This is a genomic window from Alloyangia pacifica, from assembly GCF_900116195.1.
In the GTDB taxonomy this organism is placed as follows: Bacteria; Pseudomonadota; Alphaproteobacteria; order Rhodobacterales; family Rhodobacteraceae; genus Salipiger; species Salipiger pacificus.
This window is the reverse complement of sequence record NZ_FOZW01000003.1, coordinates 227,317-282,951: the sequence shown is the minus strand read 5'-3', so window position 1 is coordinate 282,951 and position 55,635 is coordinate 227,317. Positions and strand designations below refer to the sequence as shown.

55 protein-coding genes and 1 pseudogene (2 of these 56 cut by a window edge) are annotated in these 55,635 nt (G+C 66.0%); 39 read left to right on the top strand and 17 right to left on the bottom strand.

From position 1 onward, the window contains the following. The 6 genes from BM397_RS08590 to BM397_RS08565 form a co-directional block, all read left to right on the top strand. A protein-coding gene (locus tag BM397_RS08590) for an RES family NAD+ phosphorylase (protein ID WP_092422935.1) crosses the window boundary here: on the top strand, positions 1 to 380 show its 3' portion. It extends 103 nt beyond the left edge of the window; the window shows 380 of its 483 coding nt (coding positions 104-483); the start codon falls outside the window, past its left edge; it ends in the stop codon at positions 378 to 380. Between the two features lie 168 nt (positions 381 to 548). Further along, entirely contained in the window at positions 549 to 1,502 is a 954-nt protein-coding gene (gene ytfQ, locus BM397_RS08585; RefSeq protein WP_092422933.1) for a galactofuranose ABC transporter, galactofuranose-binding protein YtfQ, read from the top strand. A 91-nt stretch (positions 1,503 to 1,593) separates the two neighbouring features. Continuing rightward, a complete protein-coding gene (locus tag BM397_RS08580) occupies positions 1,594 to 3,096 on the top strand; it encodes a sugar ABC transporter ATP-binding protein (protein ID WP_245696023.1) in 1,503 nt (500 codons plus the stop codon). Then, on the top strand, positions 3,093 to 4,139 hold the full coding sequence (locus BM397_RS08575; protein WP_176806559.1) for an ABC transporter permease: 1,047 nt from the start codon (positions 3,093 to 3,095) through the stop codon (positions 4,137 to 4,139). Before BM397_RS08580 ends, BM397_RS08575 begins: the two co-directional genes overlap by 4 nt. Then, on the top strand, positions 4,136 to 5,128 hold the full coding sequence (gene yjfF / locus BM397_RS08570) for a galactofuranose ABC transporter, permease protein YjfF (protein WP_092422931.1): 993 nt from the start codon (positions 4,136 to 4,138) through the stop codon (positions 5,126 to 5,128). The genes BM397_RS08575 and yjfF overlap by 4 nt, the downstream gene beginning before the upstream one ends. Further along, positions 5,125 to 5,853, top strand: coding sequence for a FadR/GntR family transcriptional regulator (locus tag BM397_RS08565; RefSeq protein ID WP_092422929.1), 729 nt, complete (start codon positions 5,125 to 5,127; stop codon positions 5,851 to 5,853). The genes yjfF and BM397_RS08565 overlap by 4 nt, the downstream gene beginning before the upstream one ends. A gap of 39 nt (positions 5,854 to 5,892) precedes the next feature. On the opposite strand, the gene BM397_RS08560 is transcribed toward BM397_RS08565, so the two are convergent. Then, positions 5,893 to 6,822 (bottom strand): LysR family transcriptional regulator, encoded by a 930-nt coding sequence (locus BM397_RS08560; RefSeq protein ID WP_092422927.1) that lies wholly within the window; start codon positions 6,820 to 6,822, stop codon positions 5,893 to 5,895. Between the two features lie 153 nt (positions 6,823 to 6,975). On the opposite strand from BM397_RS08560, the gene chvE reads away from it, so the two are divergent. The 11 genes from chvE to BM397_RS08505 all read left to right on the top strand — a co-directional run bounded on the left by chvE (position 6,976) and on the right by BM397_RS08505 (position 18,343). After that, a complete protein-coding gene (gene chvE, locus BM397_RS08555; protein ID WP_092422925.1) occupies positions 6,976 to 8,040 on the top strand; it encodes a multiple monosaccharide ABC transporter substrate-binding protein in 1,065 nt (354 codons plus the stop codon). Positions 8,041 to 8,139: 99 nt separating this feature from the next. After that, positions 8,140 to 9,657, top strand: coding sequence for a multiple monosaccharide ABC transporter ATP-binding protein (mmsA, locus tag BM397_RS08550; protein ID WP_092422923.1), 1,518 nt, complete (start codon positions 8,140 to 8,142; stop codon positions 9,655 to 9,657). Between the two features lie 13 nt (positions 9,658 to 9,670). Next, positions 9,671 to 10,909: a multiple monosaccharide ABC transporter permease gene (gene mmsB, locus BM397_RS08545; protein ID WP_092422921.1), complete on the top strand. Its 1,239-nt coding sequence runs from the start codon at positions 9,671 to 9,673 to the stop codon at positions 10,907 to 10,909. A 44-nt stretch (positions 10,910 to 10,953) separates the two neighbouring features. Then, on the top strand, positions 10,954 to 12,705 hold the full coding sequence (gene araD / locus BM397_RS08540) for an L-arabinonate dehydratase (RefSeq protein ID WP_092422919.1): 1,752 nt from the start codon (positions 10,954 to 10,956) through the stop codon (positions 12,703 to 12,705). Further along, entirely contained in the window at positions 12,705 to 13,580 is an 876-nt protein-coding gene (locus tag BM397_RS08535) for an SMP-30/gluconolactonase/LRE family protein (RefSeq protein ID WP_092422917.1), read from the top strand. The genes araD and BM397_RS08535 overlap by 1 nt, the downstream gene beginning before the upstream one ends. Beyond that, positions 13,580 to 14,515, top strand: coding sequence for a Gfo/Idh/MocA family protein (locus BM397_RS08530; protein WP_092422915.1), 936 nt, complete (start codon positions 13,580 to 13,582; stop codon positions 14,513 to 14,515). Before BM397_RS08535 ends, BM397_RS08530 begins: the two co-directional genes overlap by 1 nt. Further along, on the top strand, positions 14,502 to 15,548 hold the full coding sequence (locus BM397_RS08525; RefSeq protein WP_092422914.1) for an aldose epimerase family protein: 1,047 nt from the start codon (positions 14,502 to 14,504) through the stop codon (positions 15,546 to 15,548). Before BM397_RS08530 ends, BM397_RS08525 begins: the two co-directional genes overlap by 14 nt. Before the next feature lie 99 nt (positions 15,549 to 15,647). Further along, positions 15,648 to 15,932, top strand: coding sequence for a hypothetical protein (locus tag BM397_RS08520; RefSeq protein WP_143015357.1), 285 nt, complete (start codon positions 15,648 to 15,650; stop codon positions 15,930 to 15,932). 51 nt (positions 15,933 to 15,983) lie between these two features. Then, positions 15,984 to 16,415, top strand: a complete 432-nt coding sequence (locus BM397_RS08515) for a c-type cytochrome (protein WP_092422911.1) — start codon at positions 15,984 to 15,986, stop codon at positions 16,413 to 16,415. Between the two features lie 206 nt (positions 16,416 to 16,621). Beyond that, positions 16,622 to 17,371 (top strand): helix-turn-helix transcriptional regulator, encoded by a 750-nt coding sequence (locus BM397_RS08510; protein WP_092422909.1) that lies wholly within the window; start codon positions 16,622 to 16,624, stop codon positions 17,369 to 17,371. 219 nt (positions 17,372 to 17,590) lie between these two features. Next, positions 17,591 to 18,343 carry a helix-turn-helix transcriptional regulator gene (locus tag BM397_RS08505; protein WP_092422907.1) on the top strand — a complete coding sequence of 251 codons (753 nt, stop codon included), beginning with the start codon at positions 17,591 to 17,593 and terminating at the stop codon, positions 18,341 to 18,343. Between the two features lie 36 nt (positions 18,344 to 18,379). Here the strand turns inward: BM397_RS08505 and BM397_RS08500 are convergent, their stop codons facing one another. From BM397_RS08500 to BM397_RS08480, 5 genes are read right to left on the bottom strand one after another with little or no spacing between them, the layout of a single operon-like run. Further along, complete coding sequence (locus tag BM397_RS08500; protein ID WP_092422905.1) at positions 18,380 to 19,444, bottom strand: energy transducer TonB family protein; 1,065 nt, start codon at positions 19,442 to 19,444, stop codon at positions 18,380 to 18,382. Next, positions 19,441 to 19,827, bottom strand: coding sequence for an ExbD/TolR family protein (locus BM397_RS08495; protein ID WP_092422903.1), 387 nt, complete (start codon positions 19,825 to 19,827; stop codon positions 19,441 to 19,443). The genes BM397_RS08500 and BM397_RS08495 overlap by 4 nt, the downstream gene beginning before the upstream one ends. Beyond that, positions 19,827 to 20,219 (bottom strand): biopolymer transporter ExbD, encoded by a 393-nt coding sequence (locus tag BM397_RS08490; RefSeq protein ID WP_092423265.1) that lies wholly within the window; start codon positions 20,217 to 20,219, stop codon positions 19,827 to 19,829. Before BM397_RS08490 ends, BM397_RS08495 begins: the two co-directional genes overlap by 1 nt. Beyond that, on the bottom strand, positions 20,212 to 20,865 hold the full coding sequence (locus BM397_RS08485) for a MotA/TolQ/ExbB proton channel family protein (protein WP_092422901.1): 654 nt from the start codon (positions 20,863 to 20,865) through the stop codon (positions 20,212 to 20,214). Before BM397_RS08485 ends, BM397_RS08490 begins: the two co-directional genes overlap by 8 nt. Further along, positions 20,862 to 21,242 carry a hypothetical protein gene (locus BM397_RS08480; protein WP_369678441.1) on the bottom strand — a complete coding sequence of 127 codons (381 nt, stop codon included), beginning with the start codon at positions 21,240 to 21,242 and terminating at the stop codon, positions 20,862 to 20,864. Before BM397_RS08480 ends, BM397_RS08485 begins: the two co-directional genes overlap by 4 nt. Between BM397_RS08480 and BM397_RS29945 the strand changes: the two genes are divergently transcribed. From BM397_RS29945 to BM397_RS08470, 3 genes and pseudogenes are all read left to right on the top strand, one after another. After that, positions 21,187 to 21,303, top strand: coding sequence for a hypothetical protein (locus BM397_RS29945; protein ID WP_369678440.1), 117 nt, complete (start codon positions 21,187 to 21,189; stop codon positions 21,301 to 21,303). The genes BM397_RS08480 and BM397_RS29945 overlap by 56 nt on opposite strands. 288 nt (positions 21,304 to 21,591) lie before the next feature. Then, positions 21,592 to 22,650: pseudogene (locus tag BM397_RS08475) on the top strand (IS5 family transposase). Positions 22,651 to 22,897: 247 nt separating this feature from the next. Beyond that, complete coding sequence (locus tag BM397_RS08470; protein WP_092422897.1) at positions 22,898 to 25,342, top strand: membrane-bound PQQ-dependent dehydrogenase, glucose/quinate/shikimate family; 2,445 nt, start codon at positions 22,898 to 22,900, stop codon at positions 25,340 to 25,342. 112 nt (positions 25,343 to 25,454) lie between these two features. On the opposite strand, the gene BM397_RS08465 is transcribed toward BM397_RS08470, so the two are convergent. The 4 genes from BM397_RS08465 to BM397_RS08450 form a co-directional block, all read right to left on the bottom strand. Continuing rightward, positions 25,455 to 26,204, bottom strand: a complete 750-nt coding sequence (locus BM397_RS08465; protein ID WP_092422895.1) for an ABC transporter ATP-binding protein — start codon at positions 26,202 to 26,204, stop codon at positions 25,455 to 25,457. Then, positions 26,201 to 27,226: an ABC transporter substrate-binding protein gene (locus tag BM397_RS08460; RefSeq protein ID WP_092422893.1), complete on the bottom strand. Its 1,026-nt coding sequence runs from the start codon at positions 27,224 to 27,226 to the stop codon at positions 26,201 to 26,203. Before BM397_RS08460 ends, BM397_RS08465 begins: the two co-directional genes overlap by 4 nt. Before the next feature lie 23 nt (positions 27,227 to 27,249). Further along, positions 27,250 to 28,062, bottom strand: coding sequence for an ABC transporter permease (locus tag BM397_RS08455; protein ID WP_092422891.1), 813 nt, complete (start codon positions 28,060 to 28,062; stop codon positions 27,250 to 27,252). 756 nt (positions 28,063 to 28,818) lie between these two features. Beyond that, a complete protein-coding gene (locus BM397_RS08450) occupies positions 28,819 to 29,592 on the bottom strand; it encodes an IclR family transcriptional regulator (RefSeq protein ID WP_092422889.1) in 774 nt (257 codons plus the stop codon). Between the two features lie 143 nt (positions 29,593 to 29,735). Here BM397_RS08450 and BM397_RS08445 point away from each other — a divergent pair, with 143 nt between their 5' ends. The 11 genes from BM397_RS08445 to BM397_RS08395 all read left to right on the top strand — a co-directional run bounded on the left by BM397_RS08445 (position 29,736) and on the right by BM397_RS08395 (position 42,830). Continuing rightward, positions 29,736 to 30,551, top strand: a complete 816-nt coding sequence (locus tag BM397_RS08445) for a transporter substrate-binding domain-containing protein (protein WP_092422887.1) — start codon at positions 29,736 to 29,738, stop codon at positions 30,549 to 30,551. Between the two features lie 30 nt (positions 30,552 to 30,581). After that, positions 30,582 to 31,301 carry an amino acid ABC transporter permease gene (locus BM397_RS08440; RefSeq protein WP_092422885.1) on the top strand — a complete coding sequence of 240 codons (720 nt, stop codon included), beginning with the start codon at positions 30,582 to 30,584 and terminating at the stop codon, positions 31,299 to 31,301. Next, positions 31,298 to 32,113 carry an amino acid ABC transporter permease gene (locus tag BM397_RS08435; protein ID WP_218124857.1) on the top strand — a complete coding sequence of 272 codons (816 nt, stop codon included), beginning with the start codon at positions 31,298 to 31,300 and terminating at the stop codon, positions 32,111 to 32,113. Before BM397_RS08440 ends, BM397_RS08435 begins: the two co-directional genes overlap by 4 nt. Continuing rightward, positions 32,110 to 32,856 (top strand): amino acid ABC transporter ATP-binding protein, encoded by a 747-nt coding sequence (locus BM397_RS08430; RefSeq protein WP_092422883.1) that lies wholly within the window; start codon positions 32,110 to 32,112, stop codon positions 32,854 to 32,856. Before BM397_RS08435 ends, BM397_RS08430 begins: the two co-directional genes overlap by 4 nt. A 130-nt stretch (positions 32,857 to 32,986) precedes the next feature. Beyond that, a complete protein-coding gene (locus tag BM397_RS08425; RefSeq protein ID WP_092422881.1) occupies positions 32,987 to 34,306 on the top strand; it encodes an NAD(P)/FAD-dependent oxidoreductase in 1,320 nt (439 codons plus the stop codon). Beyond that, positions 34,197 to 35,663, top strand: a complete 1,467-nt coding sequence (locus tag BM397_RS08420; protein WP_245696035.1) for an NAD(P)/FAD-dependent oxidoreductase — start codon at positions 34,197 to 34,199, stop codon at positions 35,661 to 35,663. The genes BM397_RS08425 and BM397_RS08420 overlap by 110 nt, the downstream gene beginning before the upstream one ends. A 380-nt stretch (positions 35,664 to 36,043) precedes the next feature. Continuing rightward, a complete protein-coding gene (locus BM397_RS08415; protein WP_092422879.1) occupies positions 36,044 to 36,547 on the top strand; it encodes a DMT family transporter in 504 nt (167 codons plus the stop codon). Continuing rightward, positions 36,544 to 36,963, top strand: coding sequence for a DMT family transporter (locus BM397_RS08410; RefSeq protein WP_092422877.1), 420 nt, complete (start codon positions 36,544 to 36,546; stop codon positions 36,961 to 36,963). Before BM397_RS08415 ends, BM397_RS08410 begins: the two co-directional genes overlap by 4 nt. Before the next feature lie 128 nt (positions 36,964 to 37,091). Then, entirely contained in the window at positions 37,092 to 38,720 is a 1,629-nt protein-coding gene (locus BM397_RS08405; protein ID WP_092422875.1) for a (2,3-dihydroxybenzoyl)adenylate synthase, read from the top strand. Next, the gene (locus BM397_RS08400) at positions 38,717 to 38,953 is read left to right on the top strand and encodes a phosphopantetheine-binding protein (protein WP_092422873.1); all 237 of its coding nucleotides are present in this window, start codon (positions 38,717 to 38,719) and stop codon (positions 38,951 to 38,953) included. The genes BM397_RS08405 and BM397_RS08400 overlap by 4 nt, the downstream gene beginning before the upstream one ends. Positions 38,954 to 38,957: 4 nt before the next feature. Further along, positions 38,958 to 42,830: a non-ribosomal peptide synthetase gene (locus BM397_RS08395; RefSeq protein ID WP_092422871.1), complete on the top strand. Its 3,873-nt coding sequence runs from the start codon at positions 38,958 to 38,960 to the stop codon at positions 42,828 to 42,830. 39 nt (positions 42,831 to 42,869) lie between these two features. On the opposite strand, the gene BM397_RS08390 is transcribed toward BM397_RS08395, so the two are convergent. Continuing rightward, a complete protein-coding gene (locus BM397_RS08390) occupies positions 42,870 to 43,676 on the bottom strand; it encodes an alpha/beta hydrolase (protein ID WP_245696021.1) in 807 nt (268 codons plus the stop codon). A gap of 168 nt (positions 43,677 to 43,844) precedes the next feature. On the opposite strand from BM397_RS08390, the gene BM397_RS08385 reads away from it, so the two are divergent. Genes BM397_RS08385 through BM397_RS08370 form a run of 4 tightly spaced genes read left to right on the top strand, consistent with a single transcriptional unit; the run spans position 43,845 to position 47,366 of the window. Continuing rightward, on the top strand, positions 43,845 to 44,981 hold the full coding sequence (locus BM397_RS08385; RefSeq protein ID WP_092422867.1) for an ABC transporter substrate-binding protein: 1,137 nt from the start codon (positions 43,845 to 43,847) through the stop codon (positions 44,979 to 44,981). Next, on the top strand, positions 44,978 to 46,021 hold the full coding sequence (locus BM397_RS08380) for a FecCD family ABC transporter permease (protein WP_092422865.1): 1,044 nt from the start codon (positions 44,978 to 44,980) through the stop codon (positions 46,019 to 46,021). The genes BM397_RS08385 and BM397_RS08380 overlap by 4 nt, the downstream gene beginning before the upstream one ends. After that, positions 46,018 to 46,803, top strand: coding sequence for an ABC transporter ATP-binding protein (locus BM397_RS08375; RefSeq protein WP_092422863.1), 786 nt, complete (start codon positions 46,018 to 46,020; stop codon positions 46,801 to 46,803). Before BM397_RS08380 ends, BM397_RS08375 begins: the two co-directional genes overlap by 4 nt. A gap of 20 nt (positions 46,804 to 46,823) precedes the next feature. Continuing rightward, positions 46,824 to 47,366: a cytochrome b gene (locus BM397_RS08370; RefSeq protein ID WP_092422861.1), complete on the top strand. Its 543-nt coding sequence runs from the start codon at positions 46,824 to 46,826 to the stop codon at positions 47,364 to 47,366. 176 nt (positions 47,367 to 47,542) lie between these two features. Here BM397_RS08370 and BM397_RS08365 read toward each other — a convergent pair whose 3' ends face one another. From BM397_RS08365 to BM397_RS08350, 4 genes are all read right to left on the bottom strand, one after another. Continuing rightward, complete coding sequence (locus BM397_RS08365) at positions 47,543 to 48,655, bottom strand: site-specific DNA-methyltransferase (RefSeq protein WP_092422859.1); 1,113 nt, start codon at positions 48,653 to 48,655, stop codon at positions 47,543 to 47,545. Between the two features lie 89 nt (positions 48,656 to 48,744). After that, complete coding sequence (gene rnhB, locus BM397_RS08360) at positions 48,745 to 49,374, bottom strand: ribonuclease HII (RefSeq protein ID WP_092422857.1); 630 nt, start codon at positions 49,372 to 49,374, stop codon at positions 48,745 to 48,747. Between the two features lie 37 nt (positions 49,375 to 49,411). Next, on the bottom strand, positions 49,412 to 50,338 hold the full coding sequence (locus BM397_RS08355) for a tyrosine recombinase XerC (protein WP_092422855.1): 927 nt from the start codon (positions 50,336 to 50,338) through the stop codon (positions 49,412 to 49,414). Next, on the bottom strand, positions 50,335 to 51,039 hold the full coding sequence (locus BM397_RS08350) for a DUF484 family protein (protein ID WP_092422853.1): 705 nt from the start codon (positions 51,037 to 51,039) through the stop codon (positions 50,335 to 50,337). Before BM397_RS08350 ends, BM397_RS08355 begins: the two co-directional genes overlap by 4 nt. A gap of 203 nt (positions 51,040 to 51,242) precedes the next feature. Between BM397_RS08350 and BM397_RS08345 the strand changes: the two genes are divergently transcribed. Further along, entirely contained in the window at positions 51,243 to 51,560 is a 318-nt protein-coding gene (locus BM397_RS08345) for an antibiotic biosynthesis monooxygenase family protein (protein WP_092422851.1), read from the top strand. A gap of 28 nt (positions 51,561 to 51,588) precedes the next feature. Here BM397_RS08345 and BM397_RS08340 read toward each other — a convergent pair whose 3' ends face one another. Then, a complete protein-coding gene (locus tag BM397_RS08340) occupies positions 51,589 to 52,284 on the bottom strand; it encodes a winged helix-turn-helix transcriptional regulator (protein ID WP_092422849.1) in 696 nt (231 codons plus the stop codon). Between the two features lie 280 nt (positions 52,285 to 52,564). Here BM397_RS08340 and BM397_RS08335 point away from each other — a divergent pair, with 280 nt between their 5' ends. Beyond that, positions 52,565 to 52,972, top strand: a complete 408-nt coding sequence (locus BM397_RS08335) for a universal stress protein (RefSeq protein WP_092422847.1) — start codon at positions 52,565 to 52,567, stop codon at positions 52,970 to 52,972. A 120-nt stretch (positions 52,973 to 53,092) separates the two neighbouring features. Here BM397_RS08335 and BM397_RS08330 read toward each other — a convergent pair whose 3' ends face one another. Next, positions 53,093 to 54,154 carry an SDR family NAD(P)-dependent oxidoreductase gene (locus BM397_RS08330; RefSeq protein ID WP_092422845.1) on the bottom strand — a complete coding sequence of 354 codons (1,062 nt, stop codon included), beginning with the start codon at positions 54,152 to 54,154 and terminating at the stop codon, positions 53,093 to 53,095. Between the two features lie 582 nt (positions 54,155 to 54,736). Between BM397_RS08330 and BM397_RS08325 the strand changes: the two genes are divergently transcribed. Together BM397_RS08325 and BM397_RS08320 are read left to right on the top strand one after the other, a co-directional pair. After that, positions 54,737 to 54,958, top strand: a complete 222-nt coding sequence (locus BM397_RS08325; RefSeq protein ID WP_092422843.1) for a hypothetical protein — start codon at positions 54,737 to 54,739, stop codon at positions 54,956 to 54,958. Positions 54,959 to 55,093: 135 nt separating this feature from the next. Next, on the top strand, positions 55,094 to 55,635 hold the 5' portion of the coding sequence (locus BM397_RS08320) for a hypothetical protein (protein WP_143187058.1). The gene runs 460 nt beyond the window's last position; the window shows 542 of its 1,002 coding nt (coding positions 1-542); the start codon lies at positions 55,094 to 55,096; its stop codon lies off the right edge, out of view.

Genomic DNA, 55,635 nt, shown 5'->3' with positions numbered 1-55,635 from the left:
GGCGTTGGCACCTTGCAGGCGATCCGGTGATCTACGCCTCCGAGCATTACGCCACCGCGATGCTGGAAAAGCTGGTGCATTTCGCCGGGATCCTGCCCGAAGGGCAGCACGCGCTCGAGATCACCATTCCGGCGGGCGTCAGCTACGAGGTCTTTGCCGATCATCTCGCGCCGGACTGGAAGACGCCGGGCGACCCCGGTGCCGCCGCCTTCGGCCATGGCTGGGTGCAAGAGGCGCGCTCTGCGGTGCTGGTGGTGCCGAGCGCCGTCGCCCCGGTGGAACGCAACCTGATCTTCAATGTGGCGCACCCGGATTTCGTCCGCATCGCGACCGGGCTCGAGACGCCCATCGCCTGGGATGCCCGACTGTTTTCCCGCTAGGCCGAGTCGTGTGGCGCAATGTGATCACGCGCGAGAACCAGTATCAGGCAGCTGATTATCCTGCATTTTTCTGCGGAAGCCACGGCGGCGTCACAGGACGCTTTACAATAGTAATAAAGTAATACTTAATTGACCGAGGACCTGAGGAGAGGTCCATGGGAGGACATCATGAACATTCTTAAAAGCTTGCTCGCAAGCGCCGCTATCCTTGTGCCCGCCGTCGCCATGGCCGAGGGCGAAACCATCGGTTTTTCGCAGATCGGATCCGAGTCCGGCTGGCGCGCCGCCGAGACCACGGTCACCAAGCAGCAGGCCGAAGAGCGTGGCTACGACCTGAAATTCGCCGACGCCCAGCAGAAACAAGAGAACCAGATCAAGGCGATCCGCAGCTTCGTGGCGCAGGGGGTCGATGCGATCCTGCTCGCCCCGGTGGTCGCCACCGGCTGGGAGGAGGTGCTGGAAGAGGCCAAGGATGCCGACATCCCGGTGATCCTTCTGGACCGCAACATCGACGCCCCTGAGGACCTTTACATGACCGCCGTGACTTCGGACCAGGTGCACGAAGGCATGGTTGCCGGCAATTGGCTGGTGGAGGCTGTGGGCGATGCCGAGTGCCCCGTGGTCGAGCTTCAGGGCACCACCGGCTCCTCGCCCGCCATCTCGCGCAAGAAGGGCTTCGAAGAGGCCATCGCCGCCGCGGACAACATCTCCATCACCCGCAGCCAGACCGGCGATTTCACCCGTGCGCAGGGCAAGGTGGTGATGGAGAGCTTCCTCAAGTCCGAGGGCGGCGAGAACATCTGCGCGCTCTACGCGCACAATGATGACATGGCCGTGGGCGCGATCCAGGCGATCAAGGAAGCCGGTCTGAAGCCGGGCGAAGACATCAAGATCGTGTCGATCGACTCGGTGCCCGACATCCATCTGGCGATGAAGGCCGGCGAGGCCAATGCCACGGTGGAACTGACGCCGAACATGGCCGGGCCCGCCTTCGACGTGCTGGAAGCCTACTGGAAGGACGGCACCATGCCGCCGAAGTGGATCCAGACGGAATCCAAGCTCTACACCAGCGATGACGACAACGCGGCCATTTACGAGAGCAAGAAGGATCTCGGATACTGACGCTGCGCGGCGGGGGCAGGGCCCCTGCCGGACGCGCCTTCCGGTGGGGGCCGGGGGGCGCACAACCCTGTTCGAGGGGAGGGAACTCGGGATGGCCATGCCGGAACCGGTGCTGCACGCACGCGGCATCAGCAAATTCTTTCCGGGCGCGATCGCGCTCGATGACGTGGAGCTGGCGCTCTATCCCGGCGAGGTGCACGCGCTGCTGGGAGAGAATGGCGCGGGAAAATCCACGCTGATCAAGTGCGTGACCGGCGCGTACAGCCGCGACGGCGGCACCATCGCGCTCTCGGGCGCCGAGATCGACCCGCGCGATCCGCTGGACAGCCAGAGTCTCGGGATCGGCACCGTCTACCAGGAGGTGAACCTGCTGGAGAACCTCACGGTGGCTGAGAACCTCTTTCTGGGCCGCCAGCCGATGCGCTGGGGCATGGTCGATCATCGCCGGATGAAGCGCGAGGCGCGGGACATCCTGCGCGACTACGGGCTCGACATCGACCCCGGCCGCCTCCTTTCGAGCTATTCCATCGCAATCCAGCAGATCGTCGCCATTGCCCGCGCCGTCGAGCTTTCGGGCAAGGTGCTGATCCTCGACGAGCCCACCGCCAGCCTCGACCATGACGAGGTGCAGCTGCTGTTTTCGGTGATCGAGCGGCTGAAGGGCAGGGGGCTCGCCATCGTCTTCATCACCCATTTCCTCGATCAGGTCTTTGCCATCTCGGACCGCGCCACCATCCTGCGCAATGGCCGGGTGGTGGGCACCCGGCGGCTCGCCGACGTGAGCCAGACCGAGATCGTCACCCTGATGCTCGGTCGTCAGCTCGAGGCGGCGACCCATCATCGCGCCCATTCCGAGCCCGGCGAACTGCTGCTCTCGCTTAAGGGCTTCGGCAAGCGCGGCAGCATCGAGCCGTTTGACATGGAGATCCGCGAGGGCGAGGTGGTCGGCCTCGCCGGGTTGCTCGGATCCGGCCGCAGCGAGACCGCCAATGTGGTCTTCGGCGTGGTCGCCGCGGATCAGGGCACGGCCGAGCTGCGGGGAAGGGGGCTGCGCATCACCAACCCGCGCGAGGCGATCCGTAACCGCTTTGCGCTCTGCCCTGAGGACCGCAAGACCGACGGCATCGTCGGCGACCTGTCGGTGCGCGAGAACATCATCCTGTCGCTGCAGGCGCGGCAGGGCTGGCACCGTCCCATTCCCCGCGCCAAGGCCGAGGAGATTGCCCAGCACTACGTGAAGGCGCTCGATATTCGCCTCGCCTCGCTCGACATGCCGATCCGGCTGCTTTCGGGCGGCAATCAGCAAAAGGCGCTGCTGGCGCGCTGGCTGGCGACCGAGCCCGAGCTGTTGATCCTCGACGAGCCGACGCGCGGCATAGACGTCGGCGCGCACGCCGAGATCATCGCGCTGATCGAGGATCTGCGCGAGAAGGGCATGGCACTGATCGTCGCCTCCTCGGAAATGGAGGAGTTGGTGGCCTATTCCTCGCGCATCGTCGTGCTGCGCGATCGGCGGCAGGTGGGCGAACTGACCGGACACGAGATCTCGACCAAATCCATCGTCGAGGCCATCGCGGCGGAGGACGCGGCATGATGAAATCCACGCTGAAACGGGTGATGCCACAGATCATCATCCTGGCGCTGGTGCTGGCGGCCAACTTTCTGGTCTTCCGGGGCTTCTTCCACGTCGAGTTCCAGCATGGTCGGCTCTTCGGCAACCTGATCGACGTACTCAACCGGGGCGCACCCACTGCGCTTCTGGCCACCGGCATGACGCTGGTCATCGCCACGCGCGGCATCGACCTGTCGGTCGGGGCGGTGATGGCCATCGCCGGGGCGGTCGCCGCCTCGGCGGTGGTGGGCGGCGCGCATTGGACGCTTGCGGTGCTGCTGGCGCTGGCGGCGGGCGCCGCCTGCGGCCTGTGGAACGGCGTGCTGGTGGCGATCTTCCGCATCCAGCCCATCGTCGCGACGCTGGTGCTTATGGTCGCCGGGCGCGGCATCGGGCAATTGCTGACCGAGGGAGCCATCCTCACCTTCAACGATCCCGGGCTGATCCGGCTGGGGGCCGGCACTATCGCCGCCGTACCGACGCCTATCTGGATCTGGATCGCCGTGGCCTGCGTCGTGGGCCTGGTGATCCGCCGGAGCGCCCTTGGCCTGCTGATCGAGGCGGTGGGCATCAACCAGACGTCCTCGCGGCTTGCCGGGATCAACGCCCGTGTGCTGCTGATCGCGGTCTACCTTGTTTCCGGTCTCTGCGCCGCCCTCGCCGGTGTCATCGTCGCCGCCGACATCAAGGGTGCGGATGCCAACAACGCCGGGCTGTGGATGGAACTGGACGCGATCCTCGCCGTGGTCATCGGTGGCAACTCGCTGCTTGGCGGGCGGTTCTCGATCACCGCCTCGCTGCTGGGGGCGCTGATCATTCAGGGGGTAAACTCGCTGATCCTGCTCTCGGGCATGCCGGTGGAGTTCAACCTCGTCATCAAGGCGCTGATCATCATCGCCATCCTCGTCATCCAGAGCCCGCGCGTGCGCCACAGCCTCTACCTGCTGCGGGCCTCGACCGGGCCGGTGCTGCGGGAAAGGCCGAAGCCTGCCCCGCGGACTCCGCAAGAGGAGGGCCAGTCATGAGCCAATCCACCAAGCTTCCGCTCTACATCACGCTTGCGACCTTCGTGCTGGCCTTCGTGCTCTGCGCCGCGCAGTACCCGGCGATGGCCTCGACACGGGTGGTGGCCAACCTGCTGACCGACAACGCCTTCCTTGGCATCACCGCGGTCGGCATGACCTTCGTGATCCTGTCGGGAGGCATCGACCTCTCGGTCGGCTCGGTGATCGCCTTCACCGGCGTCTTCCTCGCGGTGATCCTGCGCGACACATCCATTCACCCGCTGGTGGCCTTCGCGCTGGTGCTGCTGATCACCACCGGCTTCGGCGCCGCCATGGGCGGGATCATCCACTATCTCGAGATGCCGCCCTTCATCGTCACGCTGGCGGGCATGTTCCTGATGCGCGGGCTGGCCTATGTGCTGTCGACCGAGTCCGTGCCGATCACCCACGAATTTTACGACTGGCTGCAGTCGCTCTACTGGAAGGCCCCGGGGGGTGGGCGCTTCCGGCTGACCGGCGCGCTGATGCTGCTGACCTACGTGGCGGCAATGATCGTGCTGCACCGCACGCGCTTTGGCCAGAACGTCTATGCCATCGGCGGCTCGGCGCAGACCGCGCAGCTGATGGGGGTGCCGCGGGCGCGGACGACCATCGGAATCTACGCTGTCTCGGGCGGTCTGGCCGGGCTCGCGGGGATCGTCTACACGCTCTACACCTCGGCGGGTTACTCGTTGGCGACCGTCGGCGTCGAGCTCGACGCCATCGCCGCGGTGGTCATCGGGGGCACGCTCCTGAGCGGTGGCAGCGGTTTTGTCGCGGGCACTTTCTTTGGCATTCTGATCATGGGGCTGATACAGACGTACATCGTCTTTGACGGCACGCTCTCGAGCTGGTGGACGAAGATCGTGATCGGGGGCCTGCTGTTCGCCTTCATCATGCTGCAAAAGGGTTTGGGTTGGGCAACGACGGCGCGCATAAGGCTTCTGACCGCATCAGACGCGCGATCATGACATTGACGGCGGGCGGCGGTTTTTCGGACCGCGCCCAGAGCCATACCACCCACGTGGTGGACCAGCTCGGTCTGGCCATCGTCGCCGGGGAATACCCCGAGCGCGCGATGATCCCGCTCGACCCGGACCTCGAAGAGATGTTCGGTGTCTCGCGCACGGTCATCCGCGAGGCCAAGAAGACGCTGATCGCCAAAGGCATGCTGGCCTCGAAGGCCAAGGTCGGCACGCGGGTGCAACCCTCGTCCGAGTGGAACATGTTCGACCCCGACGTGCTGCGCTGGCACTCTGAACAGAAGACGCCGGGACGCTTCGTCGCCGATCTGAACGAGATCCGGCTGATCATCGAGCCCGCGGCGGCGGCACTGGTGGCCGAGCGCGCCGGGCCCGAGGAACACGCGCGGCTCGATGCGAGCTGCGAGGCGCTGGCGCAGGCCGGCGGCCGCACGGCCTTTGCCATGGCGGATCTGGAGTTCCACAAGCTGATCCTGCAGCTTTCGGACAACCGCTTCCTGCAATCTCTGGGCGATCTGGTGCAGGCGGCGCTCTACTCACAGCTCATCGCCGAGGCAGAGGAGGCGCGCGAGCCGGGAGATCTCGCGCGCAGCGTCGAGAAGCACCGCGCCATCGTCGATGCGATCCGCGCCGGAATGCCGGACCGGGCGCGCGCTTGCATGGAAAAGGTGGTGACGGATGCCCCCGCCGGAGGCGTGCGCCGCGCGGGCTGATCCGCCGGTGAGAAAATTTCCCGAATTCGGAATTTGGCCTCAGAAACTGCGAATGCTCTCCTGCACCATGCCGAGCAGCCGCTCGGCGGCTTTCGAGATGTGACGTCCGCGCGCCTGGATGATCAGGTAGGGCTCGACCGTCACCAGACGGTTCAGTTGCAGCCGCCGCAGGTCCGCCGAGACCGGCGGCTCCAGCATCAGGTCGATCACCTCCTGCGACATGGGCGCGACCGCATCGGACTCCTTCAGCAGCGCGATGATCGCCAGCAGCGAGGAGGTGGTGATCACGTCCGGCGGCGCGGTCATCCCCTCGTCGTGGAAGGCGGTCTCGATGGCGGCGCGGATCGGCGCGCCGCGTTGTTGCAGGATCCAGCGCGTGCCGTGCAGGTCGGCGATGGAGACCGGGCTGCGTCCGAGCATCGGGTGACCCTCGCGCACCAGCAGCTGCACGATCTCGTCCCGCGCCGGCTCCAGCACGAAATCGCGCTCGTCGAACTGCGGTGGTAGCCGGGCCAGTGCGAAGTCGAGCTCGCCGCGTTCCAGCGCCTGCACCAGTGCCACCGAGGGGGCAACCTCGATCGAGATGTCCACCGAGCTCGACAGCGCCTTCAGCCGCTGCACCTGCGGCACCAGCTGGCCGAGCGCCGGGCCGGTTACCGCGCCGACCCGCACCGTGCCGCCAAGGCCGGAATGCAGGTCGTCGAAATCCTCGGCCATGCGGCGCAGGTCGTGCTCGATACGCCGCGCGTGCTGGGCCAGCAGCGTGCCGGTGGGAGTGGGCTCCATTCCCTTGGGCGTGCGCTGGAACAGCCGCGCACCGATGGCGCGCTCCAGCTCGGCCAGCATCCGTGACGCACCAGGCTGGGTCATCCGGCAGGCGGTGGCCGCCACCTGCAGCTGCCCGTGCTCGGCAATCGCCGCGATCAGGCGGATCTGCGCGGGGCGCAGGTTCTTCAGCAGGTCGGACATCACACATACCGGTATCGTTATGCAGATGACCAATAATGGTATTTGTTCGGTATGTCACGATTAAGTAGGACTTTTGACGTTCCCACGCGAGTCCATGAGGAGTCCGGGGACGAGCGGGGTGCGGGAGACGCCCCCTTCAACGGGAGGATACCGATGAAACTGACTAAACTCGCGGGTGCGCTCGCGGTAAGCCTTGTTGCGCTTTCCAGCGCGGCCTTCGCCCAGGACAAGGGCACCGTGGGCATCGCCATGCCGACCAAGAGCTCGGCGCGCTGGATCGACGACGGCAACAACATGGTCAAGCAGCTGGAAGAAGCCGGCTACGCGACCGACCTGCAATATGCAGAAGACGATATTCCCAACCAGCTCGCCCAGATCGAGAACATGGTGACCAAGGGCGTCGACGTGCTGGTGATCGCCGCCATCGACGGCACCACCCTGTCGAACGCGCTGGCCAATGCCGCCGCCTCGGGCGTGCGCATCGTCGCCTATGACCGGCTGATCCGCGACAGCGGCGACGTCGACTATTACGCCACCTTCGACAACTTCAAGGTCGGCGTGCAGCAGGCAACCTCGCTGGTCGAGGGCCTCGAAGAGCGCTTCCCCGACAGCAAGCCGTGGAACGTGGAACTCTTCGGCGGCTCGCCAGACGACAACAACGCCTACTTCTTCTACAACGGCGGCATGTCGGTGCTGCAGCCGCTGATCGACAGCGGCGACATCGTCGTCCAGTCGGGCCAGATGGGCATGGACAAGGTCGGCACGCTGCGCTGGGACGGTGCGGTTGCTCAGGCGCGCATGGATAACATCCTGTCGGCCAACTACACCGACAAGGACGTGCACGGCGTGCTCGCCCCCTACGACGGCCTGTCCATCGGCATCCTCTCGTCGCTCAAGGGCGTCGGCTATGGCTCGGGCGATCTGAAGATGCCGATCGTCACCGGCCAGGACGCCGAGGTGCAGTCGGTGAAATCGATCCTCGCCGGCGAGCAGTACTCGACCATCTTCAAGGACACCCGTGAACTTGCCCGCGTCACCGTCGGCATGGTCAACGCGGTGATGGAAGGCTCCGAGCCCGAGATCAACGACACCGAGACCTACGACAACGGCGTGAAAGTCGTCCCGTCCTACCTGCTCGAGCCGGTCCCGGTGGACGCCTCGAACTGGGAAGAGGTCCTGATCGGCTCCGGCTACTACACCGAAGACCAGATCAAGTAAGCGATCCTCCCGAGCGCCCCATTTGCTCCCGGGGCGCCGAACAGGGGGAGGCCGACAGGCCTCCCCCGACCTTCACTTCATACAAGGCAGGTACGGGTCATGACTCTTCTGCTCGAGATGCGCGACATCACCAAGGAATTCCCTGGTGTGAAAGCGCTCGACCAGGTGAACCTTCAGGTCCGCGAGGGCGAGATCCACGCCATCTGTGGCGAGAACGGTGCCGGGAAATCGACCCTGATGAAGGTGCTTTCCGGGGTCTACCCCGTGGGCAGCTACGACGGGGAAATCCACTACGATGGCGGACTCGCCGAGTTCAAGACGCTGCGCGACAGCGAGGACAAGGGCATCGTCATCATCCACCAGGAACTGGCGCTGGTGCCGCAGCTCTCGATCGCCGAGAACATCTTTCTCGGCAACGAGCGGCAGACCGGCGGCGTGATCCAGTGGCAGGAAACCTTCCGCCGCACCGAGGAACTGCTGGCCAAGGTCGGCCTGCGCGACGCGCCGGGCACGCTGGTCGACAGCATCGGGGTGGGCAAGCAGCAGCTTGTCGAGATCGCCAAGGCGCTGTCCAAGGACGTGAAGCTGCTGATCCTCGACGAGCCGACGGCCGCGCTGCAGGAGAACGACAGCCGCAAGCTGCTCGACCTGATGCTTGAGCTGAAGGCGCAGGGCGTGACCTGCATCATCATCTCGCACAAGCTCAACGAGGTGCGCTACGTCGCCGACACGGTCACCGTGATCCGCGACGGCATGGCGGTCTCGGAGCTCGACGCCTCGCAGGGGCTGTCGGAGGACCGCATCGTGCGCGACATGGTGGGCCGCGACATGTCGCAACGCTATCCGGACCGCGAGCGCCGCGCCGGTGAGGTGGTCATGGCGGTGAAGGACTGGAACGTCTGGCACCCCGAGCACGCCGAGCGGCAGGTCATCAAGAACATCAACTTCAACGTCCGCGCCGGCGAGGTCGTCGGCATCGCCGGCGTCATGGGCTCGGGTCGCACCGAGCTGGCCATGTCGATCTTCGGCCAGAGCTGGGGCAGGGGCATCTCGGGCGAGGTGAGCTTGCACGGCAAGCCGATCGACGTCTCGAAGGTCGATCGCGCCATCGACGCCGGGCTGGCCTATGTCACCGAGGACCGCAAGTCGCTGGGGCTGATCCTCGACGAGAGCATCCGTTTCAACACCACCCTCGCCAACTTGAATGGCGTCTCCGACAAGGGCGTGCTGAACGAGGCCGAGGAGACCGATGTCGCCGAGCGTTACCGCAAGGCGCTGGCCACCCGCACGCCGACGGTGATGCAGAAGGTCGGCAACCTCTCGGGCGGCAACCAGCAGAAGGTGGTTCTGGCCAAGTGGCTGTTCACCGAGCCCGAGGTGCTGATCCTCGACGAGCCCACGCGCGGCATCGATGTCGGCGCGAAATACGAAATCTACTCGATCATCAACGAGCTGTCCGCCCAAGGAAAAGCCGTCGTGATGATCTCGTCGGAGATGCCCGAACTGCTGGGCATGTGCGACCGCATCTATGTCATGAACGAAGGCGCTTTCGTCGGGGAACTCTCCGCCGAGGAAGCCAGCCAGGAGCGCATCATGTCGCTCATCGTCAGCGAGTGAGAGGGGAGGGGACATGTCCACTCAAACGGCAGAAACCGCAGGGCAGGGCGAGGCACAGGGCCTGAAGCACTACCTGCGCAACCACATGCGCGAATATGGTCTGCTCTTCGCGCTGATCGCCATCATGGTGTTCTTCCAGGCGGTGACCGGCGGCACGCTGATGCGTCCGGTGAACATCACCAACCTGTTCCTGCAGAACAGCTACGTCATCATCATGGCGCTGGGGATGCTGATCGTCATCGTCTCGGGCAACATCGACCTGTCGGTCGGCTCGGTGCTTGGCTTCATCGGCGCGTTGGCGGCGGTGATGATCGTACACTGGGGCTGGTCCGTACCGCTGACCATCCTTGCCTGTCTCGTCGTCGGCGGCCTCATCGGCGCGGCGCAGGGCTACTGGGTGGCCTATTGGTCGATCCCGTCCTTCATCGTGACGCTGGCCGGGATGCTGGTGTTCCGCGGCGCCTCGCTCTGGCTGCTGCAGGGGCAGTCGGTGGGACCGTTCCCGCCGGGCTTCCAGATGCTCTCGACCGGCTTCGTGCCCGATCTCTTCCCGCGCGAGATGACTGCCGGGCTGGCCGAGATTGCCGGGTCGCGCAACTTCAACCTGCTTGCCATGGCCGTCGGCATCGTCGCCGCCGTCGCCATCGTCTGGCTCGGCCTGCGCGAGCGCGCGCGGGACAAGGCCTATGGCATCGAGGGCGAGCCCGCGAACTTCTTCTGGGTGCGCAATGCCATCGTCTGCGGCGCGCTGCTCTTCCTGACCTTCAAGATCGCCACCTTCCGGGGCCTGCCCAACGTGCTGGTCACCATGGGCGTGCTGATCATCATCTACGCCTTCATCACCCAGAAAACGGTGATCGGCCGCCGCATCTACGCGCTCGGCGGCAACCGCAAGGCGGCGAAGCTCTCGGGCATCAAGACCGAGCGTCTGACCTTCCTCGCCTTCGTCAACATGGGCGTGCTGGCGGCGCTGGCGGGGCTGGTCTTCGCCGCGCGCCTCAACACCGCGACGCCCAAGGCGGGCTTCGGCATGGAGCTCGACGTGATCGCGGCGGTCTTCATCGGCGGCGCGTCGATGGCGGGCGGCTCGGGCAAGATCGTCGGCGCGGTGGTCGGCGCCTTCATCATGGGCGTGATGAACAACGGCATGTCGATCATGGGCATCGGCATCGACTACCAGCAGATGATCAAGGGTCTGGTGCTGCTCGCGGCCGTGATCTTCGACGTCTACAACAAATCGAAACAGGGCTGAGCCGCGCGCTCAGCCCCCAATACCAAGCCGCTCTGGAGGCATTCATGTCCGTCAAGGATTTCACCCCCGCCCCCTGGCCGCGCAAGCTGCGCTCGACCCACTGGTACTCGGGCAACTCGCGCGACACGATCTACCACCGCGGCTGGCTGAAGAACCAGGGCTACCCGCACGACCTGTTCGACGGGCGCCCGATTATCGGGATCCTCAACACCTGGTCCGATCTCACCCCCTGCAACGGCCACCTGCGCGAGCTGGCGGAAAAGGTGAAGGCAGGCGTCTGGGAGGCCGGTGGCTTCCCGGTCGAGGTGCCGGTCTTCTCGGCATCCGAGAACACCTTCCGGCCCACCGCCATGATGTTCCGCAACCTTGCGGCGCTGGCCATCGAGGAGACGCTGCGCGGCCAGCCGATTGACGGCGCGGTGCTGATGGTCGGCTGCGACAAGACCACGCCCTCGCTGATGATGGCCGCGGCTTCCTGCGACGTGCCGTCGATCGTGGTGACCGGCGGGCCGATGCTGAACGGCTATTTCCAGGGCGAGCGCGTCGGCTCGGGCACGCATCTGTGGAAGTTCTCGGAGATGGTGAAGGCCGGCGAGATGACGCAGGAGGAGTTCCTTGAGGCGGAGCAGTCGATGTCCCGCTCCTCGGGCACCTGCAACACCATGGGCACGGCGTCGTCGATGGCGTCGATGGCCGAGGCGCTTGGCATGGCGCTTTCCGGCAATGCGGCGATCCCGGCGGTCGACAGCCGCCGCCGCGTGATGGCGCAGCTTTCGGGCCGCCGCATCGTGCAGATGGTCAAGGACGACCTGAAGCCGTCGGACATCCTGACCAAGGAAGCCTTCGAGAACGCCATCCGCACCAATGGTGCCATCGGCGGTTCGACCAACGCGGTGATCCACATGCTGGCGCTGGCGGGCCGGGTCGGCATCGACCTGACGCTCGACGACTGGGACCGCTGCGGCCGCGACGTGGCGACCATCGTCAACCTCATGCCCTCGGGCAAATACCTGATGGAGGAATTCTTCTACGCCGGCGGCCTGCCGGTGGTGCTGAAGCGCCTCGGCGAGAGCGGCCAGCTGCACAAGGACGCGCTGACGGTCTCGGGGCAGAGCATCTGGGACGAGGTCAAGGATGTGGTGAACCACAACGAGGACGTCATCCTGCCGCTCGAGAAGGCGCTGACCCAGCAGGGCGGCATCGCCGTGCTGCGCGGCAACCTCGCGCCAAAGGGCGCGGTGCTGAAGCCCTCGGCGGCCTCGGAGCACCTGCTCAAGCACAAGGGCCGCGCCGTCGTCTTCGAGGACATCGACGACTACAAGGCGAAGATCAACGACGAGGCGCTCGACATCGACGAGACCTGCATCATGGTGCTGAAGAACTGCGGGCCCAAGGGCTATCCGGGCATGGCCGAGGTCGGCAACATGGGCCTGCCGCCGAAGGTGCTGAAGAAGGGCATCACCGACATGATCCGCATCTCCGACGCGCGCATGTCGGGCACCGCCTACGGCACGGTGATCCTGCACACCTCGCCCGAGGCGGCAGCGGGCGGGCCGCTGGCGGTCGTGCAGAACGGCGACATGATCGAGCTTGATGTGGAAAGCCGCCGTCTGCACCTCGACATTCCCGACGAGGAGCTGGCCGCGCGCCTTGCTGCCTGGAAGCCGACGCATGATCTGCCCGGCAGCGGCTATGCCTGGCTGCACCAGAGCCACGTGGAGGGTGCCGACACCGGCGCGGACCTTGATTTCCTCAAGGGCTGCCGCGGCAACGACGTGGGCAAGGACAGCCACTGATGGAGGTCTTCGACGCCCGGACCTGCGCGCTTGGCGAGGGGGTGCTCTGGCATCCCCTGCGCGAGGAGCTGTTCTGGTTCGACATCACCGGCAGGCGGCTGCTGTCGCACCATCCGGCCACCGGGCACACCCGCGCCGTGCCGCTGACCGACATCTGTTCGGCGGCCGCCTGGATCGACCACGACCGGCTGCTGATCGCCTCCGAGACCGGGCTCTGGACCTATGACCTGGCGCGCGGGGTCTTCGGGCACCTCGCGGACCTCGAAAAGGACAATCCGAACACCCGGTCGAACGACGGGCGGGCGGATCCCTGGGGCGGCTTCTGGATCGGCACGATGGGCAAGAGCGCCGAGCCCCATGCGGGCGCGATCTACCGCCATCACGGCGGCGAGCTTCGCACCATTGCGGACGGCATCAGCATCCCCAACGCGCTCTGCTTCGATCAGGCGCGGGGCTGCGGCTATTTCGCCGACACCGACGCACGCCTCTTGTTCAAGGTGCCGCTGGACGCCGCGGGCTGGCCCACCGAAGCGCCTGAGGTTTTCGTCGACTTCGGTCTTGCGGGGCTTAGCCCTGACGGCGCAGTGACGGATGCCGCAGGCACGCTCTGGGTGGCGCTCTGGGGCGAGGGGGCGGTGATCGAGGTCTCGCCCGATGGCAGGCTTGGGGCGCGCCACGAGATGGACGCGCCGCACAGTACCTGTCCGGCCTTCGGCGGGCCGGAGTTCACCACGCTCTACTGCACCACCGCGACGCAGGGCCTCGGTCCCGACGCGCTGGCCGAGGCACCGCAGTCCGGCGCGGTCTTTTCCGAGCTCGGCGCGGGGCAGGGCAAGGCGGAGCCCGCCTTCATACTCGACACGGGAGACGCCTGATGAGCGATCCGATCCAGCTTGGCCTCGTCGGCCTTGGCACCATCGCGCGCAACCAGCACTTGCCCTCGCTCGAGGATGTGCCGGCGCTGCGACTGGCGGCCATCGCCAGCCGTCACGCCGGGCATGAGACGCTGCCGTCCTACCACGACGTGGTTGAGATGCTGGCCAAGGAACCGGGCCTGCAGGCGGTTTCGCTCTGCACCCCGCCGCAGGGGCGTTTTGCCCAGGCGGTGGCGGCGATCAACGCCGGCAAGCACGTGATGCTGGAGAAGCCACCGGGCGCCAGCGTCTCGGAGGTCGAAGGGCTGGCGCGGCTGGCGCGCGAAAAGGGCGTGACGCTCTTTGCCACCTGGCACTCGCGCGAGGCGGCGGCGGTCGAGGATGCGCGGGCTCTGCTTGCCGAGGCCACGATCCGGCGCGCGAAGATCACCTGGAAGGAAGACGTGCGCCACTGGCACCCGGGGCAGGAATGGATCTGGCAGCCGGGCGGACTCGGCGTCTTCGATCCGGGCATCAACGCGCTGTCGATCCTGACCCGCATCCTGCCCGAGCCGGTGCACCCGGTGGCGGCGCATCTGGAGGTGCCCGAGAACAAGCAGGCACCGATTGCGGCGAAGCTCGATATGCAGACCGCCTCGGGCGCGCCCGTGCAGGCCGAGTTCGACTGGCGGCAGACCGGACCGCAGACCTGGGACATCCTCGTCGAGACCGACGGCCCCGACATTCTGTTGCGCGAGGGCGGGGCAAAGCTCTTTGTCGGTGGCGAGGAACGGATCTCGGCCGAGGATCGCGAGTACCGCCGGCTCTACGCCCGCTTTGCCGAGTTGATCGCGGCGGGCGAGTCCGATGTCGATCTCTCGCCGCTGCAGCTGGTGGCCGATGCCTTCCTGCTGGGTGCGCAGACCCGTGTCGAGGCGTTCCATGACGATCCCTGAGCGCCATTCCTTCGGCCACGTGCGCAGCAGCACCCCGGTCGAGCGCATCGTGCTCCGCGCGGGCGGGGTGAGCGCCGAGGTGCTCACCTACGGGGCCACGCTCATGTCGCTGCGCGTGCCCGACCGCGAAGGCCGGGTGGATGACATCGTGCTCGGCTTCGACGACCTGCAGGGGTATCTCGACCATCGCATGTTCTTTGGCGCTTCGGTGGGACGCGTGGCGAACCGCATCGCGGGCGGGCGTTTCACGCTCGACGGGCGCGACTACCAATTGGCGCAGAACGAAGGCGAGACCACGTTGCACGGCGGGCCGGACGGGTTCGACCGGCGCAACTGGGCGGTGTCCGAGCTTGGGGATTGCTCGGTGACGCTCGAGATGGTCAGCCATGCGGGGGATCAGGGCTTTCCGGGGGCCCTTACGGCGCGCGCCATCTACGCGCTGCGCGAAACCTCCGCGGGGCCCTGCCTGAGCCTCTCCTACGAGGCCGAGACCGACGCGCCGACGCTGGTGTCGATGACCAACCACAGCTTCTTTGCGCTTGCAGGGCTGTCGGCGCTGCCGGACCGCCCGCGCTCGGCGCTGGAGTACCGGCTGAAGGTGCCCGCCGCGCGCTACCTGACGGTCGACGAGCAGCTCATCCCAACTGGCGTCGCGCCGGTCGGAGCCAGCCCCTTTGATTTCCGCGAGGGGCGGCAACCGCTCACCGCGATGCGCTCGGGGGCGCTTGAGGGTTATGACCATTGCCTGTGCCTCGACTCCGGAGAGATCGAGCTGCATGACCCGACCAGCGGGCGGCTGATGCGGATGAGCACGAACCTGCCGGGACTGCAGGTCTACACCGGTAATTTCCTCGACGGCTCGGTGCCATCAAAGGGCGGCTATGCCGCGCGCAAGCACGATGCCATCTGCCTCGAGCCGCAGATCTGGCCCGATGCGATCAACATGCCGCAAAGCTGGGGCGCGCAGAGCCCGGTGCTGCGACCGGGCGAGGTCCGGCGCGCCGAGATGAGCTTTACCTTCGGTATCCGCTGAGGCACCGCGCCCGATTGACACCGGGGCGGGGTCCGGCAAGTCTGCGCCATGCTCTTGTGCCGGACATATCGCGATGCGCGCCTCGTGGTGGTGGGTCTGATGACCCTCGCGCTGCTGCTTTGGCTGCCGACGATGAGTTTTGCCCATGCTGTGCCGATGAGCGCGCAGCCTGTCGTGTCAGCCGAACAGAACCAGGCGGGCGGCCAGGGCCACACGGCGGACCATTGCTGCCATGAGCAGGCGGCCTGCGCCTCGGCGCTGATCCTCGTTGAAAGCTCCGCACCCGCAGCGCCTGCGGCACTTCGGCTCGCAAGAGTCGAGCCGAGGCCAATGCAGATCGTCTCCTTCCAGCCCGTCGCCGATCCTCCGCCGCCGCGAGTCTGACCCGGTGCCGGCCCTTCCCGGCCCTTCCGGATTTCAGACAAGGATCAAGACATGACCAAGAAGACCTACTTTCTTGCCGGCGCGGTAATCGCGGCCGGTCTCGGCGGCTATGCAGCCTGGCGTGCGGCGCAGGAGCCCGTCGCCACTGCTACAGGCGAAGGTGCCCCACTTGTCGAGGTGGCGCTGCCGGCGGCGCTGTCGCCGCAGGCACAGCTCGGCAAGCAGGCTTTCGATGCCGTCTGCGCCGCCTGCCACGGCGAGAACGCCACGGGCCGCATGGGCATGGGCCCGCCGCTGGTGCACGTCATCTACGAGCCGTCGCACCATGCCGACATGGCTTTCTTCGTGGCAGTGCAGAACGGCGTGCGGGCGCATCACTGGAGGTTCGGGGACATGCCCCCGCAGGGTGGGCTGACACAGGGCGACGTGACGGCCATCATCACCTATGTGCGCGAACTGCAGAGGGAAAACGGCATAGACTGACCCAGTCGGGGGCTGGGGTGACCGACCCGCGCGGCCGCAGGATGGCCGCGCTACCCCGGCGTCTCTCCACCGGTGGTCACGGCGTTCAGTTCGGCGGATCTTTGCCGCAACTTATGCACTAGACCCTAGGGAAGTATTCGCGCTTTCTTTTCATGCAAACCCGTGTTCCCATTGTCGCGGGATGCGCAAACAAAGACGTGGGTAACATGAGTTCGACTCGTTACGCGAAGCTCTTGATCGATTCAGCTGACAGTCTGGCAGAGACACGCACGGCGCAGGACGCCTGGGATGCGGCGGTGAAGATCTGCCGCCGGATCGGCGCCAAGGACGTGAATTGCGGTGCCATCATGCGCGACTCGCGCGAGTTGGCCTGGCTGCGAAGTTCCATGGATCCGCGCTGGTTGCGGGCGTACCATCAGGCGCGGTTCTACGAAGTCGATGCGATCCTCGATGCCTGCAAGGCGGGCACACCGCAGCAGTTCGTCGATGTCCCGCGGCACTTCTCCGCGGCCCGCACGAGCCGGCGGCGCGACATGTTCGGCTGTCTGCTCGACTTCGAGTATCGCTACATCCTCGCCCAGACCTGGATCACCGGAGAGACGGAGAGGACCGTGGTGCTGAGCTGCGAAGACGACCCGAAGGATCTCTACGGGCGGGGCACCGAACGGGCGTTCCGCGCGATCTCGGCCATGTTGAGCTTGGCCATCCTGCCGCCAGGAGACGAGATGGCTCAGGATTGGGCCTGCGGGTCGCCTTGGTCGCGGCTCAGTGCCAAGGAGCGCGATGTGCTGAGCTATCTCGCGCATGGGATGGAAGTGCATGAAATCGCCGAGCGTTTCGTGATCACCGAAGAGCAGGCCAGGCGGCGGTTGCTCAGCGCGTGCCGGACGCTGGGTGTCGCGGCACCGGAGCAGGCGCTTTCGCTCGCGATGGCGCGCGGTGTGCTGTCCCTGTGACCGCGGACCCTCTGCGCTGAACCTTGGGTGCAGCGGCGAATGCCATGTGGGCGCTCTGCCAGGGAAATAGACCGTCCAGACGGGCCGGGCTCAATTTCCTGAGTGTTCACCTTTGGCATTCAGTGGCTTGCCTTTCGTTGACCTTAGGTTAACAAAAGGCAAAAGACAGGTGTCGGCCCTTGGTCCTCCTGTCCGAGTTCGCAGGGTGGGAGTTTGGGAATGCTGGGGGCCACGCGCTACGCGAACCTGATGATCGACACGGCCGACCGACTGGCCTCGGCCCGAACCCCCGAGCAGGCATGGTACTCCGCAGCGGAGATTTGCCGGACCATCGGTGCGCAGGCCCTGAACGCGGGGGCGGTGATGCGGGACTCGCGCGAATTTGTCTGGGCGCGCAGCAGCATGGCACGGTCCTGGTTGCGGGAGTACGAGGAGGCCGCGCTCTATCGGGTTGATCCGTTTCGCGCCGCCGCCGTTACTGGCAAGGTCACCAGGCATGTTTCGGTGGAAGATCAGTTTCCGGGCCAGGATGAGCCCCGGCTGAGGCAACTGCGGAGTCTCGGACTTGCCCACAACTATCGCCACGTGGTGAGCCATCTCTATCGCCAGGGAGCGACCGAGCAGGTGGTGGTGCTGATCTGCGAGCAAGACCCTGCGTCGCTGTTCGGGCCCGGAACGCTGCGAGCGTATTCCGCGATCTCTGCGATGATTTCCCAGGCGATCCGTCCGCCGGGCTTAGGGGACGCCGAGGACCGCTTCTTCGGACTGGCCTGGCCGACGCTCACGTCCGAGGAGCGAGCGGCGCTGAGCTACTGCGGCGTGGGCATGGCTCCGGATCAGATCGCCGAACGGCTGGTGGTCCCGCAGGAGGACGCGAGTTCCGTGCTGTGGCGCGCCTGTCGGAAGCTGCGCGTGGACAGCGTGCCGCAGGCGGTCGCGATCGCCATGGCGCGCGGCGCGCTGGACCTCTAGCCCCGCGCGCCGCCGCCATTTGCGGTGTGCTGTGCCTCAGCGGCCCTTGATCTGCACCGTGAAGCTGGTCTGCGCGCCCGACGGCGGCGCAGGGAAGGGAGAAGCGCTGCGCACCACCCGCAAGGCCGCCTGGTCCAGCGCGGCCGAGCCGGAACTGCGCGCCACCGAGACTCCTGCCAGCCCGCCACTGCCCGACACGCGGAAGGCGATGACCGCCGCACCACGCGCGTTCACCCGTGGCCGTGGCACACGCGACAGCTTGCGCATTACCTGGCCGGGATAGTTGCTGGCGGCGGCATTGCCCGCCTCGCGCGCCTGTCCGCCGCTGCCTGACGTGGCCGAGCTGCCCCCAGCACGGCCCGTGGCGGCCCCTGCGGTGGCATTCTGCTCGGCGTTGCCCTGCGGGCGGGCGGCCTGTTGGCGCGGCTCGGGGGTCGGTTCCGGCTCACGCTGCGGCTGCGGCGCAGGGGCCGGCTCCGGCGGGCGCTTGGCGATCTCGGGATCGCGCAGCTTTGGCCGCTGCGACTGCTCGGGGGCGGTTTCGGTGACTTCCTCCGGCTCCTGCTCTTCGGCCTCCAGCGGTTCTTGCTCGGGGGCCTCGGCGGTGAGCGTCTCGGGCTCAGGCTGCACGGGCTCCGCAACCTCCGGCTCGGCGGATTCGACCGTCTGCGGCGGCTGTGCCTCGAGAACCTCCGGTTGCTCCTCGGGCTCGGTAGGTTCCATCGGGACGACCGGCAGAACCGCCTCCGCCTCCAGCGGCGGGACCACTGGCAGCGCGGCGACCTGCTGGTCGATCGGCTCGGCCTCGGTCGGGGTTACCGGCTGAGGCGCCACCGTCTGCGCCGGTTGCACGGTCTCGGGCTGCACCTGTTCCGGCTGATCGGGCTGCACCGTCTCGGCGGTGTCTTCCACCGGGTCGGCGCTGATCGTACCCACGGCCATGTCGGCAAAATCTGTGCCGAGCGCGAGGTCGCTGCCACCCGACATGCCCTCCATCTCGGCCTGCTCCATCGGCGGCATCACCGCCAGCAGTGCGCCGCCATGGGCAGTGATCGCCAGCACCGCCGCGGCGAGCTTCACCTTGCGAGAGGATGCGATCATTCGAGCCCCCTTTCGGTGACGATCATCACCTTCTCGGCTCCCGCGGCGCGCAGGGCACGGCCGATCTCCACCAGCTTCGCGGCGGGCAGGTCGCGGTCGGGCACGATGCGGGCGAGGGTCATTGCCTCGGCGCCAAGCGCCTCGAGAAAGGCTTCCGGCGCATCGATCGCTTCGCCCCGCACGGACATGGAGCCATCGGCATTGATCACCAGCGCATCGGCTGGGGCCGCGCCCTCGAGATCGGCGGTGTGCACAAGGTTCAGCGCCGGATCGAGCGGCCGGGCGACGGTGCCGGCGACGAGGAAGAAGACGAGCATCAGAAAGACGATGTTGATCAGCGCGATCGTCGGTTCGCGTTCGGTTTTCTGTTTCCTGCGGCGCATCACGATGCTCCCAGAACCGTGGCGCGGAAGCCGCTGACGCCGCGCAGGGCGACCAGCAGATCCGTCAGCCGTTGCGAGGAGACCTCACCGCGCAGCGCCACGATGAGCGGCTGCGGCGCGGCCTCCGCCTCTGTATCGCCCCGGGTCTCCGCCAATTTGGCCGGCAGTTCCTCGAGGGTCATCTCGGCGCCATTGAGTCGGAGCGACTCGGGCGCGAGCTGCAGGAACAGGGGCCTGGCATCCGAGGCCGCGGCCCCGGAGCCTGCGGCTGCCAGTTCCACCTCGGCGAAACGGGTGAAGGTCGAGGTCAGCATGAAGAAAAGCAGCAGCAGGAAGATCACGTCGATGAGCGAGGTCATCGACAGCTTCCGCCGCCGGCGGGTCTTACGCATGGCGCGCGGCACCCTCGGCCTGCAGGGCCTCCGAACCGGTGCCGGTCGGCGACAGGATGGTGTGCACCGCACGCTCGGCCAGAACCCGCTCGGATTCCATGCGCGCCTCGAACCAGCTTAGGATGACGGCGGTGGGCATGGCGACCACGAGGCCGACGGCGGTGGTCAGCAATGCTACCCAGATGCCACCCGCGAGGATCGACGGATCGACCTGGCTGCCGGCGTCCTGCAGCGACTGGAAGGCCGAGATCATGCCGAGAACCGTCCCGAAAAGGCCCAGCAGCGGGGCCAACTGCGCCACGGAGTCGAGCAGCCGAAAGCCCTTCTCGAGCCGGGCAAAGCGTGTCTCGGCCTCGGCCTCGAGCCGCGCCGGGTCGGTCTGGCCCGACATGGCCATGTCGATCACCGGGCGAAGGTAGGAGCGCGAGCGGTTCAGCGCCTCGCGCGCAGCGGTGCGGTCGCCGCGGTCCCAGGCCTTCACCGCTTCGCGCAGCGCGGCGTGGCGGCCGACGCCAGAGGCGGCGAATTGCCAGAGCTTGTAGAGCACCACCGCCAGCGTCAGCAGCGAGATGGCGACCAGCAGCAGAACCACCGGTCCGCCGAGGTCCGCGATGCGGCGGATGCCGTCCAGGATCATGTCGATCATCCGATCACCTCCACGTCGCTGCGCGATTTCAGTTCGAGCCCCTTGGTGCAGAGGTCCGACTCCGCGCCGCCCGCCTCGCAGCGGTTGGCGCCATTGATGAGAATCTGTCCGAGCCCGTCGCAGCCGGTGCCGGGCACCACGAATTGCCGCACGCGCGGCCTGCCTGCGGGCAGGGCGCCGAAATCGAAGAGGGTCAGCCGGTCGACCTGCCCCTCGGTGTCGAGCAGCACGGTCTCATAGACCGCCGCGTCGATGTCGGTGTCATGGCCGTTTTGGATGAGGAAGCTCAACTGGCATCCCGACTCGACGCTCTTGGTGGTGTTGAGTTCCAGAGAGAGGGTGCCGGCGGCACCCGTGTCCTGGGCGGCGACCGGCAGCGGCAGCAACGCGAGAATCGGCAGGGTCATGCGGAGAATACGCAAAACAAGGGTCTCCTGACTTTTGCTAGAAAGGCTTGCCCTCGGGTCACCGGAGGCTGGCATGCGCGGGGAGATGTGACTCCATTCTTCCCCTATGTGTCACGAACGCAAGGGATGCTCAATACCTGACTAAATCGATACAGAATATCCGGGTGGCTGGGCGTGGATAGGCGCAGGTGATCGAGACGGCCACCAGTTTCTCAACATTCTGGCGATTTCGGCTAACATTAATGACCTGACCGGCGTTGTTGCAAAACCTGCGCCGGTGAGGATTCACAGCTGGAATCCAGCAAGTTAGTAGGGCGTCATGCCGAAGCCGAAGCCGAAGCCGAAGCCGAAGCCGACGCCAACCCGCTACCGCACCACGAACTGGTCCGCCTACAATGCCGCGCTGCGCAAGCGCGGTGAGATGCTGATCTGGTTCGACAATGACATGACGTGGCTCGCGCCGCACGACGGTCGCGCCGGCAGGCCACCGGTTTTCTCCGATGCGGCGATCCAGTTCTGCTTGTCCACTGCCCGTCAGGGCCTTGTGAAACAAGGTCCCGAAAGGGGATCAAGGTTCTGTTCAGGCTCCCCCTGCGACAGACCGCAGGGATGGTCGCCGGGCTCTTGCAGCAAGCAGGGCTCGACTGGCCCGTTCGGGACGCATCTACGCTCTGCCGCCGGCAGAAAACCCTGGCGGTGCAGACCCCCTATCGCCGCGCCGATGGCCCGCTCAACCTGCTCGTGGACAGCACCGGCATCAAGTTTCTCGGCGATGGTGAATGGCAGGCCCGCAAGCACGGCGTGCAGGGCCGCCGCCAGTGGCGAAAGGTTCATCTCGCCATGGACCCCGCCACGTCAGACATTCGGGCCGTGGAGTTTACGCCGAGCCGGGACGGGGACAGTCCGGTCCTGCCCGAGCTGCTCGATCAGGTGCCTCAGGACGAACCAATCGGCACGGTGACGGCTGATGGCGCTTACGATCCGGGGCTCCGCCCGTTCAGGGCTGAATTGATCCACTGGATCAATTCCGGGACGCCCTTCACCCCGCCGCTGTCACACCGCCGTCCTCGAACGCGATGCCGTCCCGATCATTCCGATCCGCAAGAACGGCAGGCCCTGGAAGGACGACGGTCCGGCGGCCAAAGTCCGAAACGAGACCCTGCCCGCCACGCGTCACTACGGCAGGGCGTGCTGGAAGCGCTGGACGGGCTACCCTATCCGAAGTCGCATCGAGGCGAAAATGCGGGGCTTCAAAGCTTTCGGCGAACGGAGCGCTGCAAGAGACCCAGACCGCCAAATCGCCGAAGTTCAAATCCGCATCGCCCTCATGAACCGCTTCAACGCCCTCGGCACCGCCGAGATCGTCCGCGTGGCCTGACGTCAGCGGGGAAAGGGGCAGTCACGCCTCAGGCCGGGGTCGTGCAACAACGCCTCGCATCGTTGGCAAAAACCCTATGGCGGGCGTGGCTGTCCGCGCGCACATAAACCTGTGCGATGGCGCACTTACGCTAACCAAACAGTGACTGCGGCTCTCTTAACTTCACAAATTCGCTCCTATAGGCATCGCCTTAGGGAGGGCGACAAATGGGCGCAGTTTGTGCCCCCTGCAACCAAAGGATTTTATCGTGTTAGCAAGAACAGGCGGCGCCATTGCGGCGCTCCTCGGGCTGTCACTGCTTTTCTACGGCGGCCGTCTCGCGCTCGCCGGCGGCAGCCCCTTCTACGTACTCATGGCTCTCGGCCTGCTTGCCTCCGGTATCCAACTGCTTCGCAGACGTCAGAACGGTCTGTGGATTTATGCGCTCACCCTCGCCGCGTCCTTCGTCTGGACGCTGTTCGAGGTCGGCTTTGACAAGTGGCAGTGGATCCCGCGGGGCGCTCTGATCGCCTTCCTCGGCGTGCTTCTCGCGCTTCCCTTCGTGGTGAACGGGCTGATCGACCGCCCGGAAAAGACCTGGCGGCCCTCGGCCAAGAGCGGCCCCTTCGCCCTGCGCGCCACGCTTGCCGTGATCATCGTCCTTGGCGTGGTCTCCTGGTTCGTGGACCCCATCGTGATCAAGGGTGATCTTGAGCAGGTCGCGGAAGCGGGCGACCCCGATGTCGATCCCAGCGGTGTTGCCTACCCTGCCGACGACTGGGTGGCCTATGGCGGCACCAACCTCGGCCAGCGCTATTCGTCCCTGTCGGACATCAACACCTCGAACGTCGCGGATCTCGAAGTCGCATGGGAACACCACACCGGCGACCTGCGTGTCGCCGCAGAGGATTCCGGCGAGTACACCTTCGAAGCGACGCCGCTCAAGGTGAACGGCCTTCTTTACTTCTGCACCCCGCACAACATCGTGCAGGCGCTGGATCCGGAAACCGGCGAGCTGGTCTGGTCCTTCGACCCGCAGATGCAGCGAGACCCGCAGTACCAGCACCAGATGTGCCGCGGCGTGGGCTACAGTGACGTGACCGCGACGCAAGCGCCGACCGACAATGATCCGGACCGCTCTGCCGCCATCGAGGCCGCCGTCGCCGAATGCCCGCGTCGTGTCGTGGCCACCTCGGTCGACAATCGTCTTTTTGTGATGAACGCCGATACCGGCGCGCTCTGCGAAACCTTCGGTGAGGACGGCTTCGTCGACCTGACCGACAAGCAGCCGAACCTGCAGCGGACCGCACTGATGCAGACGGCCGCGCCGCTGGTTGCGGGCAACCTCGTCATTCTCGGCGGTTCGATCGCCGACAACTACTACAACGACAACCCCTCGGGCGTTGTGCGTGCCTATGACGTGCGCACCGGGGAACTTGTCTGGAAATTCGATTCCGGCAATCCCTACGGCGATACCGCGCCGCTGGCCGAAGGCGAGTTCTACGAGCCCAACTCGGCCGTCGCATGGGCGCAGTTCTCGGCGGATGAATCGCTGGGTCTTGTCTATGTGCCGTTCGGCAACATGTCGCCCGACCAGGTCGGCTTGCGCCGTGACGAAATCGACGAGATGATGAACGACAGCCTCGTCGCGCTGGACATCAAGACCGGCGAGATGAAGTGGCACTTCCAGACCACCCATCACGACCTGTGGGACCGCGACAACCCCTCGCAGCCGGTGCTGATGAACCTGCCGCATGACGGCGAGGATGTGCCCGCTCTGCTGCTGCCCACCAAGATCGGCAACATTTTCGTGCTCGACCGCCGCACCGGCGAGCCGATCATGCCGGTCACGGAAGTCCCGGTGTCGACCGAGACCAATATTCCGGGTGAGCAGCTGTCGCCGACGCAGCCGGTTTCGGCGCTGAACTTCACCGCCGCGCCGCTGACCGAGGCCGACATGTGGGGCACCACCCCCTTCGACCAGATCCAGTGCCGCCTAGCCTATCGCGAAGCGCGCTACGACGGCAATCCCTGGACCCCGCCCGAAGTCGGCACCGCCGGTTCGCTGGTCTTCCCGGGAAATATCGGCGTGTTCAACTGGGGCTCGGTCGCGGTCGATCCGGTCAACCACTGGATGATCGCCACCCCGCAATGGATCAGCCACCACTACAAGCTGTTCGAGCGTGAAGGCGACGATCTGAACGCGTCGGTCTTCAACAGCGACGCGCCTGCTGGCGAAAGCAATCCGGGCAACGAGAACCTGGGCGGTCGCTATGCCGTGCAGATCAAGAAGTTGTTCTCGGCGCTTCAGGTGCCGTGCAACGCGCCGCCGTGGGGCTCCCGCGTGGGCGTCGATCTGACCAATGGGGAAACCGCCTGGAAATGGCGCAACGGTTCCGTCAAGGGTCAGAAGTTCCTCGGGGTGAAGTTCCCGTTCGCGCTCGAGATGGGCATGCTGGCCCATGGCGGTTCGCTGACCACCGCAGGCGGTCTGGCCTTCCTCGGCGCGACGCTCGACGACGCGATCCGTGCCTTCGACATGAAGACCGGCGAGACGCTGTGGAAAATGCCGCTGCCCGCCGGTGGCCAGGCCACTCCGATGACCTACCGCGGTGAGGATGGTGCCCAGTACATCGTCATCGCAGCGGGCGGTCACGGCACGCTCGGCACCACGATGGGCGACTCGGTCATCGCCTATAAGCTGCCGAACTGATCACGCAGCGCTCCGGGGGCCCAGGTCCCCGGGGACATCGTAAAATGAAAAAGGGCACGCTGCGGCGTGCCCTTTTTTCTGTGCAGGTACAGCGGGGACCGCGGGCCCGGACCTAGCCTTCGCGGGCCACCTCTCGCAGCTCGTCCGATAGCTCAGCAAGGGCCGTGTAGAAGCGCGGCGCGCGGCGCCGTTCCATACCGATGCCGGGAAGGTCGGGGGTTACCTCGCGCAGGATGCGCCCGGGCCGGGGTTGCATCAGCAGGATGCGATCTCCGAGTGCGAGCGCCTCGTCCACCGAGTGGGTGACCAGCACGAAGGCCCGGCCCTCGACGCCGGTCTGCCTCAGCAGCTCTTCCTGCATCTGCTCCCGCGCCAGCGGGTCGAGGTTCGCGAAGGGCTCGTCGAGCAGCAGCAGCGGCACGTCCATGGCCAGCGCCCGGGCCAGCGCCAGCCTCTGCTTCTGCCCCCCAGAAAGAGCGCCGGGCCAGTCCTCCAGCCGCGCGCCCAGTCCCAGCCGTTGCAGCAGATCGGCAGCACGCTCGCGGCGCTCTGCCTTGGGCCGCCCCGCCAACACCAGCTCGACGTTCTCGCGCACCCGGCGCCACGGCAGCAGCCGGGTGTTCTGGAAGATCAGCGCCGCGCCGCGCCCGGCGACGGGGGGGCGTCCATCCAGCAAAAGCTGCCCCTCGCATATGGGCAGCAATCCCGCCATGAGCCGCAGCAGGGTTGTCTTGCCGCAGCCCGACGGCCCGAGGATCACGAGCCGTTCCCCGGCACCGACCTCAACGGTCAGATCCGTGAGGACAGGGCCATCGCCGTGGTCGTGCCCAAGGCCGCGCAGGCTGAGCAGCGGCGCACTCATCGACTGACCGGATCAGCCAGATCCGAGACCCCTTCCTGCTCCAGCACGGCGTCCATCGGGCCGAAGGCCGTCCAATCCTCAAGCTCCACGCGGAACGGCAGATCCTCGCCATCCTTGCGCTTGTACGGCTGCCCGAGGCTGCGCATCGCATAGAACAGCTCATCAACCTGAAGGCCGCCGTTCACCGTCCAGCTGTCTTGATAGGTTTCCGCCAGCGCCTCGAGCGTTTCGCGGTCCACGTCAGGACGCACAGCGGCCATGTCCTCGACCCATTTTTCGGGCGTTGCGGCGTAGTCGCGCGCCGCCAGTGTGAGGGCCGTCAGCACCTTGTGCAGATCCTCGCCCCGCTCTGCCAGAACGGCCTCGGGAACCACGTCGACCTTGCTGACGATGGGCACCTGACGGAAGAACTCGCCGACATCGACCAGCGTATCGAACTCCTCGTGGCCGGGCATGGAGAGGAAGGTGCCGATCGAGACCGTCGTCGCGTCGATCCGGCCCGCACCAAGCGCCTGCGCCCGCACCGAAGGCGCGCCAAGCGGCATGAGGTTGAGCGTATCGAAGTTCACTCCGAAGTTTTCGATCACGATGCCCGACAGGTCGTAGTCGAGGCTGTGCATCCGGCCGACGCCATAGTTGGAGCCGGAGAGCTCGTCGACTGTCAGGCCCTTGCGCCCCACGATCATGAAGGGAATGGACTTGTCGGTGGAATGCACGGCGACAAGATCGTCACCCCCCTCGGCATGCAGCGCCAGCAGGCTTTCGACTGAGATATTGGCCATCTCGCCACCGCCGGACCGCAGCGCGGCCACCGCCATCGGAGTTTGGGCCGCGGGCACGAGTTCGACATCGACCCCCTGCGCGTCGAAGTAGCCTGCGCTTTCAGCCAGGAACATCACCGAATTGGGCACCAGCGGTGCCTCGGTCGAGGTGACGATGATGCGGAAAGGCGCCGCCAGCGCCGGCGTGGACAGAAGCGACAGGCCGACAGCGAGGAGGGAGGGCTGAAACTTGGTGAACATGGTGTCTTTCTGGGATCAAATTGTCAGTGGGACCGGCGCCGCTCCGGCGGCGGAGTGAGCAGGTGCTCGATCCAGGTCAGGATGCCAGTCGTGCCGGCTCCGATGATGGCGAAGATGACGACGACGGCAAAGTAGCTGTCCATGCGGTAGCTGTTGCCGAGCGACTGCAGGAGCGCGCCAAGACCCGTCATCGCGGTATAGAGCTCGGCAATTACGGTGGCCACGAGGCCGGCGATCGCCGCTAGCCGCAGGCCCGCCATGAGCGAGGGCAGCGCGGCGGGCAATACGATGTGGCGCAGTCGGGTCAGTGCGCCCATGCCATAGCTGCGCCCCATCTCGATCAGCTCTGGATCGGTGCCGCGCACACCCGCCTCGGTGGCGATGAGCACGGGCATCAGTGCAGCGAGCAGCACAATGAGGACCTTGGCTTCGGCCCCGAGCCCCACCATCAGGATGATGAGCGGAACAAGCGCAACGACGGGCGTTGCCGCCAGACCATGGCTGAAGGGCGACAGCGTCCGGCCCAGCGTGCGACACAGCCCCAGCAGCAGGCCCGCAGGAATACCGATCAGCGCAGCGGCGCCGATGCCCCAGAGATAGACGGAAAGCGTCTCCCACAAAGCGATCAGGAGCTTCCGCCGGTCATCGGTGAGCATCAGGAATAGCGCGCGCAGCGTCAGATAGGGGCCGGCGAAATAGCCGTCGGGAATGCCCTTCGCCAACGCCGACCACAGCAGCAGCAGAAGCGGCACCAGCAGCAGGCGCAGCCAGACGTGGCGCGGAACCTTGGCCAGCCATGCAAGGTCGCTGGCAGCCTGGCGTAATTCGGTCTTCAAAGGAGAGATGATTGCCTCACACGTCCTGAAAGGTGGCGCGAACAGCGGTAGCCAAATGGGTCCGTGCGCTGGTAGCCGCTACCGCTCGCTATAGCGGCATCGGGCCAATATCAATCCGCTTGCCCCTTGGCTGCGGGCCAGATGGAGGGATTGTGAGCGGAAAAGAGGCGCTATTCCTCCTCCGGGTGAGAGGGATCCTGTCCTGCAAATCCCTCAGGTGAGATCGGTCGCGTGCGGAAGTCCGGCGCCATCCGTTGGCGCACGGCGCACTGGCCAGACCATAGAGCCTCGCTGAGACACCTTGGCTTCCTCTCGACCCGGTTCGATCGGGAGATGGCTTGAAACGTGGGCAGAGGCGGCACGCGTCGCCATCCCGAGACTTTCTTCGACCGCACCATCCACGCATGCCCCACTCTGGAAGCGATGTTCGGGCAGCCGCCCTGTCAGGCCATCGGCCTGGTTGCGAGCCTGATTGAGATGGCCGGGCTCGACGGGTCGGCGCTGGACCATCAACGCCAGATCGCCGTGAGGCACGGACGTGGTGCGGATCCTGTATCGATGCTCTGGTCAGCCGCTGAACCTGTTGATCCCCTCTCGGCACATTGCTTCGCTATGCCCCGCGCGGCAGTGGATAGCACCGGCATCCGCTTTCTCAAGGGCCGCGACCGAAGCCTTCGCCTGAAGCGAGCAAGGGGAGGGGGCGTAAGGCCCGAAGCCCGTCGTCGCGCAACGAGCCCGTTCCTAGGTGCCAAGCCGTCATCCTTCACTGCTGAACGAGATCTCTTCCGCGATGTACTCGGCATATTGCGCAAATGTCTGGGGCCCGAGCTTCGCACAGGGCAGTGTGAAGCCGATCGAGGCACCGGCGAATACCCCGTTCGTGAAGATCGGCACCGAGATACCGGCAACACCGGGAATCAACTCGCCATTGTCGATGGCGTACCCGCGTTCCCGGGTTTGGGCGATCAGCTCCCGAATGCGGGCTTCGGTCAGGTTGGGATAGCCGGCGTATCGTTCAAGATTGGCGCTGATGATGAAATTCTGCTCATCTTCATCCAACTGAGCCAGCATTGCGATAGAGCCCGGGCCAACGCCGAGCGGCACCGAACCGCCAATCGAGCCGGTCAGGGTCGGAACGATGGACTCGCCGTCGCGGCGGTCGAGACAGACGGAGTCGTGATTCAGCCGAGCCATCAGGTGGACGGTGTCCGTTGTGCGCTTGCGCAGCCGCGTCAAAGCCACATCGCAGCGGCTGATCAATCCCGGCCCGCGTGCAGCCTTCACGCCGTAGATCGACATGCGGGCCCCGAGCCTGTAGCGGCGCTTCCTGTCCTCGCGTGAGAGCAGCTTGTGACCAACCAACGTCGTCAGGATGCGGTGACAGGTCGCGTCGTTCAGACCGGAGGCCTCGGTCAGCTCCTTCAGGGTCAGGCCCTGGACGCCAGCATCGGCGACGAGGTCCAGCAGCAGAACGGCGCGATCGAGCAATTGCGATCCACCGCCCGAATTCGTTGCACTTGTACGGGTCATAACGGAAATTCCGGCTATTAGTTCTCATATTATGAGAAACATATGTTGGTACGCTTGTATAGTGAGAAATTTTGATCTGTGTGCGTCGTTACGTCACCTCGGTCCGTGAGGAGACGCTTGAAACACCAACAGGGAATACACTTATGTTCAAGTCCATCGGGTTCGCCCTGCTCGCCAGCACCGGTCTTCTGACTGCGAGCGCCGTCTGCGCCGACACGCTCGACACGATCAAGGAACGCGACAAGCTGGTCGTCGGGGTGAAGACCGACTACGCCCCCTATGGCTACCTGAATGATGACGGCGAGATCGTCGGATTCGAGATCGAGTTGGCCAAATATGTCGCCAAGGAACTCCTGGGGTCCGAGGAAAAAATCGAGCTGGTGCCGGTTGTCGCGTCGAACCGCATCGACTTCCTCGCCTCGGGGCGTCTGGACGTCATTTTTGCGACCCTCGGCATCTCTGCCGCGCGCGACGAGGTGATCGATTTCACCACCCAGTATGTCAGCGCCGCCGGTCCGTCGATCCTCGCGCCCGAGGCCTCGAAGCTGACCGAATGGGAGCAGTACGAAGGTCGCCCCGTCTGCGGCATCCAGGGTTCGTACTTCAACAAGAAGATGACCGAAGAGTTCGGCATGAACCTGATTGCGTTCAAGAGCCAGACCGAGGCCTATCGCGCGCTCAAGGATAACCGCTGCGTCGGCATGGTCTTCGACGACATGACCCTTCGTCTGAAGACGCTCGAGCCGGAATGGACCGACTACAAGATCGCGGCGCAGCCCTACGAATTCGCCCCCATGGGCGGTGGTGTGCGTGAAGGTGATACCGTCCTGAAGGAAGCAATCGACAAGGCCATCCACAAGGCGGAAGGCGAAGGCAAGCTGATCGAGTGGGAAGCGGAATTCAACATGCCGGCTTCGGAGTACATCGCCGAACGGGCAAAGACCGCAGGCGCCGAATAAGTCTCCCATTCCCGAACTTGAGGACAGCTCTTGCTTGATCTCGATTATTCATGGCTCGCCGACCCTGCTTACCAGAGCTGGTTGGTTGTAGGTGTGATCAACACCCTGAAACTGGCGGCGATCTCTTCGATCGCCGCTACCCTGATCGGAATGCTTGGGGCTCTTGCTCTGACGCTGCGGATCGCCTGGCTCGACGCATTGATCGAGCTCTTCGTCGAAGTGTTCCGCAACACGCCGCCGCTGCTGCAGATGCTCTTTGCCTATTTTACCCTCTCGACGCTGGGCTTGCAGGTCACCGACCCGGACACCGGGCTTTCAATGCCGCTCCTGAGCGCCTTCGCCTGTGCCGCGATCTCGTTGAGCCTGTTCGGCGGGGCACTCGCGATCGAGGCCTTCCGGTCGGGCATCGAAACGATGCCGCGCGCCATCATCGAAGCGGGTCAGGCGCTGGGCTACAGCCGCTGGGCACGATTCTGGCGCATCGAGGCCCCCATCGCCACGCGGATCAGTCTTCCCGCGCTGACCAACATCCTGAGCAACCTGTTCAAGACGACGTCGCAGGCCTCGGTGATCACGGTGCCGGAGCTGATGTATTACGCCGGGCAGATCTACAACGACAACTTCCGCACCATGGAGGTCATGATCCTGGTGCTGGTGATTTACGTCACGCTCGTCTCGATCCTGACTTACCTGATGGCACGGCTTGAACGCTGGATGGCGTTCCCCGGATACGGAAAGGCCGCATCATGATGACCGCACAACTTTCCTATGACGCCAAGAAGAAGTCTGTTCTGTTCTTGCTCGCGGCCGCGGTCGTCGTTTGGATTATCGTCGATGCCGCAACTGGCGGTGACGAACACTGGGCGCGTGTGGGCGTGCGTCTGCCTCTGCTGTTGACCGGATCTGGCGATGGCTGGCCGGTCACCGGCGGGTTCATCCTGAACGTCCTTCTGTCGATCGCCTCCATGGCGGTGGCGACCGCGCTCGGCACGATCATGGGCATCGCCACATTGGCGCAGCGCGCCGTGATCCGTCTGCCGGCCTTCCTGGTGATGAACTTCCTGCGGAACTCGCCCTGGCTCGTTCTGCTGTTCGCGATGCTTTACATCATCCCCTACGAGATCAGGGTCTTCGGCATGGTGATCCCCTTCCCACCCTTCATGAAGGCGGTGATCGGGCTTGCATTGCCGACGGCGGCGAACTTCTCCGAGGTCATTCGTGGCGCGGTGCAGTCGATCCACAGTGGTCAGTGGGAGGCGGCACGGTCGCTCGGCTACTCGACCCGACAGATCTACATGCACGTCATCCTCCCGCAGGCGTTTCGGCGCATGATCCCCGGCTGGATGAACCTCTACGCCCTGCTGATGATCGCCACGGCGCTAGCAACCGTGACCGGGATTCAGGACGTTCTGACAATTCTGAACACTTCACTCGCGATGGAAAGCGAGCGCGCGCTCGTCTACTTCTATCTCACCGTACTCTTCATGTTCTTTGCCTACTGCTACCCGATCGCTGTCTTCGCACGCCGTTTGGAACGGGCAGTGAAGGGAGACAATATATGACCCATCCCGAAGCTCTCATCGAGATCAAGGACATCCACAAGTCCTTCGGTAAGTTCAACGTTCTCAACGGTATCGACCTGACCGTCCGCAAAGGCGAAGCTGTCTGCATCATCGGCCCTTCGGGCTCTGGCAAGTCGACGATCCTGCGCTGCATGAATGGGCTGATGCCAATCGACCGAGGTACGATCCGCGTCGGTCAGCACCAGGTTCATTCGCTGAAGACGGAGAAGGCGATGCGCCCGCTGCGCCATCAGGTCGCGATGGTGTTCCAGCAATACAACCTCTTCCCGCACAAGACCGCGCTGGAAAACGTGATGATGGCGCCGATTCAGGTGCTGGGCCATGATCGCGCCGAGGTTGAGGACCGCGCACGCAAGCTTCTCGACAAGGTTCGGCTGGGCCACAAGGCCGACAGCTATCCCGGCCAACTGTCGGGCGGCCAGCAGCAGCGTGTCGCCATCGCGCGCGCGCTTGCAATGCAGCCCGATGTCATCCTGTTCGACGAGGTCACGGCCGCGCTTGACCCGGAAACGGTGAAGGATGTGCTGTTCAACATCCGCGAACTGGTGGAGGAAGGTCTGACCTGCGTGCTGGTCACCCATGAGATGGGTTTCGCGCGCGAAGTCTCGCACCACGTCTGCTTCACCGACCACGGCAAGATCGTCGAGGATGCGCCACCGGCGGAATTCTTCGCCAATCCGCGCGATCCCCGGACCCGGGAATTCCTGGGACAGGTTCTCTGAAAGCCATTTCCGTCGCGGTCCGATCGGACCCGACAGAAGTCACAAAAATCGGTTCCGCCTTGCCGCCTGCGCAAGGCGGCCCGCTTCTCAAACTCTACCGAAAGGCGAGCCCCTCGGGGCCCGACACGCCATGGCCCGATACGACGATATCTATGCCGAAGATTTCAAGGATACCCCCTACTGGTGGGAAGCCGCCGCCCCCGAAACCAATCTCGATCCGTTGCCTGCCCAGTCCGACGTGGTGATCGTCGGGTCCGGCTATGCCGGGCTGAACGCGGCGACCCACCTGGCGCGCGCGGGAAAATCCGTGGTTGTTCTCGACTGCGACCGCATTGGTGAAGGCTGCTCGACCCGGTCAGGTGGCATGGTTTCAAGCGGTCAGAAACTGGTTGTCGGCGGCGCCATCAGGGGCATTGACCCGGCTCTGGTCTCGCGGTTGATCGGCGAAAGCAACGAAAGTTTCGACTTCCTCAAAACCCTGATCGAGACCGAGAAGCTGGATGCAGGCCTGACCTTGAGCGGCCGGTTCTTCGGGGCTCATGCGGCCAAGGATTACGAGATTCTCAAACGTCACGGACAGCTTCTGCAGGAGAAGACCGGCGTACATGTCCACCAGATCCCGCGCGAGGCGCAACGCTCGGTGATCGGCTCGGACTATTACCACGGCGGCATCGTGATCGACGAATATGGCGGGCTGCATCCCGGCATGTATCACCGTGCCCTGCGCGAACGGGCCAAGGCGGCCGGGGTCCTGCTGCGCTCGAATGCGCGCGCAGGCATCACCAAGGACGGCCCGAATGGCACCAAGATCGTGCCGACCAGCCGCGGCGAGATCCGCACCGACGACGTGATCGTGGCGACCAACGGCTACACCCACAAGGACACCACGCCGGAACTGGCCAGCCGTGTCGTCCCGGTGAAAAGCTACCAGATTGCGACCGAGGCGCTGCCCGCGGACTTGCTGGCGGAGCTGATCCGCGATGGCCGCATGGTCTCCGACAGCCGCCGTGACCTGATCTATGCCCGGGTCTCGCCTGATGGCACGCGGCTTCTTTTCGGGTCCCGTCCCGGAGCGCTTGACATGAACGAGCGTCGTGCCGCCAAGCGCATCTACGCCCGCATGTTGGCCATCTGGCCCCAGCTCGAAGGCGTGAAGATCACCCACTCCTGGATCGGCAGTGTGGCGATGACCCGGGACAAGATCGCCCATATCGGCGAACGCGACAACGCGCATTTCACCATCGGCTGCAATGGCAACGGTGTCGCATTGATGACGTATCTGGGTCACCAGATGGCGCGGAAGATCCTGAATCAGCAGAACCAGCCCTCGGCCTTTGATCGTGAGAAGTTCACGGCTGTGCCCTTCTACTCGGGCAAGCCTTGGTTCCTCCCCGCCTTTACCGGATGGTATCGGCTGCGCGATTTCATCGACCGTCCCCGCGGCTCCTGAGCATTGCCTGACCGAAACTCACAAATCGAAAATGAACATGAGCAAACTCTCGATTCCGGTTGCCCCGTTTCAGGGCGATGACGGGCTTCCGGATGCCGTCGATGTCGTCATCATCGGGGGCGGCATCATCGGCGTGACGGCCGCGCTGGAGCTGGCCGAACGCGGTGTTTCCGTCTGCCTTTGCGAAAAGGGCGTCATCGCGGGCGAACAATCCTCGCGGAACTGGGGCTGGACCCGGCAGATGGGCCGCGATGAGCGCGAATTGCCGCTGTGCATGCATTCCGTCGACCTGTGGTCACGAATGAATGCACGCATCAACCGCGAGACCGGTTGGCGTCGCAGCGGCATTTCGTACCTCTCCTACACGAAGCGAGAGCTGAAGAACTGGATGAAATGGGCCGAAATCGGCCAGCGCCACGGTCTCGATGCGCGGATGCTGACGCGTACCGAGATCGCCGAGCGGATGCCCGGCAATACCGGGACCCTGCTGGGCGTTCTGCACACCGGGTCCGACGGGCGCGCCGAGCCCTGGATCGCCGTGCCCGCCATGGCCGAGGCCGCACGCGAACTTGGCGCGCGCATCGTCACACAATGCGCGGTGCGTAGCGTCGAGACTTCGGCGGGCCGTGTCAGCGCGGTCGTGACCGAGCGTGGCGAAATCCGCTGCCAGGCCGTCGTGCTGGCGGGCGGCATCTGGTCCCGGCTTTTTGCGGGCAACTTCGGCATCGACTTCCCTCAGCTGAAGGTCATCGGCCCGGTCGCCCGGGTCGATGGTGTGGAGGGGCTGACCGACATGCCGGTCGGTGCCGAGGATTTCGCCTTCCGAAAGCGTCTCGACGGCAGCTTCACCATCGCCGTGCGAAATCTGAACCTGGCGCCGTTGACACCCGATCACCTACGTCTGCTACGCGATTTCGCTCCGACCTACCTGCAAACCTGGCGCGAGCTCAGCCTGCGCCTCGACAACGCCTTCTTCCGGGAACTTGCGCAGAAGCGCAGATGGCAACCCACCGAGGAAACGGTCTTCGAGCACTGCCGAACCATGGATCCGCCCAGCGTTCCCGGCTTCACTCGCAAAGCGCTGAGGAACCTCTCTCGCCAGTTTCCGGCCTTTGCCAAGGCGCGGGTTCTGAACGAATGGTCCGGCGTGATGGATGCGACGCCCGATGCGATCCCGGTGATATCTCCGGTGGAGTCGAGACCGGGTTTCTTCATGGCATCAGGCTTCTCGGGGCACGGGTTCGGCATCGGACCGGGTGCCGGCGAGCTGGTCGCCGACCTGGTGACCGGCGATACGCCAAAGGTAGATCCGAGCGTGTTCAGCATCAGCCGTCTGCGCAAGAGATACAGCGCTTGAACGGTGAACATGTGTGAGAAGGTGACCTCGTGACGGGATGACCAGCGTCCCGACCTTTTCAGACAGCGGCAACGCAGCGACCGGCAAATGCCACTTGGGGAATCGCGCGTTGCCGCCCCAGCGGAGGCCGCACGCATGGCGTGGATCCTGCCACGATGAAAGGCCCGACAGGGTCATGTGCGCCGTCTAGCGACCCGCCATGGCAGCTGGAACTGCCGCACCGTGACTGTCGCAAGTGCGCGGCAGTTGCGGTGGCTTGACGTCGTGGGGACCAACCCCGCGAAGCTGCCGTTGTCCCGACATGCGCTACCGAGGCCCTTACGTCCGCCACAGTTGATGGATAAGGAAGGGGAAGCTTACCCAAGGTTGCAGGAGACGACATGGCCGCAAGCACGACCATTTCCGAAGGGCCGCGCAGGCCGCATCCGCTCGAGATCTGCGCGGCGCTCTGCGCCGGGGCGCTGCTCACGCTCATGCTGCTCAGCAATGGCATGATGGCGGCGCATACCACGCCGATCTTTGCCTCTCTCACGGCCCATGGCGTCGGTTCGGTGGTGGCGGCGCTGCTGCTGCTTGTCTTCTGGATCCGCTGGCCGGCGCGGCGGCGCGGGGCTTCGGGGCGCGCGCCGATCTGGGCCTATCTCGGCGGCATCTCCGGGGCGCTGACGGTGATCATCTCGACGGTGGTGGTAAACTCGTCCCTCGCGCTGACCGGCACCATGGCGCTGGGCCTCGCGGGGCAGGTGGTTCTGGCGCTGCTTTTCGACTGCTTCGGCGCGCTCGGGCTGGAGCGGCGGTTGCCCCGTCGCAACGATCTTCTGGCACTGGCGTCGATCATCGTGGGCACCCTGCTGATCATCTTTGCACGGGGGAACGCGGGATGATCTGGATGATCCTTCTCGGCATCTGCTCGGGCATGCTGGTGACGCTGTCGCGGCAGCTCAACGGGCGGCTGGCGCTGTCGACCTCGGCGATGCAGTCCTCCTTCTGGAATCATTTCGTCGGCTTTGCCGTGCTGGTGCCCTGTGCGCTGATCGCCGGTAGCCTTTGGCCGTCCGAGGCGGCGACGGCGCATTGGTTCGCCTGGGTCGGTGGGGCGATCGGCGTGATCTTCGTGGCCGGCGGCAGCTGGCTGATTCCGCGACTGGGAGCGGCGCTGACCGGCGGGCTGCTGGTCGCCGGACAGATGCTGTCGAGCGTGGCGCTGGATTTGCTGCGCGGCGTCGATGCGATGCTCTCGCTGCAGCTTGCGGGGGTCGTGCTGATCCTCTTCGGGGTATACCTGAGCCGCCGCGCCTGACCCCGCGCGCGGCATTTCCGACCGAAACACACGGCCTTGTAAGTTGACTGTTTTTGTAGTGATTGGTAGCGCAGATGCGACGTTGCCGCTGAGCCGGTGGCGCAGGAACAGTCAGAGGCGACAAGACCATGAGCACTCCCCGGCAGATCTGGCCCGAGGCCTTCGAGAAACGCTACGTGGAGAAGGGCTACTGGCAGGGTGAGACCTTTGGCCAGATGCTCGACCGGCTCGACGCGAACTTCGGTCCGCGCCTTGCGCTCGTCGCCGGTGAGTCCCGCTGGAGCTATTCCGAGCTGGCCCGCCGCGCCCGCATCGCCGCGGAGGGGTTTGCCGGGCTCGGGCTGGAGCCGGGAGACCGGGTGTTGGTGCAACTGCCGAACCGGGCGGAGTTCCTCGCAACCATCTTCGGGCTGTTCTACGCCGGGCTCGTTCCGGTCTACGCCCTGCCCGCGCACCGCGAGACCGAGGTGCTGCATCTCGCATCCAGATCCGGCGCCCGTGCCTATGTGGTGGCGGACCGGCACGACGGCTTCGATTACCTGCCGCTGGCGCGCAAGGTGCTGGCCGAGGTCGACGGCGTCGAGCATGTGATCGTGGCGGGTGAGGCCGCCGAATTCATCGGCTTCGACATCCTCGGCGACGAGGGGCTGACCACCCCCGTTCCGCGCAACCCGCGTGACGTCGCCTTCCTGCAGATCTCCGGCGGCTCCACCGGCCTGCCGAAGCTGATCCCCCGCACCCATGACGACTATCTCTACAGCGTCCGCGGCTCCGCCGAGATCTGCGGTCTGAGCGAGGGAAGCGTGTATCTCTGCGCGCTGCCCGCGGCGCATAACTTCCCGATGAGCTCGCCCGGATACCTCGGCGCGCTGCACGTGGGCGGCACCGTGGTTATGAGTCCCAATCCGCAGCCCGAGGTCGCCTTCCGCCTTATCGCCGAGCATGGCGTGACGATCACCGGCCTCGTGCCGCCGCTGGCGCTGCTCTGGATGCAGGCCGCGCCGCGCAGCAAGCACGACCTGTCGAGCCTGCAGGTGCTGGGCGTCGGCGGGGCGAAGTTCATTCCCGAGGCGGCGGCGAAGGTCCGCCCCGTGCTCGGCTGCACGCTGCAGCAGGTCTTCGGCATGGCCGAGGGGCTGGTGAACTACACAAGGCTCGACGATCCCGAAGAGATCATCACCCACACGCAAGGCCGCCCGATCAGCCCCGACGACGAAGTTCTGGTGCTCGACGACGAGGGCCAGCCGGTGCCGGAGGGAGAACCGGGCAACCTCTACACCCGCGGGCCCTACACGATCCGCGGCTATCACGAGGAGCCCTCGGCCAATGCCCGCAGCTTCACCCCCGACGGCTTCTACCGCACCGGCGACGTGGTGCGGCGCCTGCCCGGTGGCTATCTCGAGGTGCGCGGCCGGGCCGGAGACCACATCAACCGCGCGGGCGAGAAGATCTCGGCGGAAGAGGTCGAAGATCACCTGATCGCACACGAAGGCGTCTTCGACGCTGCTGTGGTGGCGCTGCCCGACAAGTTCCTCGGCGAGAAGACCTGCGCCTTCGTGGTGCGGTCCGAGGAAGGGGAGGTTCAGCCCAGGGATCTCAAGGCCTTTGTCCGGGGACGTGGCATCGCCGAGTTCAAGGTGCCTGACCAGATCGTCTTCGTGCCCGAATTCGAGACCACCGCCGTGGGCAAGGTCAGCCGCAAGGCGCTGCGCGCCGCGCTGAAAGAGAAATACCTGGAAAAAGGAGACGCCGCATGAGCCTCACGCAGGAGAAGATGCGCGCCGATATCGCCGAGGCGCTGGAGATCGATGCCGCAGAGATCACCGACGAGGCCAATCTCTTCGATCTCGGGCTGGATTCCATGCGGCTTATGTCGCTGGTCATGACCTGGCAGGACGAGGCCGAGGACGCGGATCTCTCGGAGATCTGGGAACACCAGACCTTTTCCGGCTGGTGGGGCGTGGTCGCCTCGCAGACCGCAGGGGTTTGACGCCATGACGGGGCGCGCGGCCTTTCCGCTGACCGAGGCGCAGGAGGGCCTGTGGTACGCACAGGCGCTCGACCGCGCGAACCCGATCTTCAACTGTGGCCAGTACATCGAGCTTCTCGGTCCGCTCGACGTGCCGCGCTTCACCCGCGCCTTCGACGCGGCGGTTGCGCAGAGCCCGGCTCTGCGCCTCCGCTTCGGTATGGAGGGCGGCGCGCCGCGGCAGTGGCTGGCCGAGGCCGGGCCGCTGCTTGAGGTGGTCGACCTCTCGGGCGCGGACGATCCCGAGCGCGAGGCTCAGGCCCGTATGCAGGCCGACAGTGGGCGCGCCGTTGATCTGGCCCAGGAACAGGCTGGGCACTTCGTGCTCTACCTGCTCGGGCCGGAGCGCGCCTTCTGGTACGAGAGGATCCACCATCTCGCCACCGACGGCTTCGGCATCGTGCTGCTGACCAACCGGGTGGGCGAGCTCTACTCGGCGGAAGAAACCGGCAAGACCCCGAGCGTCTTCCCGGCACTTGAACCGGTGCTGGAAGAGGACGCGGCCTATCGCGCATCTGACCGCCGCGCCGAGGACGCCGCATTCTGGCAGGGCGAGATGCGCGGGCTGGAAACCGTCGCCGGTCCGTCCGAGGGGCGGGCGGTGTCCTCGGTCCGCTTCGACCGCGCGCGGCTGGAGCTTTCACCGGCGTTCTGCGAGGGGCTGAAATCCCTTGCGAAAGCGGCGCGGGTGGGCTGGCCGGATGCGCTCACCGTGCTGACCGCCGCCTATTTCTCGCGAGTCTCCGGGACGGGTGAACGGGTTTTCGGCCTGCCCTTCATGGGCCGGATGGGCAGCAGGGCCGCGCGCGTGCCCTGCATGTGGATGAACGTGTTGCCCTACCGCTGTGATCCCGACGAGGATCTGCCGCTGCCGGAGCTGCTGCAGGCCGAGGCGCAGCGCCTCGGTGCCCTGCGCAAGCATGGACGCTACCGCTCGGAACAGCTGCGCCGTGACCTGCGCCGCACCGCCATAGATGCCCGCCTCTACGGCCCGCTGATCAACGTCCAGCCGTTTGACATGCCGCCGAAATTTGCCGGGCTTGAAGCGCAGCTGCACATCCTCGGGGCCGGGGCGGTGGATGATATCACCGCGACCTTCCGGGGCGATGCGATTGCCTCGCTCTCGCTGGAGATCGACAGCAATCCTGCGCTCTACAGCGCCGAGGAAGCACGCGCACATCTTGACCGGCTCGCCGTCTTCCTCACCGCCGCGCTCGGCGCGGACCGGTTGGCGGAGGTGCCCACCCTGACGCCCGCCGAGCAACGCTGGGCGGTGCAGGCCGTCAATACCACCGACCATCCGATTCCGCAGGTCACGCTCACCGACCTCATATGCGCGCAGATGCGTGCCACGCCGGACGCGCCGGCGGTGGTCTTCGGGGGCACGACCCTCAGCTACGCCGAGCTGGATCGCCGCTCGGCGGCCCTCGCGGCCGTCCTGCGCGCACGGGGCGCCGGGCCGGGCAAGGTGGTGGCGACGGCGCTGCCGCGCTCGGAGCATCTGGCGGTGGCGCTGCTTGCGATCCTGCGCGCCGGGGCGGCCTATGTGCCGCTCGACCCCGAGAACCCGCCCGCGCGCCTCGCCGCGCTGCTTGAACGCACCGGCGCGGTGGCGCTGCTGGCCGAAGGCGATCTCGATGCGGGCGGAATGGCCCCCTTCGCGCCCGAGGCATGGCCCGGAACGGGCGAAGCCCCCGATCCCGGCACCACGCCGGGTGATCTGGCCTATATCCTCTTCACCTCCGGCTCCACCGGCGAGCCCAAGGGGGTGATGATCGAGCACCGGGCCATCGTGAACCGGCTGCTGTGGATGCGCGATCACTACGGCATTGGTGCGCGGGACGTCATCCTGCAGAAAACCCCGACCACCTTCGACGTCTCGGTCTGGGAGTTGTTCCTGCCCTACCTCTGCGGCGGCACGCTGGTTTTTGCCGAGCCGGGCGCGCATCGCGATCCCTCGGCCATCGCCCGGCTGGTGCAGGAGAAAGGCATCACCACGATGCATTTCGTGCCCTCGATGCTCTCAGCCTTCCTCGAGGCACCGGCCTCCGAGGGGCTCGAGCTGACCCGCGTCTTCTGCTCGGGCGAGGCGCTGACCGCCGAGCATCGCACCCGCTTCCACGCTCGCGTGAAGGCCCAGTTGCACAACCTCTACGGTCCGACCGAGGCGGCGGTGGACGTGACCTATTGGGACGCCGCGCCCGAGGACGACAGCCTGCCGCTGCCCATCGGCTTCCCGGTGTGGAACACCCGCGTGATGGTGCTTGATGCGCGGATGCGCCCGGTGCCTCCGGGGGTGCAGGGGCAGCTCTATCTCGGCGGGGTGCAGCTGGCGCGGGGCTATCTCGGACGGCCGGACCTGACCGAGGAGCGCTTCATTCCCGATCCCTTCCGCCCGGGCGAACGGCTCTATGCCACGGGCGACGTGGCGACCCTGCGGCCCGATGGCGCAGTCGTCTACGCAGGCCGGGCCGATCATCAGGTGAAGATCCGCGGCATGCGGATCGAACCGGGGGAGATCGAGGGTGCGATCAAGGCGACGGGCCTCGTGCGCGACGCCGTGGTCATCGCCCGCGCCGATGGCGGCGCGGATCCCCGCCTCGTGGCCTATGTGCTGACCGGGCCCGACTTCGACAGTTCGCCGCTCACGGCGGAGCTGGCGACCGCGCTGCCGTCTCATATGGTGCCCTCGGCGGTGGTCGCGCTGGAGAGCTGGCCGATGACCAGCTCGGGCAAGCTCGACCGTAAGGCGCTGCCCGCGCCGGTACTGGAGATGCCGAAAGGCACGCCGCCCGTGGGCCCGGTCGAGGAACGTCTGGCAGCGCTCTACCGCGAAGTGCTGCACCTGCCTCAGACGCCGGGCCGCGAGGCGGATTTCTTCGATCTGGGTGGTGACAGCCTGACGGCGCTGACGCTCAGCTTCCGCATCGAGGTGACCTTCGGCCAGGATCCGGGACTGGGACAGATCTTCGAAACGCCGGGCCTTGCGCAGCTTGCCCGGGCGCTGGAGATGGCCGACACGGCGCGCGCGGGCCTCGCGCCGCTGCTGCCGCTGGCCGAGGGGGAGGGCGCGCCGCTCTTCATCCTGCACCCGGCGGGCGGATTGGGCTGGGGCTACCGGCGGTTGGCGCGCGCGCTGACGGCGCCGCGTCCGGTCTTTGCGGTGCAATCGCCGCTCCTGACCGGCGAGCCGCTGCCGGGCAGCCTGCGCACGCTTGCGGCGGACTATGCAGATCGGATCGAGGCGCAGGCCCCGCAGGGGATGATCCACCTCGCGGGCTGGTCCGTGGGCGGCATCCTCGCGCAGGAGATCGCGGTGGAGCTGGCCGCGCGGGGACGTGTCCCGGGGCTCGTTGCCATGCTCGACAGCTACCCCGCCGAGTGCTGGCGCGCCGAGCCGGAACTGTCGGACGCCGAGGCGCTGCGTGCGCTTCTGGCAATCGCCGGGCATGACCCGGACAGTCATCCGGAACTCGACAGCCGCGCGTCGGTGGTGGGCTTCCTCAAGCAGGGCGGCACGCCGCTCGGCAGCCTTCCCGACGCGGTGCTCGACGCGGTGGTGCAGCTTGTCACCGGCACCAACCGGTTGATCCGCAACCACGAACAGCGCCGTTTCGGTGGAACGCTTCTGCACGTCCGCGCCGCGCGCGATCACGCCGGGCGTGACCTGCACGCGGGGCTATGGGACGCGCATGCCGCGCATGTCGAGGCGATCGACCTGCCGCTGCTGCATCCCGAGATGGTTTCGCAGGTGGCCGCGGAGGGGCTGGGGCCGGCAATCTCGGAGCGCATGCTGCAGGCCGAGGCGGAGGGCGCGGGTCAGAGACGTCGCGCCTGAGCTGGGTGGCGGCCAGGGTTGTGGAGATATTCCGGTTGGCTAGGCTCGGGCCGCCAGCGCCAGCGTTCCCGGCAGCGAGGCGGGCAGCGAGGCGATATGCACCGCGCCCGGATAAACTTGAGCGGCAATCTCCAGACCGGCGGGCGCGGCCTGCAACCGCTCGATCATCCGCAGCGTGGCGGGCGGCGGCCCCTCGGGCTGCGGCCCGGCGCTGCCGGTGCGCTTCTCCTTGTCGCCCATGCCGAAGTGGAGGGGACGCGGGGCGCCTTCAGCCATGCTGCGCTGCCGGGTCAGGCGCGACACCAGCGCTTCGTCCCACCAGACCGACGGGCTGATCGAGGCGAAGCGGGCAAAGCTGTCCGGGCGTGTCAGGACGGCGAAGAGCGTGAAGAGCCCGCCGAAACTGTGGCCCCAGAGCGTGCGCCGCGCCGGGTTGACGGGCAGGCCGCGCTCGACCTCGGCGCGGATGCCGCCGGTGAGCCGCGCGAGATAGGCCTCGGCCCCGCCTGCGAGGCGCTCGGGGTGGTGCGGGTCCGGGCGCGGTGCGGCACCGGGCGCCTCGGGCGGCGAGTAGTCGAAGATGCGCTGCGCGCGGGCGAACTGCTTGTCTGTGTCATAACCGATGCCGGCGACGATCAGCCCCGGCGCAGCCTCGAGCAGCGCGGGTGTCAGGAAATCGAAGGCCGCGTTTCCGTCGAGCATGTAGAGGATCGGCCAGCCGCCTTCCGGGGCGGCTTCCTTGGGCACCGCGAGGAACAGGCGGACGGCAGGCGCCTCGGGGTCTGCCGGACCGCAGGTCTCGCGCGGCAGCACCCGGGTGCTCAGCTCATGCGAAGTGACGGGCACCGTGAGGATTTCTAGCGTCGCATCGCGTCCGCGGTGCGGCGGTAGCGGAGCCTGAGGGGCTGTTTCGCACATGACATTCGCTCTCGGGCTTATTAGTTGACAATACCACTCAAGTAATTTCCCTTGGCGCCGGCTGCAATGGCCGATCGTGCCCAAGAAAGGACTCCCATGACGCTGCGTCTCAGGCATCCGCAGATTTTCTCCGCCAGCTGGCTTCCGGTGGTTCTGTCTGTTGTCCTTGTGCTGCTGATCGCCGGGGCCGCGCCGGTCCGCGCCGAGATCCGGGTGACCGATCTGGCCGGGCGCGAGGTTGTGCTGGACCAGCCGGCGCGGAAAATCGTTCTGGGCGAGGGGCGGCACCTGGCGGTTCTGGGCATGCTGCACGACGATCCGGTCTCGCTGTTGGCGGGTTGGCGCCAGGACAAGGGGCTCGATCCGGCAACCTATGATGCCTATCTCGCCAAGTTCCCGGCGCTGGCGGAGGTCGCTCCGGTCGGGGCGGGCAACCGGCTGCTCTCGGTCGAGAGCACCATCGCGCTGATGCCGGACCTGGTGCTGCTGAGCCTGATGGATGCGCGTGATCCGCAGATGCAGATGCCGCTGCGCCAACTGGAAGCGGCGGGAATCCCGGTGGCCTTCGTCGATTTCTTCACCGCCCCGCTGGAAAACACCCTGCCGAGCCTGCGGCTGATCGGGCAGCTCACCGGGGCAGAGGACCGCGCCGAGGAATTCGCAGAGTTCTACACCGATCACCTCGAGGGGGTCATGGCGACGCTGAAGGCCGCGCAGCCGGCGCCGCCGCGCGTCTTCATCCATGTGCACGCCGCGCCGACCAATTGCTGCGCCACGGTAGGGCCGGGCGTCTTCGACGAGTTCGTCGAGGCGGCGGGCGGCTACAACATCGGACGCGACAGCGTGCCGGGCGTCATGGGCAACGTCGGGCTGGAGAACCTGTTGGCCTCGGACCCGGATGTCTATCTAGCCACCGGCGGCGCGCACATGAAGGCGCGCGGCGGGCTGGTGCTGGGGGCCGGGATAGACGCGGAGACCGCGGCGCAGAGCTTCGCCGATCTGCTGGACACGCCGGGGTTTGCCGACCTGCGCGCGGTGCAGGAGGGGCAGGCGATCGGCATCTGGCATCTGTTCAATGACTTCCCCGCGCATATCGCGCTGATCGAGGCGCTGGCCAAGCGCTTCCACCCCGATCTATTCCCGGACCTCGACCCGATGGCCACCATGGCCGAGTTCGAGGAGCGCTTTTCGCCAGTCGAGATGACCGGCAGCTATTGGCTCCCCGCCGAATGAGTGCCGTCGAGACCATCCTTGCCGAACAGTCCCGCCGCACGCAGCGGCGAGTGCTGCTGGTGGCGCTGCTGGGACTGGGCGCGGTGCTTTCGGTGCTGCTCGACCTGGTGTCGGGGCCGTCCGGCCTGCCGCTGGAACAGGTGCTGCAGGCGCTGACCGGGGCAGGGGAGGTGCCGAAGGCCGCCGAGGTGATCGTCTGGCAAGTGCGCCTGCCAGTGGCGGTCATGGCGCTGCTGGTCGGCGCGGCGCTGTCGCTTTCCGGGGCCGAGATGCAGACCGTGCTGGACAACCCGCTGGCCGAGCCCTTCACGCTGGGCATCTCGGCCTCGGCGGCGCTCGGCGCGGGGGTGGCGATCGTGCTCGGCCTCGCGATTCCGGGCATCCCGGCGCTCTGGGCCGTCTCTGCCAACGCTTTCGTTTTCGCGCTGCTGGCGCTGGGGCTGCTGCAACTGGCCTCGGCGCTGCGCGGCGGCGGTTCCGAGGTGGTTATCCTGCTCGGCATCGCGGTCAACTTCACCGCCGCGGCGCTGCTGGCGCTGGTGCAGTTCGTTGCCTCGCCGGACGCGCTGCAGCAGCTGGTGTTCTGGACCATGGGCAGCCTCGTCAACGCGCGCTGGGAGGGCATCGCCGTGCTGGCGCTGGTGCTGGCTCTCTGCCTGCCGTTCTCGCTGGCGGCGTCGTGGCGGCTGACGGCGCTGCGGCTCGGGGCGGATCAGGCACAGGGCTTCGGGCTCGACGTCGCGCACCTGCGGCGCTGGACGCTGGTGCGGGTGAGCCTGCTGGCTGCGGCCTCGGTCTCGATGGTCGGCGTCATCGGCTTCGTCGGCCTCGCCGGGCCGCATATCGCGCGCATGGCGGTGGGCGAGGATCACCGTTTCCTGCTGCCTGCGAGCCTGTTCACCGGGGCGCTGCTGATGTCGCTGGCCTCGGTCGCCTCGAAGCTGCTTGTGCCGGGCATCCTGCTGCCGGTGGGCATCGTGACCTCGCTGGTCGGCCTGCCGGTGTTCTTTGCGCTGGTGCTGCGGAGGGAGGCACGATGAGCCTCGACATTCGAAACCTGACCGTCGCGCGCGGGCCGCGCAAGGTCATCGACGAGCTGAGCCTGCCGTCCTTCGCCACGGGAGAATTCGCGGTGATTGCGGGGCCGAATGCGGCGGGCAAGTCGACGCTGCTGCGGGCCATCGCGGGCCTGCTGCCGTCGACCGGCGACGTCACGCTGGACGGGCAGGCGCTGCATGCGCTGCCGCGCGCCGAGCAGGCGAAGCAGGTGGGCTTCATGCCGCAGAGCCTCGAGAGCCGTTCGGCGCTGACCGTGCTCGACAGCCTGATGGTGGCGATGAACGCGGGTGGCGGTTTGGCCGGGCGCGCGTTGCGCGGGCCGGCCGCGGGACGTCACGCGCTGGAGGTACTGGAGCGCTTCGGGTTGGCCGATCTGGCGCTGCGCCCGATGGCGGCGCTCTCGGGCGGGCAGCGGCAGGCGGTGGGTCTGGCGCAGGCGATGATCCGCGACCCCAAGCTCCTGCTGCTCGACGAGCCGACCTCGGCGCTCGACCTGGCGCGGCAGTTCCAGCTGCTGTCTGAGGCGCGCAAGCTTGCCCGCGAGGGGCGCATCGTGATCGCCGTGCTGCACGATCTGGCGCTGGCGGCGCAATGGGCCGACCGGGTGGTGCTGCTGGAAGGCGGCGGACTGCGCGCCTCGGGCGCGCCGGCAGAGGTGCTGACGCCCCAAAGCCTGTCGCAGGTCTACGGAATCGACGCACGCGTCGAACGCTGCTCGGAAGGGCGCGTGATGGTCATGGTGGACGGGCTCTCGCAGCCCTGATTTTCAGGAGATATTCTACGATGCAACTTCTCGACAGTTCCGAGCGCTACGGCGCGGTTTCGCGGCTGCTGCACTGGGCGGTGGCAGTGCTGATCCTCTGGCAGTTCCTCGGCATGGGACTGAAGCTGATCTTCGGACGCAACGACTTCGTCGGCTTCTTCGTGGGCACCCACCAGCCGGTAGGCTTTATCATCTTCGTGCTGGTGGTGATCCGCGCGCTCTGGGCGCTGGCGAGCCGCAAGCGCCGTCCGGATCATGGCACAGGGTTGGTGGCCAAGGCGGCGGCAGCGGGTCACGGGCTGCTCTACGCACTGATGATTGCAATCCCCACGCTTGCCCTCCTGCGGGCCTGGGGCGGCACGCGCGGCTTTGCGCCCTTCGGGATCGAGATCTTCGCGCCGCGCGAGGTTGAGATTGCATGGGCCACCAGCCTTGCCGGGCTGCTGCACGGTGAGCTGGGCTGGGTCCTGGCGGTGCTGATCGCGGGCCATATCGCCATGGTGGGCGTGCACGAGAGCCTCTGGCGCGACGGCACGCTGCGCAAGATGGCCGGGCGGCGCTGAGGTCCCCCAAGAGCACCTGGCCGGAACAAGGCGCGCCGCGCCGCCGGCTCTCTGGCCCATCGGCACAATCATCCTGCAAAGAAAAAGCCCCGCCGGGCAGAGAGGCCGGCGGGGCAAGTTCGTGCCTGCCGAAGCAGGCACCGGCGGTCGTGAAACCTTTATCTTGTTCCTGAAACTCAGTTCGGGCGGTCGGCCATCTCGTCGCGGATCTGCTGACGCAGCACGTCGATCGGGACCAGCTTGCCCTCGCGCTTGAAGTGCCAGTAGGTCCAGCCGTTGCAGGAGGGCGCGCCCTCGAGCTGCGCGCCGACCTGATGGATCGAGCCCTTCACCTCGTCGCCGATCAGCGTGCCGTCGGCACGCACCTTGGCGCTCTTGCCCGAGGACGACACCAGCATCTCGCCGGGGTTCAGCATGCCGCGCTCGACCACCTGGCCGAAGGGCACGCGCGGCTCGGCGCGCTTGGCGCGGGTGACTTCCAGCGAGGAGCGGTCGAAGGGGCGGATCGAGGCGATACGCTTCTCGGCAACCTCGCGATAGGCTGCTTCGCGCTCGATGCCGATGAAGTCGCGGCCCAGCATCTTGGCGACTGCACCGGTGGTGCCGGTGCCGAAGAACGGGTCGAGCACAACGTCGCCGGGGTTGGTCGAGCCGACCAGCACGCGGTGCAGCAGCGAGGCGGGTTTCTGCGTCGGGTGCGCCTTGTCGCCGTTGGCGTCCTTGAGGCGCTCACCGCCGTTGCAGATCGGCAGAACCCAGTCGGAACGCATCTGCACGCCTTCGTTCAGCGCCTTCAGCGCCTCGTAGTTGAAGGTGTACTTGGCACCCTCGCTCTTCGAGGCCCAGATCATCGTCTCGTGGGCGTTGGTGAAGCGCTTGCCGCGGAAGTTCGGCATCGGGTTGGACTTGCGCCACACGACGTCGTTGAGGATCCAGTAGCCCTCGTCCTGCAGCGCCGCGCCGACGCGGAAGATGTTGTGATAGGAGCCGATCACCCAGAGCGCGCCGTTCGGCTTCAGCAGGCGCTTGGCGGCCTTCAGCCAGTCGCGGGTGAAGCGGTCATAGACGGCAAAACTATCGAATTGGTCCCAGTGATCGTCGACGGCATCGACGCGGGAGTTGTCGGGGCGATGCAGATCGCCCTTCAATTGGAGGTTGTAGGGCGGATCCGCGAAGATGAGATCTACCGACGCCTCCGGCAGGGCGTTCATCTGCTCGATGCAGTCGCCGGAAAGAATCGTGTTGAGTGGGAGCGCAGTTGCGCCCTTCGTTTTCGTCATTGCTGTCATTCTCTGCCTCTGCCCCGGCGCATTTTTGCGCTCTTGGATTGGGGATAAAATGAGGGAACAGCGAATCGGGGTCAATTTGTTTTTTTAAATCAGGACCTTACGTTTGCGTCTTGATACAAGATATTGTGTATGGGTGCGAAGGATCTTCTATGGTGTGGGGTCACACCGAAATCTCGGAGGCCGTCCATGTGCTTTTTGGAGCCGTACCCTGCGTTAGTTTCCCAGCCGTAATGGGGGTACTGTTGCGCCAAGTCCCGCATCAGGTTGTCACGCCATATCTTCGCGACGATCGAAGCGGCCGAGATACTCACAGACTTACCATCCCCCTTAACCACAGGTGTAGCGGGGCAGGGCAGATCGGTCGGCAGGCGGTTGCCGTCGATCAGCAGGTGCGTGGGCTGCACGGGCAGCGCGGCGACGGCCCGGCGCATGGCAAGATAGGTGGCCTGCAGGATGTTGATCTCGTCGATCTCCTCGACCGAGGTCACGCCGAGCCCGACCTGCGCCTGCGCGCGGATGATCGGCTCCAGCGCCTCGCGGCGCTTGAGGGTGAGCTTCTTGGAATCGTTGAGCCCCATCGGGATCTGCGCCGGATCGAGGATTACGGCGGCAGCGACCACCGGCCCTGCGAGGGGGCCGCGGCCGACTTCGTCCACCCCGGCGACCAGCGCGCCTTCGGCCCAGAAGGGCGACTCGAGAGATGTATCAGGTCCAGTCATGCCGCCGTTTTGCGCCCTCGGGCGCAGCAGGGCAAGATCAGCGTGCCTTGGGGTGCGTCGCCTCGTAGACCTTCATCAGGTGCACGCTGTCGACCGAGGTATAGGCCTGGGTGGTCGAGAGCGAGGCGTGGCCAAGCAGCTCCTGGATGGCGCGCAGATCGCCGCCTGCCGACAGCAGGTGCGTTGCGAAGCTGTGGCGCATGGCGTGCGGCGTGGCGCTGGCGGGCAGGCCGAGCTGCATGCGCGCCTTCTCGGTCACCGACTGGATCAGCCGGGCGTTCAGCTTGCCGCCCCGTGCCCCGCGGAACAGCGGCGACGTAGGGGTGATCTCGAAGGGGCAGAGCTTCAGGTAGGTCTCCACCGCGCGGCGGCTGACCGGGATCACCGGCACGATCCGCTCCTTGCCGCCCTTGCCGAGGATCCGCAGTGACTCGCCGAAGGGCCAGTCGGCCCCGGTCAGTCCCAGTGCCTCGGAGATGCGCAGCCCGCAGCCGTAGAGCAGGGTGACGACCGCCGCGTCGCGCGCGCCGATCCAGCCCTCGCGAGACTGCATCTCGACGGTGTCGATCATCGCGCGGGCGGCGTCTTCGGTCAGCGGGCGCGGCAGTTTTTTCTGGAACTTCGGCGCTCGGGCCGAGAGCACTGCGGTGGGCTCGAAGCCCTCGCGCTCGGAGAGCCAGCGGTAGAAGCTCTTTACCGCCGAGAGCTTCCTCGCCATCGACCGCGGCGCGGCCCCGCCCGCGTGCAGATGCGCCATGAAGGCGCGCATGTCGGGGGTGGTGACGCGGGCGAGCGGCTTCAGCCCCTGCGGCTCGGCGTGGTGCATCGTCTGGAAGGCGATGAACTCGGCCACGTCGGCGCGGTAGGCGGTGATGGTGTTCTCGGAGGCGTTCTTCAGCGCACGGGCGTGGTCGAGCCATCCCTGAAGCGCGTCGCGCGCGGCGGGTGTGAGCGCGAGGCTCACGAGAGCCAGCGCCGCATGGTGCGCTCGAACACCCCGCCGAAGAAGGCGAGAAGATCGGTGCCCTGCTGCGGCGTGAACATCTGCGGATCCTCGGACCCCATGACCAGCAGCCCCGGCAGGCGACGCGGGCCGAAGTCGAGCTTGAGGCAGGCCTCGGAGCGGATCAGGTCGGCGCGCGGGCCGAAGATGCGGCGGTCGCCGGCACCGAGCTGGCGCAGGGTGACCTGCCGCAGTGGCGCGTCGGCGCGATCGGTGAGATAGCTCGAGACGAAGCCCGGCTCGGCCAGCGACAGCACGTCGCCGAGCTTGCTGACAGCGCGGGTGTCGTCGGGGTGGCCGGTTTCCAGCACCAGCCGGATGATGTCGACCCGCAGGATTGCCGCGACCTCGCCGTTGAGATCGCGCAGGAAGGGCTCGAAGGCCACCGGGTCCAGCATCCGCAGGATGGCGCGGTGGATCTGGTTGGTGCCGGCGAGGTTCTCATAGGCGGCAGCGATGACGCTGCGGTGGGTGTCCTCAAGCCGGTCGAGCCGCGACTCGAGGCGCTCCATGGCGAGGCCGCGCAGGTCCACGATGTTGGAGCCCATGGCGCGTTCATTGGACGCGATGAGCGCCTGCATCAGGTCGCGGTCATCAAGAATCATGTCGGGGCGAGACAGCAGCTGCTCGCGCAGCGTCTCGTCGATACGGGGACTGCTCATGCCTGTTCCGGTCTGTCCGTGCCTGTTCCGGGTGATCCGTGTTTTGCGGGGAGACTAGCAGGTCCGGCAGGCGAATGCGCCCCCTTTTCTCTGGCCGGCGGCGTGTTTCCGCAGGTTGTGATGAACCGGCCTCTCGGCGAAGGGAAGGCTTTGGCGGCGCGGGGTTTTCTGGCAGACTGTTCGGGGCACAGGAGGAGGATCCCATGCCCACCATCACCCATCCCAGCTCCGCCCAGACGGTCATCACTACCTTCGAGACCAGCCCGGGCACCTGCCAGGACCTGCTCGAAGCGCTGGAGGAGGCCTATGATGATTTCATCTCGAAGCAGCCGGGGTTCGTCGGGGCGGGCCTGCACGTGAACGACGCGCAGACCCGGATTGCCAATTACTCGCAATGGGCGCGGCGCGAGGATTTCCAGGCCATGCTGCGCAGCGACGAGATGCGCGCCTGGAACCGTCGCTTCAGCGACCTGTGCCGCAGCTTCGAGCCGGTGATGTACGAGGTGGCGGCCGTCTATTGAGGTCGCCACCTCGCGGCAGCGGGTTCGCTCAGGCGGCCATGGTGCGGGCGGTGCCGCGGCGTTCGGTGACCTGTAGCCGGTAGCCTTCGCCGCGCACCGTCTCGATCGAGAGCGCGGCTTCGACCGGGGCGAGATGGGCGCGCAAGTTGCACATGTAGACATCGAAAACCCTCGGCGCGGGCTCGTTCTCGAAGCCGTAGACGTGGCTCATCAGCGTCTCGCGCGTGGCCAGTCGACCGGGGCGCAGGGCGAGAAATTCGAGGATCTCGTAGAGCTTCGGCGAGAGCGACAGGGTCGTGACACCGAAGTGAACGCGGCGCTTTTCAAGATCGAAGCGCAGCGGGCCGCAGTCGCTGACCGGGAGGGAGACGCCGTGCGCGCGCCGGGCGACGGCGCCGAGCCGGGCGATGATCTCTTCGGTGGTGGCCTCGGAGCTGAGCACCGTGTCGGCCCCGGCCATCAGCCAGGCCGCGATCTGCGCGCCATCGGCCTCGCGCGCGATGAGCCCGATGGGAACGTCGGGGTTGAGCTCGCGCAGGCGCGTCAGCGTGGTCATGCTGCGCAGCACGGCGGCGTCGACCACCAGTAGATCATGCGCGCCGATCCGGTGGAATTCTTCGATGTCCTCGGCGGCCTCGCAGCGGGTCAGCAAGGTGCCGGTCTGCGACAGGGCGTGGCCGAGGCTCATCATCTTCCAGGTGGTTTCAGCAATCAGGTAGCGCATGGGCGTGCTCCTCCTAAGCACCGCGGGCGCGGGGCCGGCGGCTAATCCGTTCTGTTGGGGGCGAAGTTGACCGTTCTTGCAGGTCTGCCGGGGGGAGCCGGGCCATTCCCCGCCGGGTCAGGCATGGGGGAGGGCGGCGCTTTCTGCGGCCCGTTTCGAAGCTATCGCCGAATTGTGCCCGAAATGTGTTGGCATCTAGGGCTGCGGAGGATGATTTGTATCAAGGCGCTATACCTTCGAAGTGCCGATGATGCCTTCAGGTCAGGAAAGGAGGCCTCGCATGTACAAGAACATTCTCGTGCCCATCGCCTTTGACAGTGATTCCAAGGCGCAGAAGTCGATCGAGGTCGCGCAGGCGCTTGCCGAGCCGGATGCCAAGATCACCCTGCTGCATGTCATGGAGCATATCCCCGGCTATGCGATCACCTACATGCCGCCCGAGTACCTCGCGCAGTCGCGCGCCGCTCTGGAGAAGGAACTGGGGGAAATGGCGGCGAAGCTGCCCGGTGGCAAGGGCATGGTGATCGAGGGCCATTCCGGCCGGTCGATCCTCGAATACGGCGAGGAGAACGGCTGTGATCTGATCATCATCGCATCGCACCAGCCGGCGATGAGCGATTATCTCCTGGGCTCGACCGCCGCGGTGGTGGTGCGTCATGCGCATTGCGCAGTCCACGTGCTGCGCTGAAACCAAGCTGACCCCAAGATCGGGGCTGGAGTCGTTCCGGGAAGGCGCGGGAGGCGTCGGGGGGATCGCGTGGCGCACCTTAGGGTGCCCTTGGCGCGCTGCCGCGATTGGCGCGCGCCGCTAGGAGATGCGGCGCAGGTCGCCCGAGTTGAGCGCGGCCTGCGACCAGTCGTTCGTCCCGTAGTAGTCGCGGTACCAGTCGACGAAGGACCGGACACCGTCGACCAGTGCCGTGCCGGGGCGATAGCCGGTCAGATCGTGCAGGAGCGAGGCATCGGCCCATGTCGCGGGCACGTCGCCCGGCTGCATGCACATCGGATTGCGCTGCGCCTTCAGCCCGGTGGCGCTCTCGATCGCGGCGATGAAGTCGCTGAGCGGCACCGCCTGCGAGTTGCCGATGTTGATCACGCGCCAGGGCGCAACCGGCGAGAGCGAGTCTCCGGGCGGCACGACGCCGTCCTCTGGCCGCGCGGGCACCACGTCGATCAGCAGCCGGATGCCCTGCACGAGGTCTGTCACATAGGTGAAGTCGCGCATCATGCGGCCGCGGTTGTAGACGTCGATCGGTTCTCCGGCGAGGATCGCTTTGGTGAACTTGAACAGCGCCATGTCCGGACGGCCCCAGGGTCCGTAGACGGTAAAGAAGCGGAACATGGTGACCGGCAGGTCGTAGAGGTGCGCGTAGCTGTGCGCCATGCACTCCGTGGCCTTCTTGGTCGCCGCATAGAATGACATCTGGTGGTCGGTGCGCTCGGTCTCGGCGTAGGGCATGCTGGTGTTCGCGCCGTAGACGGACGACGTGGAGGCCAGCAGCATGTGGGCAGGGGGCACCGCCCGTGCCGCCTCGAGCAGCTCGAAAGTGCCCATCATGTTGCTTTCCAGATAGCTGCGGGGGTCTTTGAGCGAGTGGCGCACGCCAGCCTGCGCCGCGAGGTGCACCACGACATCGGGGCGTTCTCGGGCAAACAGTTCCTGCAGGAACCCTCGGGTCTCGATCGAGGTGTTGAAAACGCAAAAGCCCTGAGATTTCAGCAACATGTCCTGCCGCTGACGTTTCAGGGCTACATCATAATATTCGGAGAGGTTGTCGACCCCGACGACACGAAACCCGTCGTCTAGCAGTCTTTGACACAGGTGAAAGCCGATGAAGCCAGAAGAGCCAGTGACCAAAGCGGTGCGCATCAAAGAACTCCTACAAAAAAAATAAGTTCAAAAATCAATATCTAATGTCTTGTGTGCTGCACGTCGTCAAAGCAAGCGCTTTCTGCCGTCAGGCGGGCGTTGCTCGGAGGTCCGCCGGTCGGGGCACATTCGCGTGGCGACTTGCCTCACGGGTGCGCGTTGCTCGTCCCGGCCGCCATGACAATGGGCACGTTAATCCATGAAGGGTGCACGACTTCGGCGATTCGAACGAGGCGTCATGTGCGCGGAGTCGTGAATTGACCAAGGATAGCTTCAGGAGGAGGGTGTTTCCTGCGTAGGCGTCCGGGTGTGTTGCCGGAATGGAAACAGTGGTTTGCCTGAAATTTGTTCACAAATTGGCTGACGGTCGCGCCGCCGCAACCTGTTCCGAGGGTGTGGGATGTTGTGTATGCGCTTGTAAAAGAGCGATTTTTTATGAGTTTCGGAGGGGGTAGTTTTATTGCCCTCTAGAAGGCGCCCAAAAGTACCTGTGAAGTGTAGGTTAATGCAGCCTTAAAGATAATTGGCAGGCCTCGCATGCTACGCTATAGTCTGATTCATTGATCAAAGGAGTTTTCAAACATGACTGATAAGACCCCCGAGGGGGAGTCCCTCGAGTCCCCCGGCCGCCGCGAACTGCTTGGCAAAGCCGGGAAATACGCAGCGGTGACACCGCTTGCGGTAACGGCGCTTCTCTCCACCTCGATGAAGGCAGATGCCGGTGGCATCTTCCGGTCGGGTGGCATGAAGCACAAGAAAAAGCACAAGTTCAAAATGAAGAAGAAGTACGGCCACTTCCACTAAGCCCACCGAGATCCGGCATTTCGCGGGTCTCCGATTTTCTTCCTTTTGAGAAGACGTAATTCGTTGAGTGAAAATCTTTTTGTCCTCCCCGCAGCAGGGGTCACGCTGGCGGAAGTCAACCGTCAGCATCTTCTCTTGGTCCCAGAGAAGGAGCTTCTGTTTTCGGCCACTCCCCCGGTGGCCGAGGCTTGGGCTGGGTTCGAACTTGGCGTTGCGTCCGCACCATCGGATGCCGCCGCTGCTTCTGGCGGCGGCATTCTTCTGGATCTCATGCAAATCGGCGCGCTGGAGCCGCTTGCCACGTCGAGCGGTCCGGCGCGGGTCGGCTGTTCCGACACGCTTGATCTGGCCGGGGTGCATATCGTCGTCGCCTTCGAGGACGAAGCGCTGCGCGCAGAGCTGATGCCCTGTTTCGCGCAGCTGGTTACAGCTCCCTGCCGAGGCGACGACCACATCGTGGTGCAGCGCGAGGGAGAGAGCATCGGGCTGGCGCGGCGGGGCGAGGACATCGATTGGGTGTCACCGCACGAGGCGGTACCGCTGCTCAAGATCAAGCTGACCGAGGTCCTCTTCGATCACACCGATCACGTCATGCTGCACGCGGCCCAGCTCGAACGCGACGGGCGCTGCCTGCTTCTGCTCGGCGACGCCGGCGCTGGCAAGAGCACGCTTGCCAC

Excerpts from the sequence above, each read along its gene's own strand:
- ytfQ (WP_092422933.1), top strand. The coding sequence starts at position 549 with ATGAACATTCTTAAAAGCTTGCTCGCAAGCGCCGCTATCCTTGTGCCC.
- BM397_RS08580 (WP_245696023.1), top strand. The coding sequence starts at position 1,594 with ATGGCCATGCCGGAACCGGTGCTGCACGCACGCGGCATCAGCAAATTC.
- BM397_RS08575 (WP_176806559.1), top strand. The coding sequence starts at position 3,093 with ATGATGAAATCCACGCTGAAACGGGTGATGCCACAGATCATCATCCTG.
- yjfF (WP_092422931.1), top strand. The coding sequence starts at position 4,136 with ATGAGCCAATCCACCAAGCTTCCGCTCTACATCACGCTTGCGACCTTC.
- BM397_RS08565 (WP_092422929.1), top strand. The coding sequence starts at position 5,125 with ATGACATTGACGGCGGGCGGCGGTTTTTCGGACCGCGCCCAGAGCCAT.
- BM397_RS08560 (WP_092422927.1), bottom strand. The coding sequence starts at position 6,822 with ATGTCCGACCTGCTGAAGAACCTGCGCCCCGCGCAGATCCGCCTGATC.
- chvE (WP_092422925.1), top strand. The coding sequence starts at position 6,976 with ATGAAACTGACTAAACTCGCGGGTGCGCTCGCGGTAAGCCTTGTTGCG.
- mmsA (WP_092422923.1), top strand. The coding sequence starts at position 8,140 with ATGACTCTTCTGCTCGAGATGCGCGACATCACCAAGGAATTCCCTGGT.
- mmsB (WP_092422921.1), top strand. The coding sequence starts at position 9,671 with ATGTCCACTCAAACGGCAGAAACCGCAGGGCAGGGCGAGGCACAGGGC.
- araD (WP_092422919.1), top strand. The coding sequence starts at position 10,954 with ATGTCCGTCAAGGATTTCACCCCCGCCCCCTGGCCGCGCAAGCTGCGC.
- BM397_RS08535 (WP_092422917.1), top strand. The coding sequence starts at position 12,705 with ATGGAGGTCTTCGACGCCCGGACCTGCGCGCTTGGCGAGGGGGTGCTC.
- BM397_RS08530 (WP_092422915.1), top strand. The coding sequence starts at position 13,580 with ATGAGCGATCCGATCCAGCTTGGCCTCGTCGGCCTTGGCACCATCGCG.
- BM397_RS08525 (WP_092422914.1), top strand. The coding sequence starts at position 14,502 with ATGACGATCCCTGAGCGCCATTCCTTCGGCCACGTGCGCAGCAGCACC.
- BM397_RS08520 (WP_143015357.1), top strand. The coding sequence starts at position 15,648 with ATGACCCTCGCGCTGCTGCTTTGGCTGCCGACGATGAGTTTTGCCCAT.
- BM397_RS08515 (WP_092422911.1), top strand. The coding sequence starts at position 15,984 with ATGACCAAGAAGACCTACTTTCTTGCCGGCGCGGTAATCGCGGCCGGT.
- BM397_RS08510 (WP_092422909.1), top strand. The coding sequence starts at position 16,622 with ATGAGTTCGACTCGTTACGCGAAGCTCTTGATCGATTCAGCTGACAGT.
- BM397_RS08505 (WP_092422907.1), top strand. The coding sequence starts at position 17,591 with ATGCTGGGGGCCACGCGCTACGCGAACCTGATGATCGACACGGCCGAC.
- BM397_RS08500 (WP_092422905.1), bottom strand. The coding sequence starts at position 19,444 with ATGATCGCATCCTCTCGCAAGGTGAAGCTCGCCGCGGCGGTGCTGGCG.
- BM397_RS08495 (WP_092422903.1), bottom strand. The coding sequence starts at position 19,827 with ATGCGCCGCAGGAAACAGAAAACCGAACGCGAACCGACGATCGCGCTG.
- BM397_RS08490 (WP_092423265.1), bottom strand. The coding sequence starts at position 20,219 with ATGCGTAAGACCCGCCGGCGGCGGAAGCTGTCGATGACCTCGCTCATC.
- BM397_RS08485 (WP_092422901.1), bottom strand. The coding sequence starts at position 20,865 with ATGATCGACATGATCCTGGACGGCATCCGCCGCATCGCGGACCTCGGC.
- BM397_RS08465 (WP_092422895.1), bottom strand. The coding sequence starts at position 26,204 with ATGAGTGCGCCGCTGCTCAGCCTGCGCGGCCTTGGGCACGACCACGGC.
- BM397_RS08460 (WP_092422893.1), bottom strand. The coding sequence starts at position 27,226 with ATGTTCACCAAGTTTCAGCCCTCCCTCCTCGCTGTCGGCCTGTCGCTT.
- BM397_RS08450 (WP_092422889.1), bottom strand. The coding sequence starts at position 29,592 with ATGACCCGTACAAGTGCAACGAATTCGGGCGGTGGATCGCAATTGCTC.
- BM397_RS08445 (WP_092422887.1), top strand. The coding sequence starts at position 29,736 with ATGTTCAAGTCCATCGGGTTCGCCCTGCTCGCCAGCACCGGTCTTCTG.
- BM397_RS08435 (WP_218124857.1), top strand. The coding sequence starts at position 31,298 with ATGATGACCGCACAACTTTCCTATGACGCCAAGAAGAAGTCTGTTCTG.
- BM397_RS08430 (WP_092422883.1), top strand. The coding sequence starts at position 32,110 with ATGACCCATCCCGAAGCTCTCATCGAGATCAAGGACATCCACAAGTCC.
- BM397_RS08425 (WP_092422881.1), top strand. The coding sequence starts at position 32,987 with ATGGCCCGATACGACGATATCTATGCCGAAGATTTCAAGGATACCCCC.
- BM397_RS08415 (WP_092422879.1), top strand. The coding sequence starts at position 36,044 with ATGGCCGCAAGCACGACCATTTCCGAAGGGCCGCGCAGGCCGCATCCG.
- BM397_RS08410 (WP_092422877.1), top strand. The coding sequence starts at position 36,544 with ATGATCTGGATGATCCTTCTCGGCATCTGCTCGGGCATGCTGGTGACG.
- BM397_RS08405 (WP_092422875.1), top strand. The coding sequence starts at position 37,092 with ATGAGCACTCCCCGGCAGATCTGGCCCGAGGCCTTCGAGAAACGCTAC.
- BM397_RS08400 (WP_092422873.1), top strand. The coding sequence starts at position 38,717 with ATGAGCCTCACGCAGGAGAAGATGCGCGCCGATATCGCCGAGGCGCTG.
- BM397_RS08395 (WP_092422871.1), top strand. The coding sequence starts at position 38,958 with ATGACGGGGCGCGCGGCCTTTCCGCTGACCGAGGCGCAGGAGGGCCTG.
- BM397_RS08385 (WP_092422867.1), top strand. The coding sequence starts at position 43,845 with ATGACGCTGCGTCTCAGGCATCCGCAGATTTTCTCCGCCAGCTGGCTT.
- BM397_RS08380 (WP_092422865.1), top strand. The coding sequence starts at position 44,978 with ATGAGTGCCGTCGAGACCATCCTTGCCGAACAGTCCCGCCGCACGCAG.
- BM397_RS08375 (WP_092422863.1), top strand. The coding sequence starts at position 46,018 with ATGAGCCTCGACATTCGAAACCTGACCGTCGCGCGCGGGCCGCGCAAG.
- BM397_RS08370 (WP_092422861.1), top strand. The coding sequence starts at position 46,824 with ATGCAACTTCTCGACAGTTCCGAGCGCTACGGCGCGGTTTCGCGGCTG.
- BM397_RS08365 (WP_092422859.1), bottom strand. The coding sequence starts at position 48,655 with ATGACAGCAATGACGAAAACGAAGGGCGCAACTGCGCTCCCACTCAAC.
- rnhB (WP_092422857.1), bottom strand. The coding sequence starts at position 49,374 with ATGACTGGACCTGATACATCTCTCGAGTCGCCCTTCTGGGCCGAAGGC.
- BM397_RS08350 (WP_092422853.1), bottom strand. The coding sequence starts at position 51,039 with ATGAGCAGTCCCCGTATCGACGAGACGCTGCGCGAGCAGCTGCTGTCT.
- BM397_RS08345 (WP_092422851.1), top strand. The coding sequence starts at position 51,243 with ATGCCCACCATCACCCATCCCAGCTCCGCCCAGACGGTCATCACTACC.
- BM397_RS08340 (WP_092422849.1), bottom strand. The coding sequence starts at position 52,284 with ATGCGCTACCTGATTGCTGAAACCACCTGGAAGATGATGAGCCTCGGC.
- BM397_RS08335 (WP_092422847.1), top strand. The coding sequence starts at position 52,565 with ATGTACAAGAACATTCTCGTGCCCATCGCCTTTGACAGTGATTCCAAG.
- BM397_RS08330 (WP_092422845.1), bottom strand. The coding sequence starts at position 54,154 with ATGCGCACCGCTTTGGTCACTGGCTCTTCTGGCTTCATCGGCTTTCAC.
- BM397_RS08325 (WP_092422843.1), top strand. The coding sequence starts at position 54,737 with ATGACTGATAAGACCCCCGAGGGGGAGTCCCTCGAGTCCCCCGGCCGC.